Source organism: Mesorhizobium sp. C264A (assembly GCF_040324515.1).
Classification (GTDB): Bacteria; Pseudomonadota; Alphaproteobacteria; order Rhizobiales; family Rhizobiaceae; genus Mesorhizobium.
In genome coordinates this window covers 3,096,234-3,151,794 of sequence record NZ_JAMYVY010000001.1, presented here as the reverse complement: position 1 = coordinate 3,151,794, position 55,561 = coordinate 3,096,234, and the positions used below count along the sequence as shown (strand labels likewise).

Genomic DNA, 55,561 nt, shown 5'->3' with positions numbered 1-55,561 from the left:
ACATTCCCCAATCCAAGTCGCTTCTATGACGAGGCCGGCAAGCGCATCCGCTTTGTCGGCCATGACGGCGTGTTCCAGATTTCCTTCTCTGTCGCAGCCGATGCCCTCTCGAAGGCGCCATCAGGGACGGCGACCGCGGAAGCCACCTATCTGGCGGCTTTCGACACCGCGTCCAGCTCCATCCATGACATTGCCAGCAAGGCCTACGCCCGCACCCGCAAGAGCATATATGTGCTCACAGCCGCGGATTTCGGTTAGCGCGCGTTCGTCTTGCAATCAGAGCGGCTGAGATCAGCGTGCGTCAGGACTTGCGGTCGGCTTTTGCCCGCCGCTTGACGTCCCGGCTGTTCAGGCGGTCGGCCATCACTTCCGCATCGCGCAAATTCATGGCCACCATTACCTGTTGCTTAAGCTCGACAGGCTGGCCGGTGAAGATGTCGAAGATAGTCCAGCTCTCGGGCTCGTCCATGCGCAACGCGTAGCGGTTTGTCATATCGGCATCAGGCCTTTGACATGAAAAATGCCGCCGCCAGGATCAGGATTGTCCAGGCCACCACCGACAGCTTCAAGGCCAGGCCGCCATGCATTGAAAGTATCTCGCGCATGCGCAGGGCCACGGTGCTCTTCGACAGGGCGGGTGCTGCCGCAATCGCGACCGGGGGCTTGACGCCGAGCTTTCCAAAAGCCGGCAGCAGCGGTGGCGTTCGCATGAAATGACCTCGAATTGCCGGAGAAAACAGGGCTCCTCATAACACCCTTCTTGAAACTCCCCGCATGCCAAATAGAACCCGGTCCGTGAAAGGGCCATGCCGCCCGATTCGCCGCCTTCCATCAGGCGGATCGTCATCTGGCGAAATCCGTGCAACGCGGTTAGGTTGCGCGCGAAACTGAGGTTGTTCAAAGCGTGACAGGCGAACGGAGACGACGATGACGGCGCCCGGCGATTTGCTGCAAGCCTTGTTCATGAGATTGAAGAGCGATGCCTCGCTGACGGCGCTGCTCGGCGGCGCCGGGTTGCGCGAGCAGGCGGCCGACAGTGCCGCCTTCCCTTATGTGACCTATGGCAGGACCAGCGCATTCGATCTGGACACCGGCGCCGACAATGATGACGACCAGCTCATCACGCTGCATGTCTGGTCGAAGGCGCAAGGCGAGGCCGAGACGCGTCTGATCATGGACAGCATCCGGGCGCGCCTTGACGGCGCCGCTTTCGCCACCGGCTCGCGCGACCAGACCCGCCTGTCCTTGGAGTTCGCCGAGGCCCGCTACGACGAGGACCTGGCGCTCTACCACGGGGTGCTGCGGATACGCGCCCTCACCGAGCAAAATGATTGAAGCAACCTAGATTTGCGCCTGGATCTCGGCCTTGTCGATGACTGACCACACCTCGCGGATGCGACCCTCTCCGAATTCGTAGAAAACATTCTCAGCGAACGACACGCGCTTGCCGTTCACCGGCAGGCCGAACAGCACGCCCTTGGGATGACAGTCGAAATGCAGGCGCGCCGCCACGCGCGGCGGCTGGCAGACCAGCAGTTCGATGTTGAAGCGGAGGTCGGGAATCGCCTCGAAATCGCCTTCGAGCATACGGCGATAACCCGACAGGCCGAGCATTTCGCCATTGTGCTGCACCTCGTCGCCGACAAAGTCTCCAAGTTTCGCCCAGTCCTGGGCATTCAGGCAAGCGATATAGCCCCGGTAAAGGTCGGCAAGGTCTTTATCCGTCATGGCGCACTCCGATGATTTGGCGTTTCCCGCGCTATTTAGGGCGGCCCTTCAGAATGGTCTCGCCTTGACCTGTTCCCAATCTGGCTGCGAATTGAGAACCTGCGCGCAAACACCATAGCCGCGCAGCCGGTTTTCCGGTTATGAATCCATTGCCCGGTCTGAGGGACTGGGCGGTAGGATCGCATTCATTCGTTGCGCGCGCAGGGGGTATTGCGGGGATGGATTTTCACCCGTTCACCGTTCATTTCACGTTCAGCACAGTTGCGTTACAACGCCGACCATGAAAACGCTTCGCTCTCATGTCAGAACCGCGATACTGGCGCTCACGGCGGCTGGCCTGTTGGCGTCGCAAGCGACGCCGGCAGCCGCGGCGGATTGCTACGCGATCGGCCAGCAGGTTGCCGAGCAGAATGGCGGCACGCTGGCCAAGGCTTCGCAGACGACGCGTGGCGGCCAGGAGGTCTGCGTCATCGTCGTGCTTGTGCCGGGCAAGGACGGCCAGCGTCCGCGCCGCTCCGAGATCGTCGTCCCGGCGAACTGATCCAATCTTCCCCCTTGCAGGGCTCGTTTCCCAGACCACCGGAATCGGCCTATATCTGACACATCAACAGGCCTGACCGATCATGCGCGTACTCGTCCTCGAAGATGACAAGGATCTCAACCGGCAGCTGGCCGACGCGCTGGTCGATGCCGGCTATGTCGTCGACCGCTCCTATGACGGCGAGGAGGGGCATTTCCTCGGCGACACCGAGCCCTACGATGCCGTCGTGCTCGACATAGGCCTGCCGCAGATGGACGGCATCAGCGTCGTCGAGCGCTGGCGCCGCAACGGCCGCAAGATGCCGGTGCTGATCCTGACAGCGCGCGACCGCTGGAGCGACAAGGTGTCGGGCATCGATGCCGGCGCCGACGACTATGTCACCAAGCCGTTCCACATCGAGGAGGTGCTGGCCAGGGTGAGGGCGCTGATCCGCCGCGCCGCCGGCCATGCCTCGTCCGAGCTCACTTGCGGGCCGCTGCGCCTCGACACCAAGGCCTCCAAGGCCGATGTCGCCGGCGTGCCGCTGAAGCTGACCTCGCATGAGTTCCGCCTGCTGGCGTATCTGATGCACCATATGGGCGAGGTGGTGTCGCGCACCGAGCTGGTCGAGCATCTCTACGACCAGGATTTCGACCGCGATTCCAACACCATCGAGGTCTTTGTCGGCCGGCTGCGCAAGAAGATGGGCATCGACATGATCGAAACCGTGCGCGGCATGGGCTATCGCATGCGTGAGCCGGAGGCGTAAGGCGGAACCGCTCCCCATACCAGCAAGGAAGCCTTTTTCGGCGCGGCTCTGGCCGCGCTCGCTGGCCTTCCGCGTCATCGGCTTTTCCACGATCTGGGCGATCCTCACCCTGATCGTCATCTTCACTCTGATCACCACGCTCTACCGCCAGGCCAGCGAGCGCGGCTTCGACAGCCTGCTGTCGGCGCATCTGTTCAATCTGATCGGCTCGGTCGGCGTTTCCGAATCCGGCCAGCTCACCGGTGCTCCCGACCTTGGCGACCTGCGCTTCTCGGAGCCGAATTCGGGCTGGTACTGGTCGGTGGAGCCGGCTTCCGAAGGTGTGCACGGCAACCTTCATTCGTCCTCGATGACCACGACGATCCCGTCGCCGACCGTCGCCGAGGTGCCGTTCAATTCGAGCTTCCAGCGCAGCTACTCCACCGACGGTATCGGCGACGAGCAGCTCGAAGTGTTCGAGAGCGAATTCGTGCTCGACGCCAAGAACCGCGCCGCGCGCTTCCGCGTGATGGGCAACAAGACCGAGCTCGAACAGGAGATCGCCACCTTCCAAGGCCGATTGCTGACCTATCTCAGCCTGTTCGGCGTCGGCATGATCGCCATCAATGCGATCGCTATCCTGCTCGGCCTCCAGCCCTTGCGCCGGGTTCGCAACGCGCTTGCCCAGGTGCGCGAAGGCACGGCGCAGCGGCTCGATGGCCGGTTTCCCGCCGAGATCGAGCCGCTCGCCAACGAAACCAATGCGCTGATCGAAAACAACAAGCGCATCGTCGAGCGCTCGCGTACGCAGGTCGGCAACCTTGCCCATTCGCTGAAGACGCCGCTCGCCGTGCTGATAAATGAGGGCCGGGCTCTCGGCGGCGCCAAGGGCCAGCTCATCGCCGACCAGGCGGCGTCGATGCAGAAACAGGTCGACCACTACCTGCAGCGGGCACGGGTCGCGGCGCAGCGCGACAGCGTCGTCTACCGCACGCCGGTGACGCCGCTGGTGCAGCGCATGGTGCGCGTGCTGCAAAAACTCAAGCCTGATGTCAGCCTGTCGCTTACGCTGCCGGCGGCCGACATCGTCTTTGCTGGCGAGCGCGAGGATTTGGAGGAACTGCTCGGCAACCTTCTCGACAATGCGATGAAATGGGCGAAGAGCACTGTTGCCGTATCCGTCACGCCGGCCGCAGCCGGCCTGTTCGAGCTATCGATCGAGGATGACGGTCCCGGCATCCCCGAGGACAAGGCCCGCGACGTCTTGAAACGCGGCCGGCGCCTCGACGAGACAAAGCCGGGAACCGGGCTCGGACTTGCCATCGTTGCCGACCTCGTCAACGAGTATGGCGGGGCGCTGGCGCTGGAACGCTCCACGATGGGCGGGCTGAAGGCGGTTGTGCGCTTGCGGAGCTTGCAATGATGTACTGCCCAGGGCCAATCGACACGGCCGAATGCCTGTGTTATGGCGGCCCCTCGATTGCGCAAAAGCCGTTAAGAACGGCCAAATTTCCGACAAATATCAATAGTATGAGGTCCTGACGCCCCCCGATGACGCGGCCCCCAGCGCATCCCGTTCAAGAAAACCGGTTGTTGGCATGAAGATTCGCGTTGCGCTCGTTTCCGCACTGCTCGCTCTTTCCGGCTGCGGGACGCTGGGCAAGGGCAGTGGCCCGGATATCTCCATCACCAACCCGCCCGCGTCGCCTCCTTCAGGGGCCAAAGTCGCGACGACGATCATCTCGGCCATGGCCGGCGGGCTCGTCGGCGGATCGATCGGCAGCGGCCTGAACAGCACCGAGAAGCGCAAGGCGCTCGAGGCGGAATACAAGGCGCTCGAATATACGGCGAGCGGCCAGAAGGTGACGTGGAAGAGCGACAGTTCGGCTCATTCCGGCGAAGTCGTCGCGGCCCAGCCCTACCGCGTCGGCTCGCAGGATTGCCGCCAGTACACCCATACGGTGTTTACCGGCACGGCCGGCCAGACCGCGCGGGGCACCGCATGCCGCAACGCCGACGGCAGCTGGACGCCGCTGACCTGAACGTTGGGCCGGGGTCGGAATCCCGTCAAAGCGTCGCAGCACCCTCATGTTGTGAGAGCAGGGCTCTCGCTCTATTGGAAGAACCATGCTGTTCTGGGTCATAGCCGCAATCCTCACGCTAGGCGCAAGCCTGACGGTGCTGCTGCCGCTGACCAGTGGCGGCAAGGACGCTCCGACCAGCAGCGACCACGACCTCGAAGTCTATCGCGACCAACTGGCCGAGCTTGAGCGTGACGCCGCGCGCGGGCTGATCCAGCCGGCGGAAGCCGAGGAGGCGCGCACTGAGATCGCCCGCCGCATCCTTCGCCTGGGAGATGTTGGTCAAGCCAATGTCGGTCAAGCCGATGCGCCTGGCACGCGGCAGCCGTCAAAGGCGGCAAGGCTGGTGGCAACGGCTGCGGTACTGGCGGTCCCTCTGCTCAGCTGGGGCCTTTACAGCCAGCTCGGCTCGCCGGATCTGCCGTCGCAGCCGCTTGCCGAACGGCTGGCCAAGAATCCGGCCGATAGTTCGGTCGACGAGTTGGTGGCGCGCGCCGACGCCCATCTTGCCGCCAACCCTGGCGATGGACGCGGCTGGGACGTGCTCGCCCCGATCTATCTGCGCCTGCAGCGCTTTCCCGATGCCGTGACCGCCTATCGCAATGCCATCCGCCTCGATGGCGACACGGCTGCCCGCGAGGCCGGCCTCGGCGAAGCGATCGCCAATGCGGCCGGCGGCATCGTTTCGGCCGATGCGCAATACGCTTTCGAACAGGCGCTAAAACTCGACCCGGGAAACGCGAAAGCCTCGTTCTATTTGGCGATGGCGCTGGCCCAGGAAGGCCACATACCCGAGGCAACCACGGCTTGGCAGAAAATGCTCGATTCCCTGCCGCAGGATTCGCCATGGCGCGGAGCTGTCCAACAGGCACTGGCCGAGGCCGCCAACCGCAGCGTCGCGTCAGGAGAGCCCGCCAAAGGCCCCGACGCCGCAGCCGTCGATGCCGCCTCGTCGATGGCGCCGCAGGACAGGCAGGCCATGATCGAAACCATGGTCTCCGGCCTCGACGAAAAATTGCGGCAAAATCCGCGCGACACGGAAGGATGGATGCGGCTCATTCGTTCCTATGTTGTGCTGGGCAAGGCCGACCAGGCGCGCGACGCGCTGCATCGCGGTATTGCCGTGTTTGGCGCCGACAGTGAGGAAGCGAAGAAATTCACCGCCTTTGCCGCCTCGCTGGGCCTGACGGCGACGGAGTAGGACATGACGCGCAAGCAGAAGCGATTGTCGGTGATTGTCGGAGGTCTTGCCTTCCTCGGCGCCGCCACCGGGCTGACCTTCTATGCGTTGGGCCAGAAGGCCTCCTATTTCTATATGCCCGCCGATCTGACCACCGCCAGCTTGCAGCCGGGACAGCGCATCAGGCTCGGCGGCCTCGTCGAAAAGGGCACGGTCGTGCGCGGGCAGGGCGCGACGGTTGCGTTCTCGGTCACCGACACGCACAAATCGGTCAAGGTCAGCTATACCGGCATCCTGCCCGATCTGTTCCGCGAGGAGCAGGGCGTCATCACCGAAGGCAGCTTTGGCGCCGACGGCGTTTTCGTCGCCGACAGCGTGCTGGCCAAGCATGACGAGCGCTACATGCCCAAGGAAGTCGCTGACGGGCTGAAGGCCAAGGGCGTGTGGCAAGAGAGCAAGAGCCAGTAATGGTTGAGACCGGACACTTCGCGCTCGTCCTCGCCTTTGTGCTGTCGCTGGTGCAGACGCTGGTGCCGCTGATCGGCGCCCGTACCGGCAACCAGAGGCTGATGGCTGTCGGCGGTCCCGTCACGGTCACAGGCTTCGCGCTCACGGCGCTATCGTTCGCAGCACTCGCCGGCGCCTATGCAAGTTCCGATTTCTCGGTGGCGAGCGTGTGGGAAAACTCGCATTCGCTGCAGCCACTAATATACAAGATCACCGGAACCTGGGGCAATCACGAAGGCTCGATGCTGCTCTGGGTACTGATCCTGACCTTCTTCGGTGCGCTGGTAGCCGTCTTCGGTTCCAATTTGCCGGCGACGCTGCGCGCCAATGTGCTGGCCGTGCAAGGGGCGATCGGCGCCACCTTCTTCTTGTTCATCCTGGCGACATCGAATCCGTTCACCCGGCTCAATCCGGCGCCGATCGAGGGCCGCGATCTCAACCCGGTCCTGCAGGATCTTGGCCTCGCCATCCATCCGCCGCTGCTCTATCTCGGCTATGTCGGCTTCTCCATCTGCTTTTCCTTCTCGGTCGCCGCCCTCATCGAAGGCCGCATCGATGCCTCCTGGGCGCGCTGGGTGCGGCCGTGGACGCTGGTCGCCTGGATGTTCCTCACCGGCGGCATCGCGATGGGCTCCTACTGGGCCTACTACGAGCTCGGCTGGGGCGGCTTCTGGTTCTGGGATCCGGTCGAAAACGCCTCCTTTATGCCGTGGCTGGCCGGCACGGCTCTTCTGCATTCGGCGATCGTCATGGAGAAGCGTTCGGCGCTCAAGATCTGGACGCTGCTGCTTGCCATCCTCACCTTCTCGCTGTCGCTGCTCGGCACCTTCCTGGTGCGCTCCGGCGTGCTGACCTCGGTGCATGCTTTCGCCACCGATCCGACCCGCGGCATCTTCATCCTGTGCATTTTGACGCTGTTCATCGGCGGCTCGCTGGCCCTGTTTGCGCTGCGCGCCTCGCGGCTGACGGCCGGCGGCCTGTTCCACCCGATCTCGCGCGAAGGCGCACTCGTCCTCAACAATCTGTTCCTGACCACGGCCACGGCCACCGTGCTGGTCGGCACGCTCTATCCGCTGGCGGTCGAAGCGCTTTCGGCCGGCAAGATCTCAGTCGGCGCCCCTTCTTCAACCTGACATTCGGCCCGCTGATGGTGCCGCTGCTGGTCGTGGTTCCTTTCGGACCATTGCTCGCCTGGAAGCGCGGCGACCTCTATGCCGTCGCCCAGCGCCTGATGGCGGCTTTCGGCGCCGCTCTCCTGGCGATGCTGGTCACCGGGCTGTTCATCGACGGCGCGTCGGTGTTCGCCGCCCTTGGTGTCGGCCTCGCCTGCTGGCTGGTCTGCGGCGCGCTTACCGACCTCGCCGTCAAGTCCGGCTTTGGCAATGTGTCGCCCGCCATCATGCTGCGCCGTTTCGCCGGCCTGCCGCGTTCGGTGTTCGGCACTGCACTTGCCCATCTCGGCCTCGGGCTGACGACGCTCGGCATTGTCGGCACGCTGTGCTTCGGCACCGAAAGGATACTGTCGATGCATGCCGGCGAGAGCGTCGAACTCTCCGGCCACACGCTGCGTTTCGACGGCCTCTTCCCGGCGCAGGGTCCGAACTACAGCGAGCAGCGCGGCCGCTTTTCCCTGATCGGCGCCGATGGCGGCGTTTCAGCCGAAATCACCTCGGCCAAGCGCTTCTTTCCGGTGCGGCAGACGACGACGACCGAATCCGGCATCGAGACGATCGGCTTCAGCCAGCTCTATCTGTCGCTGGGCGATGAAGGCACCGATGGATCCGTCGTGGTGCGCCTGTGGTGGAAGCCGCTGGTGACGCTGATCTGGGGCGGAGCTCTGGTGATGATGGCGGGAGCCGCAATGTCGCTGCTCGACCGTCGCCTGCGGGTTGGCGCACCCTCGCGCCGCCGCAAGCAGGCAGCCTCCATGCCGTCGGCAGGCGCGCCGTGAGCACCAGGTCTCTGGCCTCGCTCGTGCTTTTGCTGGCGCTGCTGTTTGCCGGCGCGGCGCAAGCGGTGAAACCGGACGAGGTTCTCGCCGATGCGGCGCTCGAGGCGAGGGCGCGGCTGCTGTCGGAAGGCCTGCGCTGCATGGTCTGCCAGAACCAGTCCATCGACGAATCCGATGCTGACCTCGCCCGCGACCTGCGCATCCTGGTGCGCCAGCGTCTGGTTGCCGGCGATACCGACCAGCAGGTGATGGACTATATCGTGTCGCGCTACGGCGAGTTCGTGCTGTTGAAGCCGCGCTTCAGCCCGCGCAACGCCTTGCTTTGGGGCACGCCGGTGCTTCTGCTTCTGGTCGGCGGCATTTTCATTGTGCTGACCACACGCTCCCGCCGCTCGTTGGCAACCAAGGCGCTGAGCGCCGAGGAACAGGCGGCGCTGGACAAGGTGCTGAGCGACTAGCTCGGCCATTCCTCCAAAGGCCAGTCCCGCGACGTGTGGATGGCGCGCAGGATAACAATGCTCTGACGGCCGGCGATCAGGCGCAATTCATAGGCAATGATGTAGGGCAGGCGGCCGATGGGCTTCTCATAAGTGCCTGTTACCCGGCCAGGTCGGCCCGTCGCCATATCACCAAGGCCCCGGCCCATTTCACGGATACGGTCCGCGAGGCGTCGGGCGGCGGCAGGATTGTCCTGAGCGATAAAGGCAACTTGCTGCGTGAGATCGTCCAGCGCTTCTCGCGACCAGGTGGCGAACCGCTTCACGCCTTGCCTGCGCGCCTGGCTTTCGCTGCTTCGATCACCGCGTCGACCTCCGCCATGGCGTCGTCGTGGGGCACGACGCGGCCAGCCTCTGCGTCGGCCATGCCACGTTTTATGCCTTCGATGATATCCAACTCGCGATCGACATAGGCTGAGACCGCCTCGGCGGCGAGGAACGATTTACTACGCCTGGTATCGGTAGCGATCTGCTCCAGCTTCAGCTTGGTCTCGGACGAGACTCGAATGGTCATGGTGGTGCTTGCTGTCATTGTGAAAGCCTTGTGCTGAGTTGTGTACACCACAGGGCAGCAGGCGAGCGCAACCAAGCGATTTGTGCGACCGCCCAACATTACAAAACTTTCATGCACCGGAAATGGCGCCGTAATGTGCGCCTCTCTATTTCTCTTGTCCGAGGATGCTCTGCCTGAGCCGCATCCAGTGAAAAGAGGATACGAGACCCATGACTATCGCCCCCAACCCATATTCCCGCACCCGCAAACGCCTGTTGGCCGCCGCCGCTTCGCTGGCCATTGCCGGCGGCATCGGTTTCGGCGCCGTTGCCACTGGTACAGCTCCCGTTCTGGCCGACGCCGTGCGGGTCGAAGCGCCCCAGGTGCCGGGCTTTGCCGATGTCGTCGAGCGCGTTTCGCCGGCCGTGGTCAGCGTCAAGGTCAAGGCCAAGATCGAGCCTGCCGCCGATGACGGCTCCGACCAGTCCGACGATCCGGACGGCATGAACAACCTGCCCGACAATCCGCAGCTGCGCCAGTTCTTCAAGCAATTCCGCGGCTTTGGTGATCAGAACGGCCATGACGGCGGCAATCGTCGCTTCAGCCACCGCGACCATAACAACGACCAGCCGCGTCCGGTGGCGCAGGGTTCTGGCTTCTTCATCTCCGATGACGGCTATCTCGTCACCAACAACCATGTCGTCGAGGAAGGCTCCGCCTTCACAGTGGTGATGAATGACGGCAAGGAGCTTGACGCCAAGCTGATCGGCACCGATCCGCGCACCGATCTGGCGGTGCTCAAGGTCGATGGCGTCGGCAAGTTCACCTATGTCGATTTCGCCGACGATTCCAAGGTTCGCGTCGGCGACTGGGTGGTGGCCGTCGGCAATCCGTTCGGCCTCGGCGGCACCGTCACCGCCGGCATCGTCTCGGCCCGTGGCCGTGATATCGGCGCCGGTCCCTATGATGACTTCATCCAGATAGACGCTTCGGTCAACCGCGGCAATTCGGGCGGCCCGACCTTCAACCTTAACGGCCAGGTCGTCGGCATCAACACCGCGATCTTCTCGCCGTCGGGCGGAAGCGTCGGCATCGCCTTCGACATTCCGGCCTCGACCGCCAAGCAGGTGGTGCAGGATCTGATGAAGAGCGGCTCGGTGCAGCGTGGCTGGCTCGGCGTCGAAATCCAGCCGGTTACATCGGACATCGCCGAATCGCTGGGCCTGAAGTCGCAGAACGGGGCTCTGGTTTCGGGCGCCCAGGACGGTGGCCCCGGCAAGAAGGCCGGCATCACCGCCGGTGACGTGATCACCCAGGTCGAAGGCAAGGACGTCGCATCGCCGAAGGAACTGGCTCGTCTGATCGGCGCCTACCCACCCGGCAAGTCGGTCGACGTCACGGTGTGGCGCGACGGCAAGAGCCAGACCATCAAGGTCGATCTCGGCACGTTGCCATCCACTGACAAGCAGGCCTCGGCCGACCCGCAGCAGCCCGCGGCACCGGCAAAGCCCGCCGCGCTGGCCGATCTCGGCCTCACCGTCACCAAGTCGGAAAACGGCAAGGGCCTGGTGGTGACCGATGTCGATCCCGACAGCGATGCCGCCGACCGCGGCATCCAGCCCGGCGATGTCATCACCTCGGTCAACTCGACGGAGGTGAACGGCACCGACGACGTCGCCAAGGCGATGGCCGATGCGGTCAAGTCCGGCCGCAAGGCGGTGCTGATGCAGATCACCCGCGACGATTCAAACCGCTTCGTCGCGCTGCCAGTCGCCAAAGGCTGACATCACACAGTTTCCAGTGCGGCGGTTTCAACACCCCCGAGCCGCCGCACGGGAAGCAAGGGGCCGATCGCGTTAGTCAGTCATCGTGTTCTGCCCCCGGCGGCAGCGGGCCCCCATCGCCCGCTGCCGCTCTAACAGCGAAGCATGTCGCCCAAAAGTGCACTGCGGTTTTGGCAAAACGACATGCTTGAACGAAAGCTTTTGCGCTCATGGCGGCCCCTCAATCTTCCGGCGAAATCGCGTATAACGGCTCTATGAAGATTCTCGTCATAGAAGACGATCGCGAGGCGGCCGACTATATGCAGAAGGCCTTTGCCGAGGCTGGGCACACCGCCCATGTCGCCGGCGACGGCGAAACCGGCTTTGCGCTGGCCGATGCCGGCGACTATGACGTGATGGTCGTCGATCGCATGATGCCACGCCGCGACGGGCTCTCCGTCATTGCCGGCCTGCGCTCGCGCGGCAACACCACGCCGGTGCTGATCCTGTCGGCGCTGGGCGAAGTCGATGACCGCGTCACCGGTCTGCGCGCCGGCGGGGACGACTATCTGACCAAGCCCTATGCCTTTTCCGAATTGCTCGCCCGCGTCGAGGTGCTGAACCGCCGCGCCAGCGCCAGGGAGGCCGAAACCGTCTACCGGGTCGGCGATCTCGAGCTTGACCGGCTGTCCCATTCGGTCAAGCGCGCGGCGCGCGAGATCACGCTGCAGCCGCGCGAATTCCGCCTGCTCGAATATCTGATGCGCCATGCCGGCCAGGTGGTGACGCGCACCATGCTGCTCGAAAATGTCTGGGACTATCATTTCGATCCGCAGACCAACGTCATCGACGTTCACGTCTCGCGCCTGCGTGGCAAGATCGAGAAGGGTTTCGACAAGCCGATCCTGCATACGGTTCGCGGCGCCGGCTATATGCTGAAGAGCGGCTAGAGCATGATCCCAAAAAGTAGGTACCGGTTTTTGGAGAAGATCATGCTCCAACAAAGGGGTAGGTCATGATGAGATTTCAGCCAAATCTCATCATGAGCTAGAACTCGATGGTCCTTTCCCTGCCGGCCATCATGAGGACGACGGCGGCGCGGCTTTCAGCGCTTTATTTCCTGCTTTTCGCGCTATGTGCCGTGTTGCTGGTCTTCTACATGACGTCGTTGTCGGCCCGCATGCTGACCGGCCAGACCCAGCAGACCATCAATGACGAGGTGCTCGGCCTCGCCCGTGCCTATCAGAGCGGCGGCCTGCCGCGGCTGGTGCGCGTCGTCGAGCAGCGCTCGCGCCAGCCCGGCGCCAACCTCTATCTCATTGCCGACGTCAACGGCCAGATCCTCACCGGAAACGTGCAGAGCCTGGCGCCGGGGGTGCTCGAGACCGATGGCTGGACGACCGAACCCTTCTCCTATCGCCGTTTCGGCGAAGGTGAGCTCGAACGGCAGCGCAACCAGGCTTCTGACCCGAACGGCGCGCAGCCCGGCGAGACCGAAATTCAGTCCGAGGGCGAGAAGGGCCACAACGCCATCGCGCTGGTGCTGCGGCTGCCCAACCAGATGATCATGCTGGTCGGCCGCGATCTCGGCGAGCCCGAGCGCTTCCGCGCCGTCGTCCGCCGCGCCCTGATGCTGGCGCTGGGCATGATGGGCCTGGGCGGGCTGCTGATCTGGTTCCTTGTCGGCCGCGCCGCGCTGAAGCGCATCGACAGCGTCTCGGAGGCAAGCCGCCGCATCATGGGCGGCGATCTCACGGGACGGCTGCCGGTGACCGGCGCTGGCGATGAGTTCGACCGCCTGTCGGAAAACCTCAACACCATGCTGGCCAGGATAGCGACGCTCAACGAAGGGCTGAAGCAGGTCTCCGACAACATCGCCCATGATTTGAAGACGCCGCTGACCAGACTGCGCAACCGCGCTGAGGCGACACTTTCGGGCAAGCACAAGACCACCGACTACCGGCAGGCGCTGGAAGGCACCATGGCCGAATCCGACCAGCTGATAAAAACCTTCAACGCCATCCTGATGATCTCCAGGCTGGAGGCCGGCTATTCCTCGGAGAGCACCAGCAAGGTCGATCTCGCCGCCGCGGTGCATGACGTTGTCGAGCTTTATGAGCCGGTGGCGGAGGAGGCTGGCGTGGTGCTCGAAACTGCCGCGGACGGGAATTTTTCCGTCAATGGCAACCGCGAGCTGATCGGCCAGGCGCTGTCGAACATCGTCGACAACGCCATCAAATACTCGACCGATGCGACGGAAAAGCCTGCTGTGCGCGTAGCCCTGCAGCGCGTCGGTCACGAAATCCGCCTTTCTGTTGCCGACAACGGCCATGGCATCCCTGATGACGCCGACCGCGCCAGGGCGACCGAGCGCTTCGTGCGGCTGGAAAAGAGCCGCTCGCAGCCGGGATCCGGTCTTGGCCTCAGCCTCGCCAAGGCGATCATGACTTTTCACAATGGCCGGCTTGAACTTCTGCCTGCCAATCCCGGATTGTCCGTTATCATGAGCTTCCCGGCGCGGGAGGACCATTGATGGCGGTGAGGATGGCTGCGAAACGGATCGAGACCGAATGGCGCCTGCAACTGGCGGCGCAGCTCGCGCCGCTGGATGAGACCCGCGCCCGGCGTGAACTGTCGGAGATCGCTGGCGATGCCAAGGACGAGAACCTGCCGCGGCTGGCGAAATTCCTAGGGGGCAAGGGCGCGGCCCAGGAGTTTCTCGCTGCCGTCTTCGATCTCTCGCCTTTCCTCCGCGATGTCGCGCGCCGCCGGCCGCAAATCCTCGACGCGCTGTTCGATGGCAGTGTCGAGGCTCGGCTGCTCACCATCGCCGAAGCGATCGGCAAGGCCGCCTTTTCCGAGACCGTTTCCGAATCCAGCCTGATGATGGAACTCAGGCAGTGGAAGGGTGAAGCTCACTTTCTGATCGCACTTGCAGACCTCTCCGGCGAGGCCGATGCCGCGCTGACGGTAAGGCGCCTCAGCAATCTCGCCGATGCCTGCACCTGTGCGGCGGTCGACTTCCTGCTGCGCGAGGCGCACAGCCAAGGCAAGCTCAAATTGCCCGATCCCGAAAATCCGTCACGGCAATCCGGCTGGATCGTGCTCGGCATGGGCAAGCTTGGCGCGCATGAACTGAATTTCTCCTCCGACATCGACCTCGTCGTCTTCTTCGATCCGGATGCGCCGGCAATCGTCGATCCGCTCGACGCCACAGAGCTGTTTGCGCGCCTGACCCGCAGGCTGGTCCGCATCCTGCAGGACCGCACCGGGCACGGCTATGTCTTCCGCACCGATTTGAGGCTTCGTCCCGATCCAGGCTCGACGCCGCTGGCGATCCCGGTCGAGGCAGCACTTCGCTACTATGAGGCGCGCGGCCAGAACTGGGAGCGCGCCGCCATGATCAAGGCGCGTCCCGTGGCCGGCGATCTCGATGCCGGGGATGCGTTCCTGCGGGAATTGCAGCCCTATGTCTGGCGCAAATACATGGACTATGCGGCGATCGCCGACGTTCATTCGATCAAGCGCCAGATCCATGCCCACAAGGGTCATGGCGAGATCGCGGTCAAAGGACACAACGTCAAGCTCGGCCGCGGCGGCATTCGCGAAATCGAGTTCTTCGTCCAGACCCAGCAACTGATCGCCGGCGGCCGTTTTCCGGAGCTGCGCGGCCGCGAGACGGTGCCGATGCTGGGTGCGCTGGCGGCGCGCAACTGGATCACCGCCGATGCACGCGACGCGCTCACGCAGCAATATTGGTTTCTGCGCGGCGTGGAACACGCCATCCAGATGGTCGCCGACGAGCAGACGCATATTCTGCCCGACGATGATGAAGGGCTGGAACGCATCGCCCATATGCTGGGCTTTGCCGATGCCGCCAGATTTGCCGAAACCTTTCGCGCGGCTTTGCATGAGGTCGAGCGCCATTACGCCGCGCTGTTCGAGACTGCGCCTGAATTGTCGGCCGGCGTCGGCAATCTGGTCTTCACCGGCGATGTCGACGATCCCGACACGCTGCAGACCTTGCATGGCCTTGGCTTCCAGCGGCCAAGCGACATCTGCCGCGTCATTCGGGGCTGGCATTTCGGCCGCTATCGCGCCACCCAGTCGGCGGAAGCGCGCGAGCGGCTGACCGAACTGACGCCGGCGCTGCTCAAAGCCTTCGGCCAGACGCGCCGGGCCGACGAGGCGCTGGTTCGCTTCGATGAACTCCTCGCCGGCCTGCCCGCCGGCATCCAGCTGTTTTCGCTGCTGCAGTCGAATCCCGCTCTGCTGAAGCTTATGGCGACGATCATGGGCGCCGCGCCTCGGCTGGCGGCAATCATCACAAGGCGCCCGCATGTCTTCGACGGTCTGCTCGACCCGGCGCTGCTCACCGAACTGCCCAACCGCGCCTATCTCTCAGCGCGGTTGGCCGCTTTCATCGATGGCGACAGGCCCTACGAGGATGTGCTTGACCGGCTGCGCATCTTTGCCTCCGAGCAGAAATTCCTGATCGGTGTCAGGCTGCTCGCCGGCTCGATCGACCCGGCGCGCGCCGGCCGCGCCTTTTCCGATCTCGCCGACCTCACCATCGACGCCGCATTGCAGGCGGTGACCACCGAATTCGCGCTGCGCCACGGCGGTATCGCCGGCGGCACGGTTTCGCTGCTCGGCATGGGTAAGCTCGGCAGCCGCGAATTGACGGCGGGTTCGGACGTCGACCTTATCCTGCTTTACGATCACGACCCGGATGCCGACGAGTCCGACGGCGACAAGCCGCTCGCACCGTCGCACTACTACACCAGGATGACGCAGCGGCTGATCGCGGCTGTCTCGGCGCCGACCGCCGAGGGCGTTCTCTACGAACTCGACCTGCGCTTGCGGCCATCCGGCAACAAGGGGCCGGTGGCGACCCATATCGACGCCTTCAAGAAATACCAGCGCCAGGAGGCCTGGACCTGGGAGCACATGGCTTTGGCAAGGGCTCGCGCCATCGGCGGTGACGCTGCCCTTTGCGCCGAGGTCGAGGCCGAGGTGGCGGCACTTCTGGCCTTGCCGCGCGACGCCGCCAAGGTGAGGGCGGAGGCATCCGAGATGCGCGCGCTGATCGAGAAGGAAAAATCGCCGCGCGATCTCTGGGACATCAAGCTCATCTCCGGCGGCCTCATCGACCTCGAATTCATCGCGCAGGTGGCGGTTATAACCGGGCAGGTCGAAGCCGGCCGCAGGGTGACCGCGACCGGCGAAATCCTGGCGCATCTGTCGCCGGATTTCGCCGAGGCTGACGTCAGGCAGCAGCTTTGCGAAGCCTACCAACTCTATCTGGCGCTGACCCAGATGACGCGGCTTTGCCTCACCGGTGCATTCGAACGCGATGACGTTCCGCCGGGATTGTCGGATCTGCTTCTGGCGGTGACTGACCTGCCGGATTTCGGTGTGCTGGAAGCACATCTCAAGGAAACGTCGCAAAAGGTCAGAAAGGATTTCAACCTTTTGCTTCGTACGAAACGGTCGTGAGGGCGTGAAGCGTTGGCGGCTGTTTCGGATCGCATCGGGGGTGACGATGCAACAGGAGATACCCATGAGAAAGACAACCGGACTTGCCCTTGCCTTTGTCGCGCTTGCCGGCGCCGTTGGCACCACCGCCTATGCCGAGAACAATGCCAGCGCCAGAATGCGCGAGGGCGCGATGATGCGCCTCGACAAGGCGATGAAGGATTCCAACGGCACCATCAGCTTCGACCAGTTTTCCGACGCCATGAACGCGCGGCTGAAGAAGCTGGTCGCCGATAATGGCGGCAAGCTGACAGTCGCCCAGCTCGCTGACGCGCTGGAGAAGGCGCGGTTCGAGGAAATGGCCAAGCGCATAGTTGCCCGCTACGACAGCAAGGGCGACGGCACGCTGACCACGGACGACATCACCGGGCGCGAGAAGAAGGTGTTCGCCATGCTCGACCGCAACAATGACGGCAAGATCGAGCGCAACGAACTGCCAAAGAAAGGCCGCATGGGCCGCCACCACCAATGGGACGGCGGCGACGACAGCATGGAGTGAAATGGCGATATGTCTCCGGCGGCGAAAGCCGCCGGAGCCCTTACATGACCGGGGCTACTCAGTCCTTGAACGCGGCGGAGAGCACCGCTCGCATTGGCGGGCCGTCAGGCCGCCGCCTTCACCGCCAGCGCCGGCTTCTTCACCGGAATGCGCACCGACACGATCGTGCCGACGCCTTCGGTCGAGCGGATTTTCAGCGCGCCGCCCTGCAGCTCGGCCAGCGAGCGCGAGATGGCAAGGCCGAGGCCGGAGCCGGCGTGGTTCTTCGAAAACTGGTTCTGCACCTGTTCGAAGGGGCGGCCAAGCTTGCTCAGTGCCTCCTTCGGAATGCCGCAGCCATTGTCCTCGATGGTCAGCACCAGCGCGCCTGACGTGTTGCGGGCGCGCACCGAGATATGGCCGCCCTGACCGGTGAACTTCACCGCATTCGACAGCAGATTGATGGCGATCTGCTTGATCGCCCGGCGGTCGGCGAACAGCGTCATCGTATCGGCGATGCGGGTTTCGACCGTGATCGATTTCTCCGCCGCCTGCAGCGAGATCACCCGCACCGTCTCGCGGATCAGCGGGCAGAGATCGATTTCCTCGCGGTCCACCGAGAATTGGCCGGCTTCGATCTTCGACATATCGAGTATGTCGTTGATGACGCCGAGCAGATATTTGCCGCTGCCGTTGATGTCGTTGGCATATTCCTCGTAGCGCGGCGAACCGAGCGGCCCGAACAGGCCTTGTTCCATCAGTTCGGAGAACCCGATGATGGCGTTGAGCGGCGTGCGCAGCTCGTGCGACATGTTGGCTAGGAATTCGGATTTGGCCCGATTGGCGGCCTCGGCGCGCTCGGTTTCCTTCATATATTCGCGGTTGAGCTCGACCAGTTCCTTGGCGCGCTCTTCCTCGGCCCGGCGGGCGAGGCTGAGGTCGTGGATGGTCGCCATCAGCCGGCGCTCGCTGTCGACCAGCTTTTCCTGGTGCAGCTTGATCTGGGTGATGTCGGAGCCGACGGAGACCGTGCCGCCGTCCCGGGTCCTCAGTTCGTTGACCTGCAGCCAGCGGCCGTCGGAGAGCTGCCGCTCGAAGGTTGCGCCCCCTTGCGGCCCGTTGGTGTTGGCCAGCCGCCGTTCAGAGGCGAAGGCCAGCATGCGCTCTTCAAGCACGGCGCGCGCAGCGCCCGGCATGACGTCGCGGTCCGACAGGCCGTTGTCCTTCTGGTATTTGGAATTGCACATGATCAGGCGCTGGGCGGCATCCCACAGCACGAAGGATTCGTTGATGTTTTCGATCGCGGTCCGCAGGCGCAGGTCGGCCGCCTCCGAGCGCAGCGCCAGATGCCGCTGCTCGGTGACGTCGACGGCAATGCCGATCAGCTGGATCTCAGGCGCTTCCGGGTCGATCACCTGGGCCCTGGCGCGCATCCACACCCACTGGCCGTCGGCGTGACGCATCCGGAACACCTGGTCGATATGGTCGATCTCGCGCTCGACGATTTTGTTGGCCAGCTCGAACAGGTCGCCGTCCTCGGGGTGGATGATGTCGTCGACCTCGCCGAACGACAGCATCGAGTTGCAGGGCTCGTAGCCCAGCATGTCGTACATCGAGCGCGACCAGTACATCTTGCCGCGCACCATGTCCCAGTCCCACAGGCCGCAGCGACCGCGAACCAGCGCCATGTCGATGCGCTGATGGGCTTCGAGATAGATGCGGTCGGCTGTCTGGGCGCGCGATGCCTGGCCGAAATAGGCGTAGAGGATGATGATCAGCACGCCGGCTGTCAGCACAAACAGCGTGACGTTGAGCGAGACGGTCTTGCGCCAGTTGTCGAACGCCGCTTCCTGCGGCACCAGCACGGCGGCGGCGTACTTGCGGTCCCGGGTCAGGCTCACCGCCGCGTACCAGTCCTGGCCGCCGATGCTGACATCCATGACCCCGGCGCGGTCGCCGAACATGAACAGCGGCTGGCCGTCCAGCACCAGGCTGTCCAGCGATCGCCCTTGCCAGCCGGTCGACAGCGGCGACACGGCAATGATCTTGAAGGCGCTGTCGGTGATCACAAGCACATGGCTTCTGCCCATGGCGCCCTGGCGGCTCGTGCTTTCCAGAAGATCAATTGCACCGCTGGATGCCGCGGTCGGGTCGGCCGAGATTGCGTTCGCCATCTGGCCGGCGGCGAGACCTAGCACCGCCTTGCCGTCGCGCTCGGCCTCGTCGCGCTCGTTCATCAGCGACAGCACGCGCAGTGCGGCGATGACGATCAGGAAGATGATGATGAGAGCCGGTATGGAACGGCGCAGAAGGGGTTCGGCAGCCAGGAGCCGCCGGTAGGCTGGTTCAGCGATGAGCCGCGTATTGCCGGCGAGGCCGTCGCCTCGCGCCTTGCGCCGCTCAAAAGCCGTCCCTTCGGGCGCGCCCCACGCGTCCGCCTTGGCCATAAATGGCACTCCCCGAATTTCCGTACGCTTGACGATTCGGCAACACCGCACATCCGAATCGTCTGTAAAGAATCAAAGGTGATTCGCCTTGTCCAGAGGCGCGGCCGAAAAACATTAAAAATTCATTGAAATAACGCTGAAATCCCTCCCCTTGAGGGGAGGGTGGCCCGAAGGGCCGGGTGGGGTCCTCGGCGAAGCGCTCGACTCTCTCAATCACGGTCGAAGTTGGTCGAGGTCGCGCACTGCCGCAACGACCCCACCCGTCCATCCGCCTTCGGCGGCTGTCCACCGTCCCCTCAAGGGGGAGGGATCAGGCCAGCGTTCGCTCCACAATGTCCCGCAAATCCGCCGACAGGTTCTCGGCACCGGCGATGGCCAGCAGCGCTTCCCTGGCCTTGGCTTGCCTGCCCGGCTCCAGCGAGCGCCACGAGCGCAGCGCTGTCGCCAGCCTGGCCGCCACTTGCGGATTGCGTTTTTCAACCTCGAGTACGGTCTGGGTAAAAAACCGGTAGCCTTCGCCATCGGCGCGGTGGAAGCCGGTCTGGTTGGCGCTGGCGAATGTGCCGACCAGCGAGCGCACCCGGTTCGGATTGGCCATCGAGAAAGCTGCGTGACCAGTCAGCTCGCGTACCGTGTCGACTGTCCGGGGTCCCGGCACGCTGGCCTGGATCTGGAACCATTTGTCCATGACCAGCGGATCGGCGCCATAACGGGCCTCGAAATCGGCCAGCGCCTTGATCGCCTCCGGCGAACCGTCATGGCGGTGCGCAAGGACGGTCAGCGCTGCGGCGCGGTCGGTCATGTTCGTCGCGACCTCGAAATGCCGGGCGGCGAGCGCAGCCCCTTTCGGCAGCAGCGAGAGGTAGTCGAGCAGGATGTTGCGCAGCGCGCGGCGTCCCGCACTTGCCGCGTCGGGGCTGAACGGCCCGTCGTCGGCGAGGCGGCCGTATAGGTCGGTGAACGTTTGCTGATTGGCGCGCGCGATTGCCAGCGCCAGCGCCTCGCGGGCGGCGAAGATGGCGTCGGGGTCGATATTCCTGCCGATGTCGCGAGCAATGTCGGCCTCGCCCGGAAGCGAAAGCGCCAGTGCCCGGTAAGCGGGTTCCAGCGTCTCGTCGCCGGCGATCTTGCCGGCAAGTCCGGTCAGCCTGGCGGTGAAGGCCGGCTTTGCGCCGCCGAGGATCTGGCGGAAGGCCGCTATCAGCGCATCGGTCAAAAGCGTGTTGAACGCCTGCCAGCGCGCAAAGGCATCGCTGTCATGGCCGGCGAGGAAGAACTGGTCGTCGGCCTTCTGCTCGACCGAAAGCGTGATCGGCGCCGAAAAGCCGCGATTGAGCGACACCGCCGGCCGCTCGGCAACGCCTGAGAAGCGCACCATGTGACGGCGCTTGCGAATATGGATGACACCGTCCTCGACGGCGGCGCCCTCGACGCCGCCATAGGCAACCGGTTCGCCGCCGGCGCCGACCAGCCCGAAGGCGAGCGGGATGTGCATCAGCCGCTTGCGGCTTTCCGACGGCGTCGGCGGCACCGACTGCTCGATCTCGAGCGTGAACTCGCGCGTGGCCGGATTGTGCGTCGAACTGACGGTCAGGTTCGGCGTGCCCGCCTGGTGGTACCAGAGCGCGAATTGCGACAGATCGCGCCCGGAGGCGTCCTCGAACACTTTGAGGAAATCCTCGATCGTCGCTGCTTCGCCGTCATGGCGCTCGAAATAGAGATCCATTCCGGCGCGGAACGTGTCAGGTCCGAGAATGGTGCGGATCATGCGCACGACTTCCGAGCCTTTTTCGTAGACGGTCGCCGTGTAGAAATTGTTGATCTCGCGGTAGCGGCGCGGCCGCACCGGATGCGCCAGCGGTCCCTGGTCCTCGGGGAACTGGTGTGCCCTGAGCGTGCGCACTTCGGCGATGCGCTTGACCGCGCGCGAGCGCTGGTCGGCGGAGAATTCGTGGTCGCGAAAAACCGTCAGCCCTTCTTTCAGGCAGAGCTGGAACCAATCGCGGCAGGTGATCCTGTTGCCGGTCCAGTTGTGGAAATACTCATGCGCGATGATCGCCTCGATATTGGCGAAATCGGCATCGGTGGCGGTTTCCCGGTCGGCCAGCACATATTTGTCGTTGAAGATATTGAGGCCCTTGTTCTCCATGGCCCCCATGTTGAAGTCGGAAACGGCGACGATGTTGAAGACGTCGAGGTCGTATTCGCGGCCGAAGGCCTGCTCGTCCCATTGCATCGAGCGCTTCAGCGCATCCATGGCGTAGCCGGCAAGCCCCTCCTTGCCTGGCTCGACATAGATGCCGAGTTCGACCTCGCGCCCGGACATGGTGACGAAACTGTCCGCAACCTTGCCGAGATTGCCGGCCACGAGCGCAAACAGATAGGACGGCTTGGGGAAGGGGTCGTCCCAGACTGCAAAGTGCCAGCCGTCGGCAAGCGCGCCGCTTTCGACCGGATTGCCGTTGGAAAGCAACAGCGGCGCTTCGTCCAGCCTCGCCTCGATACGCACGGTATAGACCGACAGGATGTCGGGGCGGTCGAGGAAATAGCTGATGCGGCGAAAGCCCTCGGCCTCGCATTGCGTGCAATAGACATTGCTGGAGCGGTAGAGGCCCATCAGCGCCTCATTGCTGGCCGGCGCGATCTCGGTCTCGAGCAGCAGCTGGAAACGGGGCGGCGGCCTCAAAATGGTCAGCTGGTCCGGCGTGGCGAGATACTCGGCCGGGGCAAGCTCGCGACCGTCGATGGCAATGCGCTTGAGCACCAGGCCGTCGCCGTCCAGCACCAGCGACGTCCAGGCGGCGGCGCCATCGCGGCGTTCGATCGTCAGCACTGCGGTGACACGCGTTGCGTCTGGCGAAAGGCGGAAGGTGAGGCCGGTTTGCGGGATGGAAAAGTCGTTGGGGCGGTAGTCTTCGAGCTTGAAGACCTGGCCGGTATCGGTTCGCATTCCCTTGGGTTTCCCTGTCGCTATCGGAGCCGCTGACGTGTCATGGCCCATTAAATCTAAAGTTGCGCGCTCTTTACACGAAACGGTCACTCGACAAAACTGCGCCAATGCCTATTCGGGGCGTTCCCCTTCCGCCATTATCGTGAGGCCTTGATGACCGTCGTCACATCGAAGTTCGGAATGGGCGCCTGTGTACCGCGTCGTTCGACGCGCATCTCAGCGGAGATCCGGGAAGCAACAAAACAGTGAAAGCCGGGCCTGGAGACGAAGCGGGCGGGAAACTGTCCGATCATCCCGGCGCGCATCGGCCCAATAATCGATGTCGATTTTTGGAAAGCACGATGCGCAGATTTAAAGTGTCAGAGCGTCCTTTGCGCGTCGAAGACGACGCGCGGCGCTCTAATGTTCTCACCGGGATCATGCTCAAGGTCATGTCGGTGGCGGTCTTTGTCGGCATGCAAACCTGCATCAAGGCCGCCGGCACTTTGCCGGCCGGCCAGATCGTCTTCTTCCGCTCCTTCTTCGCCATCTTCCCGATCATCGCCTTCCTGGCCTTCAAGAGAAAACTCGGTACGGCGTTCGCCACCAAACGCCCGCTGAACCACATTGCGCGCGGTGTCGTCGGCGTTTGCGCCATGGGGCTCGGCTTCTTTGCGCTGACCCGGCTGCCGCTGCCTGAGGCGATCACGCTGAACTATGCCCAGCCTTTGCTGGTGGTGGTGTTCTCCTCGCTATTCCTCGGCGAAGCCATTCGCGTCTATCGCTGGAGCGCGGTTGCGGTCGGTCTGGTCGGCGTGCTGATCATCTCCTGGCCGGAGCTGACGCTGCTCACGTCGGGCGTCGCGCTCGGCGACCAGGAGGTGCTGGGCGTCATCGCTGCTCTTGTTTCTGCAGCAATCTCCGCCAATGCCATCCTGCTCGTGCGCAATCTTGTCCAGACTGAACGAACAGCGACCATCGTGTTGTGGTTCTCGGCGACGGCGAGTGTCATGGCGCTGCTTACGCTGCCCTTCGGCTGGCAGGCGCTGACGCCGCTGCAGGCCGGTCTGCTGGTCGCAGCAGGGTTCTGTGGCGGGCTGGCGCAGATTTTGATGACGGCGGCGTACCGCCATGCCGAAGCTTCGGTGGTGGCGCCGTTCGAATACACCTCGATGATCCTCGGCGTCGTCGTCGGCTATTTCGCCTTTGGCGATATTGCCACCATCAACACGCTCGTCGGCGGTGTGATCGTCGTTGCCGCCGGCATCTTCATCATCTGGCGCGAGCGCCAACTCGGCCTGGAACGCACCCGAACGCGCAAGGCAGCGCCACCACAGGGGTGAGGAGGTCCGCGGGGTTGCTCAGCTAGCTTCCGCACGTTCCTTCGCCAGCCGCACCAGCACCGCTCGCGTCTGCTCGTCGGCCGGGAAGAAAGACTCGATCGCCAGTTCCGACAGCGTCACGTCAAGCGGCGTGCCGAAGACGGTGATGGTGCTGATGAAGGACAGCACCTGGTCGCCATGCGCCAGCCGCAGCGGATGGACGATGCCGTTGGGCTCGACCGGCACCGGCCGCGCACCCTTGAGCCCGGACGGATAGGTTCGCAATTCGCGCTCCAGCTCGACCAGGACGGGATCGCCGGCGGCATCGTTCTGGTGTTTCAGCCGCTCCAGCAGATGCGCCCGCCATTCCGCGAGATTGACGATGCGCGGTGCGATGCCGTTCGGGTGCAGGCTGAGGCGCAGCACATTGACCGGCGGCTGGAGCAGCGACGGCTCGGCAACATCGGCCAGAAACGGGCCGATGGCGGCATTGGCGGATATCAGGTTCCAGTGCCGGTCGACGGCGAGGGCGGGGAACGGCTCATGCCCTTTGAGCACGCTCTCGACCGCGGCAAGCGCCGGCGCCAGAGTCGTATCTGTGAGTGGCCGCTCGCTGAAGCTCGGGGCAAAGCCGGCAGCCAGCAACAGCTGATTACGCTGCCGCAGCGGAATCTCAAGCTGCTCGGCCAGATGCAGCACCATCTCGCGCGAGGGCGCGGCGCGGCCGCTTTCGACGAAGGAGAGATGACGCTGGGAAATCTCAGCCTCCATTGCGAGATCAAGCTGGCTCATGCGCCGGCGCGTGCGCCATTCGCGGATCAGGCTGCCGGCGGAGGTTTGGGCTGTTGTCATCGGGCGGGATTAAGGCGGCGGGAGAGGGATTTCAATTACGTCGGAGGTTATAGCGGAGGCCGAGGCGAAATCTTCTCCCCCTCTGAGGGGGAGATGGCCGGCAGGCCAGAAGGGGTTCGACGGGATGCGACCTTCTTACGGAAATGGACGTTGGCGCTCCACGCGCAACGACCCCACAGTCGCCTTCGGCGACATCTCCCCCTCCAAGGGCCCTCAAGGGGGAGATCAGCTAGCTAGCCCACCTCTCGCAACTTCGCTTTCACCTCGAGAAAATCTCGCCACGCCAGTTTCTTGTGCGCAGGGGTTCGCAAGAGATAGGCCGGGTGCAGCGTCGGCATGGCCGGAATGGCAATGCCGGAAGCCGTGGTGTGGACGCGCCAGTTGCCGCGCAGGCGCAAGATGCCTTCGCTCGTGTTGAGCAAGGTCTTGGCCGAAGGGCCACCGAGATTGACCAGCACCTTGGGATTGACCAGCTCTATGTGCCGCTCGATGAAGGGACGGCAGATTTCGGTCTCGTGCGGCGTCGGCGTGCGGTTGCCGGGTGGCCGCCAGGGAATGACGTTGGCGATATAGACCGAAGTCCGGTCAAGCCCGATCGCCGCCAGCATGCGGTCGAGCAGCCGGCCCGAGCGGCCGACGAAGGGCAGGCCCTCAATATCCTCGTCGCGGCCGGGCGCCTCGCCGACCAACATCACCGAACCTTCCGGATTGCCGTCGGCAAAGACCAGGTTCTTGGCGGTGAATTTGAGGTTGCAGCCATCGAACGACGCCATGTGCTGGCGCAGTTCGTCGAGCGTCGAGGCACTTGCCGCCATTTGCCGGGCCAGGGCCGCCTGTGCCTCGTCGGGCACCGTCGCCATGGCCGGAACGGAACGCGCCGGCGCGTCCGGCACCCGGCTTGCGTCCAGCCCGGGGCTGGCGGCGGCTTGTTCCGGAAACTTGTTTTCGCGAGGCGGCGCGGCAGGCGCCGTTGTGCGCTCGGGGCGCTTCGGTGCTGCCCCGGCAAACCGGTTCACCGGCGCGTCCTCCAACGCTTCGTCGACGCTGGCAGAGGCGTAGAAGGCGAGCAACTCGGCCAGGTCGGATCGGTTGTTGGGGGAGGCGGCAGTCATGCCGGGCACATTCGTCCGCCGAGAGACGATTTGCAAGGTTGGGCGGTTAGTAATCTCCCCCCTCGAGGAGGGAGATTACGCGCTCGTCGGCTTTCGCCAATCACGAAGGGCATTTCGTGGCGATTTTCACGGCGTCTGCCGCTTACCCCGTCGGTATCCGCGGATCCTGCACCAGATAGAACGTCCAGCGCGGCGTGTAGTCGGTGATCAGAAACTCGAAGCGTCCCCTCTTCAGCGGGTCGATCTGTCCACTCTTGAACAAGAGCCGGTCATAGGGTTCGAAATCGCGGTCGAAATCGGCGTACGCGCTCGACAGGATGTTGTCGGGCGTCTTGTTGCGCTGGTCGAAGGACAGGCCGTCGCCGAACACGCTCGGCTGGTTGAGTATCTCCTGCAGCTCGAACTGGAATTCGACCCAGGCCTGGCCGCTGTTGTTGAGAACCTCGATACGCATGTACAGGATGCCGTTGGCGAATTCGCCGTTGGTGCTGAACGGCTGGATCGGTTTGGTGGTGCGGATGGTGAGCGTCACCGGCGTCGACGAATTCAGCTCCTCGGAGATGACCAACGGATCTTCCTTGGTGCCGGTGCCCGAGGCGCCGGTGATGTGGAAACCGCCAAGCTCGTCGGAAAAGGAATAGGCGCCGGTCGCCCACACCTTCACCGGCTCGGCCTGAGCGCGAACCGGCGTAAGCATTGAAAGGGCGAGAAGGATCGCTCGGCAGGTCCGGCCGGGCGGAAGGGGGAAGCGCGTCAATGAATAGCCGGACGGCGTGCGCATGGAAATAAGTATGGCCGATAAGAGAGCCGTCGAACAATTAAAATATGGGACGCTGAGCGCGGCCGCGCGCAAACGCTTGCGGCAGAGTTGTCATCCGCGACTTTTTGTCGAAATCGGCATTGTCACGTCAGCGCCGGTTTCCTGTCGCGGATTGATGCGCTATGCAGCGCAGGAGCCAGCAAAATGCCGGAAACGGTTGGCCAGAGCGGAGGGGTTGATGAGCGAGATCGAACGCGAGAGCATGGAATTCGACGTGGTCATCGTCGGGGCCGGCCCGGCGGGCCTTGCCGCAGCGATCCGTCTCAAGCAGGTCAATCCCGAGCTTTCCGTCGTGGTGTTGGAAAAGGGCGGCGAGGTTGGTGCCCACATTCTGTCAGGCGCCGTCGTCGATCCCATAGGCATCGACCGCCTGTTGCCGGGCTGGCGCGAGGAAGATGGCCACCCCTTCAAGACGCCGGTTACGGCCGACGATTTCCTGGTGCTCGGCCCCGCCGGCTCGTTCCGTCTGCCCAATATCCTGATGCCGCCGCTGATGAACAATCACGGCAACTACATCGTCTCGCTCGGCAATGTCTGCCGCTGGCTGGCAACCAAGGCTGAAGCGCTAGGCGTCGAAATCTATCCGGGCTTTGCTGCCGCCAGCCTCGTCTACAACGATGCCGGCGCGGTCACGGGCGTCGTCACCGGCGACATGGGCGTCGAAAAAGACGGCACACATGGCCCGGGCTTTGCGCCGGGCATGGCGCTGATGGGCAAATACGTGCTGATCGGCGAGGGCGCGCGCGGTTCGCTGTCCAAGCAGCTGATCGCAAAATACAAACTGTCCGACGGCCGTGAGCCCGGCAAGTACGGCATCGGCCTCAAGGAGCTGTGGCAGGTCAAGCCCGAGAACCACCGGCCGGGCCTGGTGCAGCACTCCTTCGGCTGGCCGCTCGACCTGAAGACAGGCGGCGGCTCCTTCCTCTACCACCTCGAGGATAACCAGGTCGCGGTCGGCTTCGTCCTGCATCTCAACTACAAGAACCCCTGGCTGTCGCCCTTCGAGGAATTCCAGCGCTTCAAGACGCATCCGGCGATATCGCGCACCTTCGAGGGCGCCAAGCGCATCGGCTACGGCGCGCGCGCCATTACCGAAGGCGGCTGGCAGTCGGTGCCGAAACTCTCCTTCCCCGGCGGCGTGCTGATGGGGTGTGCGGCGGGCTTCGTCAACGTGCCGCGCATCAAGGGTTCGCACAATGCGGTGCTGTCCGGCATGCTGGCGGCCGAGCATGTCGCGCAAGCGATCGGCGCCGGCCGCGCCAATGACGAGCTGTCTTCTTATGAGGACGCCTGGCGCGCGACCGATATCGGCAAGGATTTGAAGAAGGTCCGCAACGTCAAGCCGCTCTGGTCGCGCTTCGGCACCATTATCGGCGTCGGCCTCGGTGGTCTCGACATGTGGCTGAACACGCTGTTCGGCTTCTCGCCCTTCGGCACGCTGAAACATGGCAAGGCCGATTATGCCACGCTTGAGCCCGCGGCCAAGCACAAGAAGATCGCCTATCCCAAAGCGGACGGCGTGCTGACCTTCGACCGCCTGTCCTCGGTGTTCCTGTCCAACACCAATCACGAGGAAAACGAGCCGGTGCATCTCATCGTCGGCGACATGGAGTTGCAGAAGCGTTCCGAGCATGATGTCTTTGCCGGGCCTTCGACCCGCTATTGCCCGGCCGGTGTTTACGAATGGGTCGACAAGGACGGCAACGCCGCCGCCGATCCGTCTGCCAAGGATGTGCGCTTCGTCATCAACGCGCAGAACTGCGTGCACTGCAAGACCTGCGACATCAAGGATCCCAACCAGAACATCAACTGGATGCCGCCACAAGGCGGCGAAGGCCCGGTCTATCAGAGCATGTGAGCCTCACCGACCGGGGCCGTCTCAACCAGCAAAAATGGCGGCGATGGCCGGGTTTACCAATGCATGTAAGGCGCTCGGCGCCAAAGATTGTTGAAACCGTCGTCTGCTTGTGGTCTCATTGCCGCGTCCATGGGGAAAATGGCATGCGCGTGTTGGTCTTGTTTTGCGTCGCCGTCATAAGCGCGGCCTGCGGCGTCGTCGGGACGGCGTCGGCGGGGGTGAAAACCGTCGTCAAGACGCGAACCTATGACATCACCGGCATGACAGGTGCCGGTCTGGTTATCGCCATGAACCGCAGGGGCCCCAAGCACGGTTTCATGACCCACGCCATCGCGCAGACAAGCTACACCGCCGACTGGAGCCTGGACGTGGGTCAGGTCAACGGCGTCTGCCGCCTGCGCCAGGCCAATGGAACGCTCAACATCGCCTACACCTACCCGCGCGTCGCCTCGGCCGTCACGCCGGCGCTGCGCAAACGCTGGAACCGGTTTTTCACAGGCGTTCTCGCTCATGAAGGAACCCATGGCCGTATCGCCGGGCAGATGATGCAGGCTGCCGAGCGGTCGGTTCGCGGCCTGAAATTTGCCAACGATCCGCAATGCAACAAAACGCGCGTCGAAGCCACGCGGCGCTTGCAAGCCACTTCCAAGCTCTATGAGGCAAAACAGATCGCGTTCGACGCGCGCGAGCACAGTGAAGGCGGCCATGTCGAGCGCATCATCGAGGCCTTGGTAGGCTTGTGAAACCGTAAGCCCCGTGGCGTACGATCTAGCCGCCCATGCTGGGCTGGGTCAGCGACACAGTCGCGGTAGAATCCTCGTCGACCGGCTTGGTCTCGTCGCGCATCAATGAAAATTCCACCATCACCGGCAGATGGTCGGAGCCGGTCTCTTCCATCTGCGTCGACGACAGGATGGTCACCCCGCCCTTCGAAAACACCTGGTCGATCGGCAGGCCCACATAGCGCCGCAGGAAATCGGGCAGGGTCCGGTGGATCCAGGTCGGTCCGGCCGACGGCATCACGGTCAGTCCGCCGAGCGAGGCAACGCGCCGTACCGCGGCGCTCCACGGCACGGCATTGCAGTCGCCGGCCATGATCGCCGTCTCGCCGAGCGAGGTGAGCGTCTCGGTCAACTCGCCGATCTGCCAGTATTGTTCCTTCGGCCACGGCCAGCTCAAATGGATCGCCGCGACATCGACCGGAGTGCCGCCGAAATCGACGGTGGCGGCCGCCATCGCGCCGCGCGGTTCGCAATGCGGCTCGGTGCCGGCCGCAAAGGGTCGCCGGGACAAAAGCGCCACGCCCCACACGCCGTCGGGATGGGCGCACAGGATGCGATAGGGATAGGCGTTCTCGATATAGCCGAGTTCGGTCGCCCACATGGCCGATACTTCGTCGAGCGTGATCACGTCCGGGTTGGTCCTGGCGATCAGCGAAAGAACCTTCTTGGGTGTCGGATTGTTGAAACGCAGGTTCATCTGCAGCAGCCGGTAGACCGGTTCGTTGCCGGGCGCGGCGTCATTGGCGGCCTGCACCGGCCACAGGCGCGGCAAGGTGCTCAACGTGCTGGCGAAGGCGGCCACGGCCAGCAGCAGGCCCACGCCCGCCTGCAGGCGAAACGAGGTGGCGAGCAGCGGCAGCGCAATCAGCCCCATCAGCACGGCAAAATGGATGCGGAAATGGGCGAAGGAATCGAAGGCCGGATGCAGTGCGCCAAAGAACCCGGCTACAAGCGCGGCCGAGAGGCCGAGCATTGCCAGGAACGCCATTGAAGCCATCATCTTTCGCACGCGTGCCATCAGACCGGGTTTTGCCCATAGACCGGGTAATACATTGCCGAGGTATCAGGCCTTTATCGGCTGAAATGCGGCCCAATCAAGATGACGAAACGCCTCGCGGCAAACATTTACGGCAAGCCGGTCTACTGAAAGGCCGTCTCCGAAAAGCTTCTCAGCTTGCGCGAATGCAACCGTTCCATCGGCATTTCCGCCAGCTTCTCCATCGCCTTGATGCCGATGGTCAGATGCTGCGCCACTTGCCGCTTGTAGAATTCGGTCGCCATGCCGGGCAGCTTCAACTCGCCATGCAGCGGCTTGTCGGAGACGCAAAGCAGCGTGCCGTAGGGCACGCGGAAGCGGAAGCCATTGGCGGCGATCGTGGCCGATTCCATATCGAGCGCGATGGCGCGCGACTGCGACAGCCGCTGCACCGGTCCGCGCTGGTCGCGCAGTTCCCAGTTGCGGTTGTCGATGGTGGCGACGGTGCCGGTGCGCATGATGCGCTTGAGATCGTAGCCGGAAAGTCCGGTGACTTCGGCGACCGCCTCCTGCAGCGCCACTTGGATCTCGGCCAGCGGCGGTATCGGCACCCACACCGGCAGGTCATCGTCCAGCACATGGTCTTCCCGGACATAGGCATGCGCCAGCACATAGTCGCCCAGCGCCTGAGTGTTGCGCAGGCCGGCGCAATGGCCGAGCATCAGCCATGCATGTGGCCGCAGCACCGCGACATGGTCGGTGATCGTCTTGGCGTTGGACGGGCCGACGCCGATGTTGACCATGGTGATGCCGCCATGGTTCGGCTTCTTCAGATGATAGGCTGGCATCTGAGGCAGGCGCGGCGCCGCCACGCCTTCGCTGGGTGCGTTTTGCCCTGCCTTGGTGATGACATTGCCCGGTTCGACGAATTCGGTATAGCCGTGGCCGCCTTCAGCCATCTGAGCCCGCGCGCGGGCGACGAACTCGTCGATGTAGAACTGGTAGTTGGTGAACAGCACGAAGTTCTGGAAATGCTGCGGGCTGGTCGCCGTGTAGTGCGTCATGCGGTGCAGCGAATAGTCGATGCGCTGCGCCGTGAACGGCGCCAGCGGCCTTGGTTCGCCGAACGCGACCTCGAAGGTGCCGTTGGCGATCTGGTCGTCGGTGCCGTCGAGATCCGGCACGTCGAACAGGTCGCGGATCGGCCGTTTGATGCGGTCGGCGGCGGCGCCATCGACATGGGTTCCTTCAAGGAACGCGAAATGCAGCGGGATCGGCGTGGTCGATTCCGAAACCGTTACCGGCACGCCGTGATTGCGCATGATCAGGCGAAGCTGCTCTACGAGATAGCGTTCGAACAGCACCGGCTGGGTGATGGTGGTCGAGAAATGCCCGGGGGTCGGCATGTGGCCGTAGGCCTGGCGCGAGTCGATCTGGGTGAACGAATTGGTGGTGACGCCGATCTCCGGGTAGAAGGCGCGGTAGCGCTTGCTTTCGTCGCCGCCGGCGGCAAGCGTGGCAAAGGAGTCGCGCAGAAACTTGGTGTTGCGGTCGTAGAGCACCTGCAAGGCGGCCACGGCCTTTTTGGCGTCGTCAAAGCTCTGCTTGCCGAAAGGCTCCGGCATGACGACCGATTCGATAGCTTGTGGGTAGATTCGCTTTTCCATGGCTCAATATAGAGACTTGAGGCCGCACTTGGGAGGGGAGGATGGCCGCCAAGTGGTCGATTTATTCGTCCACGCCCAAGGTGTGCTGAGATTCAGGTAAGGCTGAGCCGGAGTCGAAGACGGGCGCGAAGCGACCAAACTGGTTGGCTTCGAGAACCGGAGTGGAGCGTACTCGAAGTATGTGAGCACCAAAGGCCGCCACTTGCAGGCCGGCATCACCTTAATACCGGCACACCTTACCCGCGCTGCAGACTGACCAGCAAGACAAAGCCGACGCCATGCTTCTTCGTCGCCGGCGCGTCGATCGTCGTGTCGGCATTGGCCCGCATCATCGGCATGACCAGGACCGGCGCCGACAGCACGACCAGGACGAGCGCCGCCCGCGGCAGGAGCCGAAGGGTCTGGAGGGCGTTGATGGCGATGCGGTTCATGGCTTTTGCTTTTCTGTTTGGATCTATGTCTTTGTCGTCTCAGGGGCGAAAATGGTTCATGCAATCGAATTGGCAGGAACTGGCTGCATCCCAGGAACGGGCCGGGCGGCCGGCTTCGGCCACGAGGATGGCGAAGAGCATCCCGAACAGGCTCATCAACAGGCAGACGATGGTGAAGCGGCGAGCGAGCATTTGCGTAGTGTCTCCTTGAACACGCCATCAAAATGCCCTGATGCGACTGAACCGGCGCTGATGCCGACGTTCATCTGCGGTTCAAAGTGATTGACGAGGTCTTAGAGAGAGCGTCGGTTCGGGTTTGCGCCGCCGCAAACGGCACGGTCGTCGCTATGGCGCGGACCGTCCTGCAAAAGAAAACGGGGCCTGTGAAGGCCCCGTTGGTCAACTCAAAGCAGCAAGATCAGAGCTTGTGCCAGGTCTGGCTCTTGCAGATCAGCCCGCCGAGCACGCAGCCGCTCATTTTGAGCGAGGTGCCCGACAGTGTTGCCTTGCCCGAATAGGTCTTGTCGTTTGCCGGATCGGTGATGTTGCCGGCATATTTGTTGGCCCCGGCCGCCTTGAGCGAACCGATGGTCTTCCCGGCATATTTGCCGGTCTTCAGGGTGATGGAGAATGAACCGCTGCCGCCGATAACTGCTGTGTCGCCGGCTTGTGTCTTCCAATTGCCTTCGATCGGATCGGCCCAAGCCGCACCAGCCATCATCACGGCGGCCGCCAGGGCCAAGCTCACTTTGCGAAACATATCTGTCCTCCCTGGTTTAGATGGGGCAGCCGCCTCTCTGCCCCTTACGCAAACGTAAGCTAATCCAGCTCCTGGCAAAACAAAAGCGTACCGCGACGGAAGGTTTCGCAATTTTCATGCAGGGTCGGGAGAGTGCAGCCCGTGGAAATGAAACGATCGAGGCGTTGGCTTTGGTTCGCGTGGTTAGCAGAGTGTTGATCGGCGCCTTGCAAATTTTCGTCAAATCGGTCGAGAAACGGCGGGATTGCTGACTTTGTATCCTTAACGAATTTCCGCGTTTACCTCTTGTTTTAGCTTTGTTTTCTCCAAATTAAGCACGCCATTTAACGACGGATTCAAGGCTCGGCCTCATTCTCGGAAGCATCGAAAGAGCGGCTCCCCAGGGAACACCGGGGGACAGAACAGGCCCGCTCTCGGGAGCCAGACAGGGGACTAAAATGGCACGTTTTGAAATGCTTGAAGCCGGCTTCGGCGCCATGGGGGCAACTGCCCAGGCCGACATTCTTTTCGAACTGGGCATGATGTATGCGACCGGCCGCGATTGCGAGACCGATGTCGTTGCCGCCCACAAATGGTTCAACATCGCCGCCATCAAGGGCTCGGTCCGCGCCGCGGAACTGCGCTCGGAACTGTCGGCCGCAATGTCCAAGGTCGAGATCGCCAAGGCGCTGCGCGAAGCCCGCGAATGGATGACGATGCACTGAGATCGCGAGCAGATTATCGCAGGCAGATTATCGAAAACAGGGAAGCCCCGGGATCAAGACCGCAAAGACGGTCGGAACCGGTGAAACGACAAGGCCGCGACAAGACGGCCGACCATGAAAGAACAAGAACGCGGCAGGCCGGCACGGTCCAGTCGTGCACAATGGGGACGGCGGGCAGGTTTTCGTGGCGCGGGGGCGCATGGGGACTGCTACGAGCAAAAAGCCACGACCGGCCGGAACAGGCTGGCGTGGCTTTTTGCGTTGATGAGGCCCAATCGAGCGGCGCCGATGCGCCTAGACAGGCCCAATGAAGGATGAAATTGTCCCGCCTTCGGAAAGAAGCGCGGCCAGAGCGGCTGCGCGAGTGTGGGAGGAGTTCTATCACCATGAAAAAAATGGGTATTTTGAGCGCGGCCGTATTTGGCCTGATGATGAGCGCGCCGGTTGCCTTTGCCGATGACATCACCATTTCGGTGGTCGGCCCGATGACCGGACAGCTCGCCACGATCGGCGACCAGTTCAAGCAGGGCGCAACGGCAGCCGCCGACGCGATCAACGCCGCCGGCGGTGTCAACGGCTCGATGATCAAGCTCGACATCGAGGACGACCAGTGCGATCCCAAGCAGGCGGTTTCGGTGGCCAACCGGATCGTTGCCAACAGCGTCAAGTTTATTGACGGCCATGCCTGTTCAGGTTCGAGCATCCCGGCTTCCGCCGTCTACGCCGAGGCCGGCGCGCTGATGATGAGCCCGGCCTCTTCAAATCCCGAGCTGACCGATGCCGCCGCCAAGGCCGGCTGGCCGACGATCATGCGTCTCTATACGCGTGACGATGCGCAGGGCGCCTTCATTGGCCCGTGGATCGCCAAGAAATATGCCGGCAAGAATGTCGTTATCCTGCATGACAAGAGCGCCTACGGTCAGGGCGTTGCCGATGCCGTGAAGGCGACGATGAATGCCGGTGGCCTCAAGGAGATCGACTATGAAGGCATCAATGCCGGCGAGAAGGATTATTCGGCTCTCGTCACCAAGCTGAAGGACCTCAAGGCCGACGTTGTCTATTTCGGCGGCTATCACCCGGAAGCCGGGCTTATCCTGCGTCAGTCGGCCGAGCAGAGCGTCAAGTTCCAGCTGATCATGCCGGACTCGATCGCCTCGCCGGAATTCTGGCAGGTCGCCGGCCCCGCCGGTGAAGGCACCCTGTTCGTCTTCCCGTCGGACCCGCAGGCCAAGCCGGAAGCCAAGGAGGCCATCGCCAAGATCAAGGCGGGCGGCTTCGTGCCGGAAGGCTTTACGCTGTTCTCCTACGCCGTCGTTCAGGCGTTTGCAGAGGGCGTCAAGCGCGCCGGAACGGACGATCCGGTCAAGGTAGCCGAAGCGCTGAAGAACGGCACGCCGTTCAGCACCGTGGTCGGCGACGTGACCTTCGACGAGAAGGGCGATCTGAAGAACGCCAGCTACGACATCAACCAGTGGCACGACGGCAAATACGCACCGATCGCGCAGTAAGCGGCCGCGTACTCATGGAAATGGCCGGGCTTGTCCCGGCCATTTTTGTTCAAGCCTCCAGCCGGCTTGCAGCCTCTTCAACGAAGCGCACCAGCACCGTTCCGTCGGTGACCTGCGCGCCCTCTGTGGCGATTTCCGCGATCACGCCGTCATGGCTGGCCGCGATCGTGTGCTCCATCTTCATCGCTTCCAGGATCAACAGCGGCTGGCCCTTGATCACCCTTTCGCCCTTTGCCGCGCGCACCAGCTTGACCACGCCTGGCATCGGCGCGCGCAGGCTGCCGGAAGCGGCGGCCGCCTCGTCGGTGCGCGCCAGCGGATCCGGGACGAAGAAACTGTAGCCGACCGCGCCTTCGAAGACGGTGACGTGGCCTGGCCAGCGGGCAAGGCGAGGGGCGGCGCGAAGATCATGCGAATTGACGCTGTCATAGGGCGCGTCCAGCGCCACCTCGAAGCGCCCGTCCGGCCGCACTGAAACACGCGCCAGTATATCGTCCTCGCCATGGCGCAGGCGCGTGCGGCGCGCAACGCTGTGGAAATGCGCATAGCCGGCAAGCGACGACCACGGATCGTTCGACGGCGGCAAGGCACCGGCGCCCGCCGCGGCAAGGGCCGCCGCGGCAACGATCTCGCTGCTCGGCAGGGCGACGGCGGTCAGCGCTTCCTGATGCCTGCCGATCAGGCCGGTATCGACATCACCGGCCGAAAAATCGGCGTCCGCGGCAAGTGCCGCGAGAAACGCGGTGTTGACGGTCGAGCCGGCAATCTCGGTCTGCGACAACGCAGTCCCGAGCGCATCGAGTGCCGCCTGCCTGTCCTTGGCGTGGACGACCAGCTTGGCGATCATCGGATCGTAGAAGGGCGAGATCGCATCGCCGGCCCGCACGCCGGTCTCGATGCGCATGCTGGCGCCTTCGGGCGCGTTGTCGGGAAACGCCAGGTGATGCAGCGTGCCGGTCGCCGGCAGAAACCCTTTCGCCGCGTCCTCGGCATAGATGCGCGCCTCGAAGGCGTGGCCGGAAAGCGTGATTTCGCTCTGCGTCTTCGGCAGCTTTTCGCCGGCGGCTACCCGCAACTGCCACTCGACCAGGTCGGTGCCGGTGACCATTTCGGTGACGGGATGCTCGACCTGCAGGCGGGTGTTCATTTCCATGAACCAGAAGCGGTCGGCCTTCAGCCCTTGCGAGGCATCGACGATGAATTCGATGGTGCCGGCGCCGGAATAGCTGATCGCCTTGGCGGCCTTGACCGCCGCTTCCGTCATCGCCTCGCGCAGCGCCAGCGTCATGCCGGGCGCCGGCGCTTCCTCGATCACCTTTTGGTGGCGGCGCTGCGCCGAGCAGTCGCGCTCGTAGAGATGCACGGCATTGCCAAAATTGTCGCCGAACACCTGGACCTCGATGTGGCGCGGCTTGTCGACGTATTTTTCGACCAGCACGCGATCGTCGCCGAACGCGGCCTTGGCCTCGCGCCGTGCGCCTGACAGCGCTTCCGAAAAATCTTCGGGATGTTCGACGCAGCGCATGCCCTTGCCGCCGCCGCCGGCGCGCGCCTTGATCAGCACGGGATAGCCGATCTCACGCGCCTTGGACGCCAGCAGCACGATCTCCTGCGCCTCGCCATGATAGCCCGGCACCACCGGCACGCCGGCCTTTTCCATCAGCCGCTTGGCCGCATCCTTCAGCCCCATGGCGCGGATCGAGGCGGCCGACGGGCCGATGAATGTGAGCCCCGCCGCCACCACCAGGTCGACGAAATCGGGGTTTTCCGAGAGGAAGCCGTACCCGGGGTGAATTGCTTCGGCGCCGGTCGCCAGCGCCGCCGCAACAATCTTGTCGCCGCGCAGATAGCTTTCGCCGACCGGCGAGGCACCGATACTCACTGCCTCGTCGGCCATTTTGACATGCAGGGCCTTGGCGTCCGCGTCGGAATAGACGGCAACGGTGCGCACTCCCATCTTCCTGGCCGTGCGTATCACCCGGCAGGCGATCTCGCCGCGATTGGCGATCAGGATCTTGGCGAACATGGAGCCTCCAGAGTTTGTCTCGGGCGGCGCCGGTCTGGCAGGAATGAGCCTATTTCGAAGCCGCGATTTTGCAGCCGCCGCTCGCGGTCTGAACCTTCCACTTTTTCAGGCCAACCTGACAGCTTCGCAACGCCAACTCTTCCGCGGCCTTCTGAGATGGCGCGTTCAGCCGCGCACCGCAGATGATGTAAAGATCGTCGACGCGCGAGTAGAATGTGGTCGCGTAGGCCGAGTGGCCACTCGCCGCGACATAGGCGTTGTACGACTTCGTGCAGGGCTCCTTTGGATTCAGTGACAACGGAGGCCAAAATCGGGTGTCTCCCTTGCTGCCCGCCAGCGATCCAGCCGCCCCGATACCGGGTGCCGTAAATACGAGCAGGCCGGCAAGCATCGATACAGTAATTCGTTTGATGCGTGCCGATTTCATCTTGCGCCGCCCATTTGAAAAATGCCCAAGCCGATGCTTGTCGGCCTACTTCGATGCCGCAACTTCGCAGCCAGCCCCTGTAATGACCTTGTAATGGCTGCGGGCAGACTCGCAGGATTTCATCGCCCGTTCTTCGGCAGCCTTCTGTGACGGTGCATTCAAGCCCGAGCCGCAGATGATGTACAACGAACGGATCCGGGCATAGGGCGTGGTCGCATAGGCCGAATGGCCGCCGGCGGCCACATAGGCGTTGTAAGCCATGGTGCACTGGTCTTTCGGGCTTTTCGGCAAATACGGATAGAAATGGATGTCGCCTTTGCTTCCCGCCAGCGATGCCGCGGCGCCAACTCCGGGTACCGCAAATATAAGCAAGACTGCAAGTACCGACGCAGTCGTTTTTCCCGAATATTTCGGCCTCATCTTTACCCCATCCCCGTTGCCCAATGCGGGATGAACAATAGCGTCTATTCTCCAGTACCGCCAGCCTGCTCACCGAAAATTGCTTTTGCGTAGGTGGATGAACCATCTTATCCATGCAGACTAGCATCCTCCAATGGCAGCAACGGCTTGTCGGTATAGTTGAGCTGTTGGCTCGTCGAAGCAGCAGAAAATAACTGTTTCGGGCGTTGAGTTCTGTCCGACGAAGGTACCTGCGATGCCAACGGCAATCTGCGTCGCCTCATTTTTCGGATAACGGTAGATGCCGGTGGAGATCGCCGGAAATGCCACAGTCCGGCAATCCCTGGCGGCGGCGATTTCGAGCGACCTGATATAGCAGGAGGCGAGCAGCCCGGCTTCGCCTTTGCCGCCGCCTTGCCAGACAGGTCCGACCGTGTGGATGATGTAACGTGCCGGCAGGTGATAGCCCTTGGTAAGCTTTGCTTCGCCGACATTGCAGCCGTTCAGCATCCGGCATTCTAATTCGAGCTCCGGGCCGGCGGCGCGGTGAATGGCGCCGTCGACGCCGCCGCCGCCCAGCAGCGAGGAATTGGCGGCGTTGACGATGGCATCGACCGCAAGCCTGGTGATGTCGCCGGTGTGGACATGTATCCGTTCGCCGAACTTGCTCATCCTACATCCTGAACACGCCGAACTTCGTTTCCTCGATTCCGGCGTTGAGCGCGGCCGACAGGCTGAGCGCCAGCACCTCGCGCGTTTTCGCCGGGTCGATGATGCCGTCGTCCCATAGCCGCGCCGAGGAGTAGAGCGGGTGGCCCTCATGCTCGTATTTCATCAGGATCGGCTTCTTGAATTTCGCTTCCTCGTCCGCGCTCCACTCACCGCCCTTGCGCTCGATGCCCTCGCGCTTGACCACCGCCAGCACGGTCGCCGCCTGTTCGCCGCCCATCACCGAAATGCGCGCGTTCGGCCACATCCACAGGAAGCGCGGCGAGTAGGCGCGGCCGCACATGCCGTAATTGCCGGCGCCGAACGACCCGCCGATGATCATCGTCACCTTCGGCACCTTGGCGGTGGCAACCGCCATCACCAGCTTGGCGCCGTCCTTGGCGATGCCGCCGGCCTCGTACTTTCGCCCGACCATGAAGCCGGTGATGTTCTGCAGGAAGATCAGCGGGATCTTGCGCTGGCAGCACAGTTCGATGAAATGCGCGCCCTTCACAGCACTTTCGGAAAACAGCACGCCATTGTTGGCGATGATGCCGACCGGCATGCCCTGAAGATGGGCAAAGCCGGTGACCAGCGTGGTGCCGTAATTCTGCTTGAACTCGTCGAAATCGGAGCCGTCGACGACGCGCGCGATCACCTCGCGCACATCATAGGGCTGGCGCAGATCCGTCGGCACGATGCCGTAGAGTTCCTGCGCGTCATGAAGCGGCGGCATGGGTTTCTGTAAGGTCAAGCTTACAGTCTTGCGCCGGTTGAGGTTTTTGACGATGCGCCGGCAGATGGCCAGCGCATGTTCGTCGTCCAGCGCATAGTGGTCGGCGACACCGGACAGCCTGGTGTGCACGTCGGCGCCGCCAAGCTCCTCGGCGCTGACATCTTCGCCCGTAGCCGCCTTCACCAGAGGCGGGCCGCCGAGAAAAATGGTCGCCTGGTTGCGCACCATGATCGTCTCGTCCGACATTGCCGGCACATAGGCGCCGCCCGCAGTACATGAGCCCATGACGCAGGCGATCTGCGGAATGCCGGCCGCCGACATGTTGGCCTGGTTGTAGAAGATGCGGCCGAAATGCTCGCGGTCGGGAAACACCTCGTCCTGGTTGGGCAGGTTGGCGCCGCCGCTGTCGACCAGATAGACGCAAGGCAGATTGTTTTGCAGCGCGATCTCCTGCGCGCGCAAATGCTTCTTCACCGTGAGCGGATAATAGGTGCCGCCCTTCACCGTGGCGTCGTTGACCACGACCATCACCTCGGTGCCTTCGACACGGCCGACGCCGGCGATGAGGCCGGCCGAGGAAATCTCCTCGCCATACATGGACCATGCCGCGAACTGGCCGATCTCGAGGAAAGGCGAGCCGGTGTCGAGCAACTGCGCCAGCCGCTCGCGCGGCAACAGCTTGCCGCGCGAAACATGACGCTCGCGCGCCTCCTCCGAGCCACCGCGCTCGACGGTTGCCGCCTTGTCCGCAATGTCGGCAACCAGCGCCCGCATGCGCTCGGCATTGGCGAGGTAGGTTTCGGAGGAGGGCGAGATCTGGGTCTGGAGTACGGCCATGCTAAACCCCCTCCGCCATGATCTCGCGTCCGATCAGCCAGCGGCGAATCTCACTGGTGCCGGCGCCGATCTCGTAGAGCTTGGCGTCGCGCAACAGCCGGCCGGTCGGATACTCGTTGGTATAGCCGTTGCCGCCAAGCAGCTGGATGGCGTCGAGCGCCATCAGCGTCGCTTTTTCGGCGGCAAACAGCACGCACCCAGCGGCATCCTTGCGTGTCGTCTGGCCGCGATCGCAGGCAGCCGCGACAGCATAAACGTAAGCGCGCGCGGCGTTCATCGTCGAATACATGTCGGCAAGTTTGCCCTGCACGAGCTGGAACTCGCCGATCGGCTGGCCGAACTGCTTGCGCTCATGCACATAGGGGATCGCCACGTCGAGACAGGCCGCCATGAGCCCGAGCGGGCCGCCGGCGAGCACGGTGCGCTCGTAGTCGAGGCCCGACATCAGGACCTCGACGCCGCGGCCCTCCTCATGCAGCACATTGTCATAGGGCACCTCGACATTGTCGAACACCAGTTCGCCGGTGTTGGAGCCGCGCATGCCGAGCTTGTCGAGCTTTGGCGATGCCGAGAAGCCGGCCATGGTCTTTTCGACGATGAAGGCGGTGATGCCGCGCGATTTCCGCTCCGGATCGGTCTTGGCGTAGACCACCAGCGTTTCGGCGTCGGGGCCGTTGGTGATCCACATTTTCGAGCCGTTGAGCACATAGCGGTCGTTGCGCTTTTCGGCGCGCAGCTTGAGCGAGACGACGTCGGAGCCGGCGCCCGATTCCGACATGGCCAGCGCACCTGCCCTTTCGCCCGAGCACAATGTTGGCAGGAATTTCTCCTTCTGCGCCGGCGTCGCCCAGCGGTTGATTTGGTTGACGCAGAGGTTCGAATGGGCGCCGTAGGAGAGACCAACCGAGCCCGAGGCGCGCGAAATCTCTTCCACCGCAATGACGTGGGCAAGATAGCCCATGCCGCTGCCGCCGAAATCGGGATCGGCGGTGATGCCGAGAAGGCCGAGCGCGCCGAGCTCTTTCCACAGATGCGTGGGGAATTGATTGCTGCGGTCGATCTCGGCGGCGATCGGCGCTATTTTCTCCTGGGCAAAGCGGCGCACCAGATCGCGTAGCGCCTCGATGTCCTCGTCATGCCCGAAGCTGAGTGTGTTCGTGTACATGCCGTTCCTCCCCGATTTCGATCTTCGCGCCAACCAGGCGCATTGTCATTGAAAGATATGTCGCCGTGACTTCAGCCATCGACAGCCGCTCGCCCGGCCGGAACCAGACGATGACGCCGGTCATCATCTGGATCAGGGCCATGGCAGTGAGCCCGGTGTCATCGACACTGAAGGCGCCGGCCTCCGCGCCGTCGCGCAGGATGGCGCGCAACTCCTTCTCATAGGCGGTGCGCATGCGCAGGATCTGCGTCAGCCGGTCATGCGACAGGCTGCGCAATTCCATATTCGAGACATGGGTGGAGTGGCGGCGCTCGATGTGGAAAGCGATGTGGTTTTCGACATAGGCGGCAAGCCGCATTGCCGGATCGGCAGCGTCGGGGCGTGCGGCGTCCCACGCTTCGATCAGCCCTTCCATATGTTCGCGCATCAGCGTGAACAGCAGGTCTTCCTTGGTCGGAAAATAGCGGTAGAGAGCGGCGGCCTGGACGCCGACCTCGGCGGCAAGCTGCCGCATCGACATTGCCTCGTAGCCGAAGCGGGCGATCAGGCTGACCGCTGCCTCGCGGACGGCCGCTTCAGTCTTTTCGCCGTCGGATCCCGTGGTGCGCGCCATGATCGCCTCCCTGAATGAAGCAAGAATAAAACGAACGTTCAATTAATTCAAGTGGGCAACAAAAATCGTGCCGTCTATGCGATGATCCGAAAGTCGACGGGCGCGTCGAGGACTTCGAATTCCTCGGTCTCGACCTTCGAAACCGAGGATCCCGTTGGTCCTTGCCGCAGCCGTTCGATCATTGTCGAAACCGCAGCATCGGCCCCGGCAATCGAGGTCGTCACCGTGCCATCTCGTTCATTGCGCACCCAGCCTACGAGGCCAAGCCCTATCGCTTCGCGCCGGGCCCACAGCCGGTAGCCGACGCCTTGCACCTTGCCATGCACACGCGCCTGCACTGCCCTTTGCCGGTCATCCATCGTTGCCTCCCATGCACAGAAACTGGCGCGGAATCGGACGAAAGCAACAGCCTTGAACGGTTGGATTGTTGTTGCATCGACGGAAGCCGGGGACCCGGCTGATTCTGTCTTGGCCTTTGGCGGCGTCGGGAGGCCGTGTCGCGACGGCAATCGGCCGGGCTAGTTTCCCCGCGCCGCGGCGAGTGCGCCGGGCAGTTCCTCGGCAAAGATGTCGAGTTCATGATCGAGGCCGACGCCGACCCGGATGCAACGTTCGAGCCTTGGCGCCATCGGCTTGCGGATGAAAACGTCGCGCGACAAAAGGTTTTGCAGCACTTTCAGCGCGAAGGCGCCGTCCTGGCCGCAGTGGATGGTGACGAAATTGGTCGCCGATGGCAGCGGCTTCAGCCCGTTCGTCTCCGCAATCCCGGCTATACGTGTGCGGCCGGCAGCGACTCGCGCCACCACGCTGTGCAGCCAGTCCTGGTCGGCCAGCGCCTCGACGCCGGCGATCTGCGCCATGCGGCTGACGCCGTAATGGTTGCGGATCTTCTCGAAGTCACGGATCACCTCGGCTTCCGCCACCGCATAGCCGCAGCGTATGCCGGCCAGCCCGTATGCCTTGGAGAAGGTGCGCATGCGGATGACATTGGGTCGCGCGACATCGATCGGCGGCAGCGCCGAGGCCGGCCCCAATTCGCCATAGGCCTCGTCGAGCACCAGCATGGTGGTTTCCGGCAACGCTTCGACGAAGCGGGTGATATCTCCTGCTTCCCACCAGCTGCCCATCGGATTGTCCGGATTGGAGAGATAGACCAGCGACGCCTTCTCCTTGATGACTGCCTTGAGCAGGCCGTCCAGGCTTTCCTTGTCGTTCTCGTAAGGCACCGTGACCAGCCGGCCGCCGACGCCGGCAATGTGGAAGTTGAAGGTCGGATAGGCGCCGAGCGAGGTGACCACTGCGTCGCCGGGCGCGACATACATGCGCGCCACCAGGCTGAGCAGCCCGTCTATGCCTTCGCCGACCACGACGTTTTCGGCGCCGACGCCGAGATGGCGGGCCGCAGCCTGCTTCAGATCGTAATTGTCGGGATCGCAATACATCCACTGGTCACGCGCGACGCGCTCCATACGGGCGATAACGCGCGGCGAAGGCCCGAAGCTGCTTTCATTGGCGCCGATGCGGGCGCGAAAAGCACGTCCGCGCTCGCGCTCCTGCGCTTCCGGTCCGACAAACGGCACCGTCGAGGGAAGTGCACCGACAAGCGGCGTGAGGGCAGGGCGCTGGCGCATGGCAAAGGCTCACGAGAAGATGGGCCTTCTTGCTAGCGTGCCCAATAGGACGGCGCAAGTTCTGGCGCGGCTGGAAATAGTGGCCATCACGCCCGTGATGAAATCGGCGCGGGTGGCCACGCTCTACGACCTGACCGCCGGTAGGCGGCAACCCTTTTGAAGGCCAGCACTGCAGCCAATGGCGACGGGCGCTTCAAAAAGAAAACCCGGCGGTTGCCCGCCGGGTTCGATTTTCAGCCAGGCTGAGCGTCTTAGAACGAGCGCTGGAAGCGGAGGAGACCGCCGATGCTGCTCTTCTTGTCGGCGTTGGTGAAGTTGGAGAAATTGGCGTCGTCGAACTTGCCTGCGTTGAGGTAGTCGACTTCGGCCGTGACCGTGAAGCCGGGAACAACGTCGTAGGCGATGTTCGCGGCGACGCCGAGGTTCTTCCACTCGTCATACGAGACCTGGGCATTAAACGAGGTCTTCTCGTTTATGGTGTAGGTGCCGCCACCCCAGAATGCCCAGTTGCCGCCCCACTGCTTGTAGAAACCGCGGCCACCGGCGTTGATCGCGTTGCCGTTGTGAATCAAGGTCGTGTCGTCATTCAGGTTGTCGTCGGTGCCGTAGCCGCCCATGATGAACAGCGACAGGTTCTGCATCGGGGTGATGTCCAGGCGAACCTTGCCGGCGACTTCTTCATAGTTGCTGTCATAAGCGACGACGCCGGTGATGGCGCCCCAGCCCTGCGTGTACTTCACGCCGCCGACGACATGCGGAACGTAGCTGTCGATCGTGCCGACGACGCCCGAGCCTTCTTCAAGAGAGACGACGGCCGAGAAGCCGTTGCCCGCATCGAAGTAGTACTGGACCACGTTGGTGTCGAAATCGCCGTAGGGAACGAGCGTATCCTGGAGGACGTTGCCGGCGTAGCCGATGAACGTGTCGAAGGCCGATTCGTCCTTACCGACGCGCAGGCCACCGAGCTGGATCCAGGCGAAGTTCAGCGAAACGTTCTTGTTGCCGGCAGGGTTGGAGTTGAACTCGTCTGCTTCCGTGGTCGGATCGTCTGCCGACGGGTAGCCGTTACGATTGCCGAAGTTGAAGCGGGTCTCGGTGTAGGTCTTCAAGGTGCCGAGTTCGGTTTCCTGGCCGGTCCAGGTCTTCAGCGTGAAACGGGCATTCTTGTAGAAGGTGTCCTGCTCGTCGCCATCCTTATGGTCGAAGGACCTCGCACCGTCGAACGAGCCGACGTCGCCGGCGCCGATGTCGTAGCGGACATAGCCGCCGATGCGCAGGCAGGTTTCGGTGCCGGGGATGTAGAAGTAGCCGGCGCCGTAGACGTCGCAGATCTTGACGTATTCAGCCGGTTCCGGCTCGGCGACGACGACGGCGTCGGCGGCGCGCGCACCGGAAACTGCGATCAAGGCCGCAGCGGAGCCGAGGAGAAGGCTCTTAATGTTCATTTTCTGACCTCCAGTCAGAATCGAACAAGATAGTGAAGCCGGCGACAAGCGTTTTCGCTGTAACCAATTGTTATTGTTGAAGTTTATTGAAAAGATGGACCTTTGCGGCAGGTGATGCGGCCATCACCACAGGCGCTTGTTGGCGAAAGCATGCCCTGAACCGGATTTGAGATAGCGCTCGAATGAAGCTGCCTTGGCCTGGTTCGAAAAGGCCATATAGCTGACGATCCGCCACGGCAGAAACTTGGATGTATGGCTGGATTTCCCCGCATTGTGCTCGACAAGCCGCCGTTTCAGGTCCGTCGTTATGCCGATATAGCGTTCGCCTTCAGCAGCCGTACTCTCCAGAAGATACACATACCACGTGAGCTGCTCTCCTACGCCAAGGCTTCGGAGGGCATCCTCTCCGCCATCCTGCTTGGCGCTGAGGTGGGCTTGTCCTGCGAAGCTCGAAGAGCGAAGCAGGACCAATCGAATTCTGCAAGGGATTCTCTGGGCTTACGCTGTGCGGCACGTAGCACACCACGCGGTCCGGCCCTCCTACGCCAAGGCTTCGGAGGGCATTCTCTCCGCCATCCTGCTTCGCGCTGAGGGTTGGGCTTGTCCTGCGAAGCTCGAAGAGCGAAGCAGGATGGCGGAGAGGATGGGATTCGAACCCACGAGAAGCTTTTGACCTCTACTCCCTTAGCAGGGGAGCGCCTTCGACCACTCGGCCACCTCTCCGTTGCGCCGCTGGATAAAGAAAAGCGCGGGCACAATCAACAAGCCGGCGCCATTATCTCTGAAAATTCCGGATTTGGCCGCAGCGCCGCCTTTTGCATGCGGCGAATCTGCGGCGGTTCCCTGGCTGGCGAGTCGGCGACATGGCCGCAATCTCGGCCGGTCGTCGCCGGATTCGGCCGCATTCGGGCGCTGCGGCAAAGGCTTCCGGGCCCTTCGATAGTTAATGAGAGCTTTCTGACTGAGGCCAAATCGTGTCATTTGTGCAACAACGCATGGGGATAGCGCCCGCATAGCCCTTTCGCCGGTACGATCGTGGTTGAACGACGCCGCCTCATGGGTAATGTCGATTTCGAAGGAGCGGCGCGGTGCGCATCTTTTTCGGTAGTGGGGATGGGGCAGGGAACGCTGTCCTTCAGCAAAGAATACCCAGACCCGTTTTTTAACTTTTGACTGGAGGTCAGAAAATGAACATTAAGAGCCTTCTTCTCGGCTCCGCTGCGGCCCTGATCGCAGTTTCCGGTGCGCGCGCCGCCGACGCCGTCGTCGTCGCCGAGCCGGAACCGGCTGAATACGTCAAGATTTGCGACGTTTACGGCTCGGGCTACTTCTATATCCCCGGCACCGAAACCTGCCTGCGCATCGGCGGCTATGTCCGTTACGACATCAGCGGTGGCGATGTCGGTTCGTTCGATGGTGCAAAGACCTTCGACGCGAAGGATGGCGACGAGAACGACACTTGGCGCAAGAAGGCCCGCTTCGCACTGAAGACCTGGACCGGCCAGGAAACCGAGCTCGGCACCTTGAAGACCTACACCGAGACCCGCTGGAATTTCGGCAACCGCAACGACTATGCCGCCAATGACACCGACGATGACAATTTTGCTGGCAACTCGGGCGTTTCGCTGAATTTCGCCTGGATCCAGCTCGGCGGTCTGCGCGTCGGTAAGGACGAATCGGCGTTCAACACGTTCATTGGCTACGCCGGCAACGTCATCCAGGATACGCTGGTTCCCTACGGCGATTTCGACACCAACGTCATCCAGTACTACTTCGACGCTGGCAACGGCTTCTCCGCCGTTCTCTCGCTTGAGGAAGGCTCGGGCGACGGCTCGTACGGTTCCTACGGCAAGGGTACGATCGACAGCTACGTTCCGCATGTCGTCGGCGGCGTGAAGTACACGCAGGGCTGGGGCTCCATCACCGGCGTGCTCGCTTATGACAGCAACTATGAAGAAGTCGCCGGCAAGGTCCGTTTGGACATCACCCCGATGCAGAACCTGTCGCTGTTCATCATGGGCGGCTACGGCACCGACGACAACTACACGGATCCGAGCTACGCGTTCGCAGCTGGCGGCCGCGGCTTCTACAAGCAGTGGGATGGCAACTGGGCAGTCTGGGGTGGTGGCACTTACACCATCAACGAGAAGACCTCGTTCAACGTCCAGGTCTCGTATGACGAAGGTGAGAACCTCGGTGTCGCAGCCAACATCGCTTACGATGTTGTCCCAGGCTTTACGGTCACGGCCGAAGTCGACTACCTCAATGCAGGCAGCATCGACGAGGTCAATACCCTTGGCAACAACCACAACTGGACCAATGCCGATAAGAAGAGCAACGTCGGCGGCATGCTTCGCTTCCAGCGCTCGTTCTAAGGGCTGGCTTTAGATAAGTGAATACCAGCCCGGGCGCTTCAACGCCCGGGCTGTTCTGTTCGCGACTGGGTCAAGACAAGCAGAAGGAACAGGGGGAATCGGCAGCTGAACAGTCCGTAGGGTGAGTTCGTGGGATCCGCTGATGGGCGGATGAATTCACAACTGCGTGATTAAATCTCTTGAAAGGACGCTTCCAAGCGGGTAGGTCTGACTCTATCCACTCGGGGTGTGGCAATTTATGACCATCGACGCGATACAAGAGGGCGACCCCTCCGAACATTTCTCAATGTTCTCTTCTCAAAATGCGAAGATAAAATACAGCTACAACAAGATCAGAGAAGTAAAGTCGCACCGGGTCGGAGAGCTTTTTTCAGCATGCCGAGACATACTCTGGGATGATGGGCGGCATAAATACAATGTCAGCTCCTTCATCGGCGAAATAGACGAGATTCTCCTCGGAGAACGGTTCAGCGCCTTTGACCAGAGCACCCTGGACAATCTTATCGGCACCTTGCGCCAGCGCGGCAACAGCAACGCAACCATCAATCGAAAGATGGCTGCCCTCAGCAAACTGCTGCGCAAGGCTTACAAGATGGGGGATATTCACAGCCTGCCCGAGTTCCGCCGCCAGAAGGAGCGGGCGGGACGGATTCGTTTCCTCGAAAGGGACGAAGAAGCAAGGCTGTTCGCCGCCATCAGGACCCGCAGCGAGGATGCCTACCGTCTCTCGGTCTTTCTCGTCGACAGCGGTTGCCGCCTTGGCGAAGCGCTCGGACTGATCTGGAACGACATCCAGGAACATCGCGTCTCGTTCTGGATCACCAAATCCGGCCGCAGCCGCACCATCCCGATGACCGAGCGGGTCAAGGAGGTGATCAAACTGCCCCCGTCAGAGGGCCGCCGGCCCAAGGGTCCGTTCACCAAACTCAGCCAGGCACAGTTTCGCGCCATCTGGAACGATGCCAAGGCCGAAGTCGGTCTCGGCGCCGACGACCAGGTGGTGCCGCACATCTTGCGCCACACCTGCGCGTCGCGTCTGGTCCAGGGCGGCATCGATATCCGGCGCGTACAGATGTGGCTCGGCCACCAGACGCTTTCGATGACCATGCGCTATGCGCATCTGGCCACCAACGATCTCGACGGCTGCGTCGTCGTGCTGGAAACGCCCCGCGGCGAAGGGCTGTCCGGCGATGGAAAAAACTCCGCCTTCGCATCGCCGCTGACCACGGCCTCAGTGCCAGCGCCTGCCCAAAAGGGCAAAGCGGCAGCGGCGAAGGCACCCAAGACGCCCCGGAAAAGCTCGAAAGCCAAATAGTTACCCAAGGCTTTCATATACTGCCAAGGCAACCCCAGGATCATATTTGATCTTGGGGTTACTTTTTTCTGGGCCGTATTTGATGCTCCATCCACGAAGGCCGCGATAGCGCCCGGCAGGTTGCCTGTCTCCAGGAAGGGGGCATGGCCCTGGCCCTCGACGGTGATCGCTTCCATGCCGGGATGACGCTTTTGCATCTCGTCGAGTGTGTCGGCCGACAAGAGTTTCGAGTTGGCGCCGCGAATGGCAAGCAAAGGTATCGCCGCCAGCGCCTCGAACTGCGGCCACAGATCCGGCAACGGCTTGCTGAGGTCGAGGCCCGCCACCGTCTCGACCAGTTGGGGGTCGAAATCCGGCAGCAGGAGGCCTTCGTCCGTCTCGCGGTAGAGCGCCGACACCATCCGCTCCCAATCCGCCTCGGTCAGAGCGGGAAAATCCGCCCCGTGCGCGACGCGTTGCGCATCGATCGCCTCAGCGCGGCTCTTCGGTTTCGGTGCCGGGTCGAGATAGGTTTGGATATGGGCCAACCCCGCTGCCTCGATCACCGGTCCGATGTCGTTCAGCACTATGGCTTTCAGTATGGCTGGCCGCAGCGCGCCGAGCACGTGGATGATCAGTCCGCCACGCGATGTGCCGATGAAGGCCGCTTCCTCGATGTCCAGGGCAGCCAGCCCGGCGAGGACATCGCCGGCCTCGATGCCGATAGTGTAATGGCCGATATCAGGGTCGTAAGCGGACTGGCCGCGCCCGCGATAGTCGAAGGCGATGACCTTGCGCGGATTGTCGGTCCGCGACAGATAAAGCGCCAGCTCATGGAAATCGCGCGCGTTGCGGGTCAGGCCGGGCAGGCAGACCACCGGCGAGGTTCCCGAGTTTGTCTCACCGTAGATGCGAGCGTGAAGTCTGAGGCCGTCCGGCGCTGTGTAGAAGAAATCGGAAAAGCCGTCGGTGCTCGACATATTGAAAGGACTCCCTGGCCGGATTGTCTCCGTCTGCTACAGGCGAGGGTGGGAGCGGTCAAATCGAGGGTTGTCGGCAAGCTGACACTCTTGGAAATGTCGGAGGGACAGCGCCCCCCTCTGTCCTGCCAGACATCTCCCCCACGAGGGGGAGATTGGCGGTTCCGGCGCTACGCCCTTCCTTCGACGTTGGAGCGAAATCGGCAACGAAGCTGATCTCCCCACTCGTGGGGGAGATGGCCGGCAGGCCAGAGGGGGGCGCGAAGGATCGCCAACGTCTGCCCGTGGCGACAGCTCTGCGGCCTCAGCCTCTTCCGTTCACCAAATCCCCAACGATATCGTACTTCCCCGAAATGCGCATCTTGTAGACCTCGTAATTCTCCATCACGCGCTGCACGTAACTTCTTGTTTCGGTGTAGGGAATTCGCTCGATCCAGTCGACGACGGCGTCGATGCCCTTGCCGCGCGGGTCGCCGTACTTGGCTACCCATTGGCTGGCGCGGTTAGGGCCGGCATTGTAGCCGGCGAAGGTCAGCACATAGGAGCCGCCGAAGCGGTCGAGCTGCTCGCCAAGGAAGGCAGCCCCCAGCGTCGCATTGTAACCGGCATCGCTGGTCAGCCGATCCTGGGAAAAGCTCAGTCCTGCCTTCTTCGCCAACTGCTTGGCGGTGCCCGGCATCAGCTGCAGCAGGCCGCGCGCGCCGGCGCTGGAGACGGCGCCGACATTGAATTCGCTTTCCTGGCGGGCGATCGCATAGGCCAGCGCCTTGCCCGAGCCGGATATGTCGGCGGTGTCGGGAATGACGCCCAGCGGATGCGACAGCGCGCCGACATCGATGCCGCGCGCGCCGGCGATCTTGCCGATCTTCAGCGCCATGAAATGATTGCCCTGCTTTTCCGTCAGCACCGCAAGCAGCGCCAGCTCGCCGGGGCTGGTCAACTGCCCGGTGAGGTCGCGGTAAAGCGTCTCGGCATAGCGGTCGTAGCCCGCCTCCTGCAGCCGCTTGATGGCGCTGACGGCTTCGCGGCCGTCAAAGCTTTGGCGGTCGGCAGTGCTTGGCTCGGATAGACGATGTTCAGCGTGCGCAAGCCAACCCGTTCCGCCGCCAACTGCCCGTAGAAAGTGGTGCCATAGGCTGCCGCCTTGGTGAAATAATCCTTCGCATTGCCGGGACCGCCGACTTCCGCCGCGCGGCCAAGCCAGTAATAGGCGCGTGACAGCGACATCGGTCCCTGCGCGAGATCGGCGATGCGGGCAAAATGGGTCGAGGCCGTCGCAGGATCGTTGAGGCCGCGCAACGCATACCAGCCGGCGTGGAATTCGGCCTCGGCGGCGCTGGCGGGGCTTTCGGCGGCATGCGCGGCAACGATCTTGTAGGCGGTCTTCCAGTCGCCCTGGTCGACCAGTGCGCGCGACAGCACGCGGCGCTCGACCCACCAGGCATCGGGATCGACCAGCGCGTCGCGGCTCGTTGGCGCTTTCATCATCACCGCGGCGGCGTCCGCAAACTTCCGCTGCTTGCGCAGATATTCGGCTTGCGCGAAGAAATAGCCGGCCGATTGCTGCGCGGCAGGCACCGCTTTCAACAGCTTGGCCGCGTTCTTGTCGCCACGCGAGGCGGCGGCCCAGGCATCGGCCAGCGATTGCGCGCCGGCAAGTGCTGCGACCCGCAGTGCCGAATTCTCCCGGTCGGCATAAAACATCCGTTCCATGCGGAAACGATGGTCGGCAGCCGGAATGATGGCGCCAAACTCCTTGCTGACGGCCGCCTCGTCCCTGGCTTCCAGCTTCTCGGTGCGCCAGAATGGCGACAGCACGGAAAGCGCAGCCTTGGTGTTGCCAAGAGCTACATAAGAACGGGCAAGGATGACCACGCCTTGAAAGGTCAGCGGCTGGCTGCCGTCAAAGGCTTTCACCACGGTCTGCGGCGAGGGGTTTTCGCGATAAAGCGCGCGCTCGCTGTTCTTGCGCAGAGCGATGGTGCCCGGCCAATTCGGCAACATCTTTGCGGTATCGGCAATCTCGCTGCTCGGCACACGGCCGCCGCCATAGAGCGCGATCGCCCAGGCCAGGATATGGCGGTCCAGCGAATTGGCCGGCAATGTTTCGCGCACCGCTCGTGCCGCGGCGATATCGCCGGTGGCCAATGCGTCGAGACCGCTTTTCAGCACGACGATACTGGCGGAGGGCGCATCGGTCTGCGCTCTGTCTTGCATGTCAGGCATCGGGATCGATGAGGTCGTCTGCTCGTCGACGCTCTCGTTTGCCGCCGTCCCCACTATCAGCAGGGCAACGGCGCCAAGCAATTTGAAGCGGAGTGGCCGACCGGCCGGCATGATCCTGATCTTTCCCTGTTGCGGCACTTTAGATGGCAAGCCCAGGTGCCCGAGAGCCTAGACTTAGGTCGTGAAGAGCCCGTAAACAAAGGGTTATCGAGGCCGTTCGAATTGCGCTTGCTGGCACCATCGGCATGCTTGCCGCGCAACAGTGTCGAGACTATGGTGCGCGGCTTCGCTTTCGGCTAGAAGGCGCCCGATGCAGTCGCCCAAAAGTGGGAACCGGTTTTGGGACGACGACATGCATAAACAAACAAGTTCCAAGGAGTTGGACGACATGCTGAGAGGCTCGCTTACTGCGCTCGTGACACCGTTCGAAAAGAGCGGGCGTTTCGACGAGAAAGCCTTTCGCGCCTTCGTCGAATGGCAACTTGGCGAGGGCACGACGGGCCTCGTCCCGGTCGGCACCACCGGCGAGTCGCCGACGCTGTCCCATGACGAGCATCGCCATGTCGTCAAGGTCTGCATCGAGGTGGCCAAGGGCCGCGCTCCGGTCGTCGCCGGCGCCGGCTCCAACAACACCGCGGAAGCGGTCGGTCTGGTGCAATATGCCGAGCAGGCGGGCGCCGACGCCGCTCTGGTCGTGACACCGTATTACAACAGGCCGACGCAGCGCGGCCTGTACGAGCATTTCGCCGCCGTCGCCAGGGCGACCAAGCTGCCGATCATCATCTACAACATCCCGCCGCGCTCGGTGATCGACATGATGCCGGAGACGATGGGCAGGCTGGCGCACGACTTCCAGAACATCGTCGGCGTCAAGGATGCCACCGGCAAGGTCGAGCGCGTGTCCGAACAGCGCGCCACCTGCGGCAAGGATTTCATCCAGCTTTCAGGGGAGGATGCCTCGGCGCTCGGCTTCAACGCCCATGGCGGCGTCGGCTGCATCTCGGTGACGTCGAATGTCGCGCCGCGGCTGTGCGCTGAATTCCAGGAAGCCACACTGTCCGGTGACAGCGCCAAGGCGCTGGAATTGCAGGACCGTCTGCTGCCGCTGCACAAGGCGATCTTCCTTGAGCCCGGCCTGTGCGGCGTCAAATACGCGCTGTCGAAGATTGGCAAGGTCGAGAACGTGGTGCGCTCGCCGCTGGTGACCATCGAGGCGTCGACCGCCGAGAAGATCGATGCGGCGATGAAACACGCCGGCTTGATAAATTAAGGATGAGGCGCCACCTCTCCGCATCATGAACCAGGTCAGAAAAGCCGATCCAAACAACAAAACCGTTGCGGAAAACCGCAAGGCGCGGTTTTCCTATGAGGTGCTCGACACCGTCGAGGCCGGCCTGGTGCTGACCGGCACCGAGGTCAAGTCGCTGCGCCAGGGCCAGGCCAACATCCAGGACAGCTACGCCTCGGTCGAGGGTGGCGAGATCTGGCTGATCAATTCCTATCTGCCGGAATACCTGCAGGCCAACCGCTTCAACCACGAGCCCAGGCGGCGTCGCAAGCTGCTGCTCAACAAGCGCGAGATGGCAAAACTGGCGCAGAGCATCGACCGCGAAGGCATGACGCTGGTGCCGCTGAAAATCTACTTCAACGACCAGGGCCGTGCCAAGCTGCTGCTCGCCGTCGGCCGCGGCAAGAAACTGCACGACAAGCGCGAGAGCGAAAAGCAGCGCGACTGGTCGCGCGAAAAGGGCCGGCTCATGAAGGAACGGGGCTAAGAACCTCGAGCCACAGCCCCAGAAAAGCCACATCGGCTTTCAAGTTTCCAGCGACATACGATGGGGAAAGGCTTGAAGAACCGGATCATTCTCTGGGGTGCGGCCAGTCTGGTCTTCGCCGGCATCGTCGCCGCAGGTGGCATCTTCTATTTCCGGACGTTCTCGCCGGATCGTGACAGCTATCCGGTCAGGGGTATCGACGTTTCCCATCATCAGGGTGAGATCGACTGGCGGCGCGTTGCCGCCGACGATGTCGCCTTCGCGGTCATCAAGGCGACCGAGGGCGGCGACCATGTCGACGATGCCTTCGCCAAAAACCTGCGCGAGGCGCGCGCGGCCGGGCTTGCGGTCGGCGCCTATCACTTCTTCACCTTCTGCCGGCCGGGCGCCGACCAGGCGAAAAATTTCATCGCGGTGGTGCCGCACGACCAGCCGCTGCTGCCACCGGTCGTCGACATCGAATTCGGCGGCAACTGCCCGCAACGCCCGTCGCCGGAGCAGCTGAGCGCGGAACTCCAGGCCTTCCTCGGACCGGTTGAAGCTGCGTTCGGCAAGCCGGCGATCATCTACCTGACCGACGAGGCCGAGGACGCCTATGCCGGGAAAATCGACGTTCGCCCGCTCTGGCGTCGCTCGTTGCTCCTGGAGCCAGGTCGCAACGACTGGATCTACTGGCAGTACCACAATATGGGCCGCGTCGACGGGATCGAGGGCGATGTCGATCTCAACGTCCTGCAGGGTGGGCAGCAAACGCTGGCCGAGCTATTTGCTGCACCCGCATCGCTCTCTTCGCAAAAGCCTCCATCGCCTTGAACGAATCAGCTGGCCTTGAGTTTGGCATCCGCAGTCTTACGCAGGCTTGGGAACAGGCCTGGAAAGAGCCGAAAAAGCCATCCCCGCGGCCATGATCAGTACGGCGGCGAACTGGGCGCCGGTCGGCGTCTCGCCGAGCACCGTCATCGCGATCAGCACGGTTGCGATCGGCACGCATGGCATGAACAGCGATGCCGCCTGCGACCCCAGCTGCCGGACGATATAGGTGTACAGGAACATGGCGGCCGCACCCGCCAAAAACCCTTGAATGACGATCTGGCTGGCAATCTCGGCCACTGATGCCGCGCGGAGGCCGCTTGGGGCAAAGAAATAGAGCAACGGCAGCGGCACGCATGACAGCAGCACCACGGTTACGGTCGCCGCAATCGGATCGACGCGCCAGCGCCGCACAAGAACGGCATAAGCGGCAAACATCGCGCCCGATGCGATGAACAGCAG

52 protein-coding genes, 1 tRNA gene and 3 pseudogenes (2 of these 56 only partly in view) are annotated in these 55,561 nt (G+C 63.0%); 26 read left to right on the top strand and 30 right to left on the bottom strand.

Annotation, left to right across the window (positions count from 1 at the left end; translation table 11 throughout):
* Positions 1-258: the 3' portion of a DUF1488 family protein gene (locus tag NKL04_RS15620; RefSeq protein ID WP_023702194.1), read on the top strand. It extends 9 nt beyond the left edge of the window; only the last 258 of its 267 coding nucleotides appear in the window; its start codon lies off the left edge, out of view; it ends in the stop codon at positions 256-258.
* A gap of 43 nt (positions 259-301) precedes the next feature.
* On the opposite strand, the gene NKL04_RS15615 is transcribed toward NKL04_RS15620, so the two are convergent.
* Together NKL04_RS15615 and NKL04_RS15610 are read right to left on the bottom strand one after the other, a co-directional pair.
* Positions 302-469 carry a hypothetical protein gene (locus NKL04_RS15615; RefSeq protein WP_348529208.1) on the bottom strand — a complete coding sequence of 56 codons (168 nt, stop codon included), beginning with the start codon at positions 467-469 and terminating at the stop codon, positions 302-304.
* 31 nt (positions 470-500) lie between these two features.
* Entirely contained in the window at positions 501-710 is a 210-nt protein-coding gene (locus NKL04_RS15610) for a hypothetical protein (protein ID WP_023702192.1), read from the bottom strand.
* Positions 711-927: 217 nt separating this feature from the next.
* Here NKL04_RS15610 and NKL04_RS15605 point away from each other — a divergent pair, with 217 nt between their 5' ends.
* The gene (locus tag NKL04_RS15605; RefSeq protein WP_023702191.1) at positions 928-1,335 is read left to right on the top strand and encodes a DUF3168 domain-containing protein; all 408 of its coding nucleotides are present in this window, start codon (positions 928-930) and stop codon (positions 1,333-1,335) included.
* A 6-nt stretch (positions 1,336-1,341) separates the two neighbouring features.
* Here the strand turns inward: NKL04_RS15605 and NKL04_RS15600 are convergent, their stop codons facing one another.
* Positions 1,342-1,728, bottom strand: coding sequence for an ester cyclase (locus NKL04_RS15600; RefSeq protein WP_023684533.1), 387 nt, complete (start codon positions 1,726-1,728; stop codon positions 1,342-1,344).
* Between the two features lie 280 nt (positions 1,729-2,008).
* Here NKL04_RS15600 and NKL04_RS15595 point away from each other — a divergent pair, with 280 nt between their 5' ends.
* The 8 genes and pseudogenes from NKL04_RS15595 (at position 2,009) to NKL04_RS15560 (ending at position 9,173) form a co-directional block, all read left to right on the top strand.
* On the top strand, positions 2,009-2,269 hold the full coding sequence (locus NKL04_RS15595) for a hypothetical protein (protein ID WP_023670174.1): 261 nt from the start codon (positions 2,009-2,011) through the stop codon (positions 2,267-2,269).
* 82 nt (positions 2,270-2,351) lie between these two features.
* A complete protein-coding gene (locus NKL04_RS15590; RefSeq protein ID WP_023702190.1) occupies positions 2,352-3,017 on the top strand; it encodes a response regulator transcription factor in 666 nt (221 codons plus the stop codon).
* Positions 3,001-4,419, top strand: coding sequence for an ATP-binding protein (locus NKL04_RS15585; RefSeq protein ID WP_023702189.1), 1,419 nt, complete (start codon positions 3,001-3,003; stop codon positions 4,417-4,419). Before NKL04_RS15590 ends, NKL04_RS15585 begins: the two co-directional genes overlap by 17 nt.
* Positions 4,420-4,594: 175 nt before the next feature.
* Positions 4,595-5,038 carry an RT0821/Lpp0805 family surface protein gene (locus NKL04_RS15580; RefSeq protein WP_023687241.1) on the top strand — a complete coding sequence of 148 codons (444 nt, stop codon included), beginning with the start codon at positions 4,595-4,597 and terminating at the stop codon, positions 5,036-5,038.
* An 85-nt stretch (positions 5,039-5,123) separates the two neighbouring features.
* Positions 5,124-6,278 (top strand): c-type cytochrome biogenesis protein CcmI, encoded by a 1,155-nt coding sequence (gene ccmI / locus NKL04_RS15575; protein ID WP_023702188.1) that lies wholly within the window; start codon positions 5,124-5,126, stop codon positions 6,276-6,278.
* Between the two features lie 3 nt (positions 6,279-6,281).
* Complete coding sequence (ccmE, locus tag NKL04_RS15570) at positions 6,282-6,725, top strand: cytochrome c maturation protein CcmE (protein WP_023670179.1); 444 nt, start codon at positions 6,282-6,284, stop codon at positions 6,723-6,725.
* A pseudogene (locus NKL04_RS15565) lies at positions 6,725-8,715 on the top strand (heme lyase CcmF/NrfE family subunit). The gene ccmE and the pseudogene NKL04_RS15565 overlap by 1 nt, the downstream one beginning before the upstream one ends.
* A complete protein-coding gene (locus NKL04_RS15560; protein WP_023702186.1) occupies positions 8,712-9,173 on the top strand; it encodes a cytochrome c-type biogenesis protein in 462 nt (153 codons plus the stop codon). The pseudogene NKL04_RS15565 and the gene NKL04_RS15560 overlap by 4 nt, the downstream one beginning before the upstream one ends.
* Here NKL04_RS15560 and NKL04_RS15555 read toward each other — a convergent pair.
* Both NKL04_RS15555 and NKL04_RS15550 read right to left on the bottom strand, forming a co-directional pair.
* Entirely contained in the window at positions 9,170-9,478 is a 309-nt protein-coding gene (locus tag NKL04_RS15555) for a type II toxin-antitoxin system RelE/ParE family toxin (protein ID WP_023702185.1), read from the bottom strand. The two genes, NKL04_RS15560 and NKL04_RS15555, sit on opposite strands and share 4 nt — an antisense overlap.
* Positions 9,475-9,744 carry a CopG family ribbon-helix-helix protein gene (locus NKL04_RS15550; RefSeq protein WP_023670183.1) on the bottom strand — a complete coding sequence of 90 codons (270 nt, stop codon included), beginning with the start codon at positions 9,742-9,744 and terminating at the stop codon, positions 9,475-9,477. Before NKL04_RS15550 ends, NKL04_RS15555 begins: the two co-directional genes overlap by 4 nt.
* A 191-nt stretch (positions 9,745-9,935) precedes the next feature.
* Between NKL04_RS15550 and NKL04_RS15545 the strand changes: the two genes are divergently transcribed.
* The 5 genes from NKL04_RS15545 (at position 9,936) to NKL04_RS15525 (ending at position 17,505) form a co-directional block, all read left to right on the top strand.
* Positions 9,936-11,489, top strand: coding sequence for a Do family serine endopeptidase (locus NKL04_RS15545; RefSeq protein ID WP_023702184.1), 1,554 nt, complete (start codon positions 9,936-9,938; stop codon positions 11,487-11,489).
* A gap of 254 nt (positions 11,490-11,743) precedes the next feature.
* Positions 11,744-12,418 carry a response regulator transcription factor gene (locus NKL04_RS15540; RefSeq protein ID WP_023670185.1) on the top strand — a complete coding sequence of 225 codons (675 nt, stop codon included), beginning with the start codon at positions 11,744-11,746 and terminating at the stop codon, positions 12,416-12,418.
* A 107-nt stretch (positions 12,419-12,525) separates the two neighbouring features.
* Complete coding sequence (locus NKL04_RS15535) at positions 12,526-14,001, top strand: sensor histidine kinase (RefSeq protein ID WP_023702183.1); 1,476 nt, start codon at positions 12,526-12,528, stop codon at positions 13,999-14,001.
* Positions 14,001-16,967 (top strand): bifunctional [glutamine synthetase] adenylyltransferase/[glutamine synthetase]-adenylyl-L-tyrosine phosphorylase, encoded by a 2,967-nt coding sequence (locus NKL04_RS15530; protein ID WP_027050017.1) that lies wholly within the window; start codon positions 14,001-14,003, stop codon positions 16,965-16,967. The genes NKL04_RS15535 and NKL04_RS15530 overlap by 1 nt, the downstream gene beginning before the upstream one ends.
* Positions 16,968-17,031: 64 nt before the next feature.
* Positions 17,032-17,505 carry an EF-hand domain-containing protein gene (locus tag NKL04_RS15525; RefSeq protein ID WP_023702181.1) on the top strand — a complete coding sequence of 158 codons (474 nt, stop codon included), beginning with the start codon at positions 17,032-17,034 and terminating at the stop codon, positions 17,503-17,505.
* A gap of 104 nt (positions 17,506-17,609) precedes the next feature.
* Here the strand turns inward: NKL04_RS15525 and NKL04_RS15520 are convergent, their stop codons facing one another.
* Together NKL04_RS15520 and pepN are read right to left on the bottom strand one after the other, a co-directional pair.
* Positions 17,610-19,931, bottom strand: coding sequence for a PAS domain-containing sensor histidine kinase (locus NKL04_RS15520; protein WP_023702180.1), 2,322 nt, complete (start codon positions 19,929-19,931; stop codon positions 17,610-17,612).
* Between the two features lie 310 nt (positions 19,932-20,241).
* Positions 20,242-22,881, bottom strand: coding sequence for an aminopeptidase N (pepN, locus tag NKL04_RS15515; RefSeq protein ID WP_023709805.1), 2,640 nt, complete (start codon positions 22,879-22,881; stop codon positions 20,242-20,244).
* A 419-nt stretch (positions 22,882-23,300) separates the two neighbouring features.
* Between pepN and NKL04_RS15510 the strand changes: the two genes are divergently transcribed.
* Positions 23,301-24,203 (top strand): DMT family transporter, encoded by a 903-nt coding sequence (locus NKL04_RS15510; protein WP_245263951.1) that lies wholly within the window; start codon positions 23,301-23,303, stop codon positions 24,201-24,203.
* 18 nt (positions 24,204-24,221) lie between these two features.
* On the opposite strand, the gene NKL04_RS15505 is transcribed toward NKL04_RS15510, so the two are convergent.
* The 3 genes from NKL04_RS15505 to NKL04_RS15495 form a co-directional block, all read right to left on the bottom strand.
* Positions 24,222-25,034: a helix-turn-helix domain-containing protein gene (locus NKL04_RS15505; RefSeq protein ID WP_023702177.1), complete on the bottom strand. Its 813-nt coding sequence runs from the start codon at positions 25,032-25,034 to the stop codon at positions 24,222-24,224.
* A 233-nt stretch (positions 25,035-25,267) separates the two neighbouring features.
* Positions 25,268-26,146 carry a uracil-DNA glycosylase gene (locus tag NKL04_RS15500; protein WP_023702176.1) on the bottom strand — a complete coding sequence of 293 codons (879 nt, stop codon included), beginning with the start codon at positions 26,144-26,146 and terminating at the stop codon, positions 25,268-25,270.
* Between the two features lie 142 nt (positions 26,147-26,288).
* Entirely contained in the window at positions 26,289-26,843 is a 555-nt protein-coding gene (locus NKL04_RS15495; protein ID WP_023698594.1) for a hypothetical protein, read from the bottom strand.
* Positions 26,844-27,144: 301 nt separating this feature from the next.
* Here NKL04_RS15495 and NKL04_RS15490 point away from each other — a divergent pair, with 301 nt between their 5' ends.
* Complete coding sequence (locus NKL04_RS15490; protein ID WP_023687254.1) at positions 27,145-28,824, top strand: electron transfer flavoprotein-ubiquinone oxidoreductase; 1,680 nt, start codon at positions 27,145-27,147, stop codon at positions 28,822-28,824.
* Entirely contained in the window at positions 28,821-29,567 is a 747-nt protein-coding gene (locus NKL04_RS15485; RefSeq protein WP_348524273.1) for a DUF922 domain-containing protein, read from the top strand. Before NKL04_RS15490 ends, NKL04_RS15485 begins: the two co-directional genes overlap by 4 nt.
* 25 nt (positions 29,568-29,592) lie before the next feature.
* On the opposite strand, the gene NKL04_RS15480 is transcribed toward NKL04_RS15485, so the two are convergent.
* The 5 genes from NKL04_RS15480 to NKL04_RS15460 all read right to left on the bottom strand — a co-directional run bounded on the left by NKL04_RS15480 (position 29,593) and on the right by NKL04_RS15460 (position 33,440).
* Entirely contained in the window at positions 29,593-30,594 is a 1,002-nt protein-coding gene (locus NKL04_RS15480; protein WP_245262529.1) for an endonuclease/exonuclease/phosphatase family protein, read from the bottom strand.
* 152 nt (positions 30,595-30,746) lie between these two features.
* Positions 30,747-32,207, bottom strand: a complete 1,461-nt coding sequence (locus NKL04_RS15475; RefSeq protein ID WP_023731828.1) for an AMP nucleosidase — start codon at positions 32,205-32,207, stop codon at positions 30,747-30,749.
* Between the two features lie 278 nt (positions 32,208-32,485).
* The gene (locus tag NKL04_RS15470) at positions 32,486-32,680 is read right to left on the bottom strand and encodes a hypothetical protein (RefSeq protein WP_023702175.1); all 195 of its coding nucleotides are present in this window, start codon (positions 32,678-32,680) and stop codon (positions 32,486-32,488) included.
* A 39-nt stretch (positions 32,681-32,719) separates the two neighbouring features.
* Entirely contained in the window at positions 32,720-32,872 is a 153-nt protein-coding gene (locus tag NKL04_RS15465) for a hypothetical protein (protein WP_023692826.1), read from the bottom strand.
* 226 nt (positions 32,873-33,098) lie between these two features.
* Positions 33,099-33,440, bottom strand: coding sequence for a DUF2147 domain-containing protein (locus NKL04_RS15460; protein ID WP_023687258.1), 342 nt, complete (start codon positions 33,438-33,440; stop codon positions 33,099-33,101).
* A gap of 437 nt (positions 33,441-33,877) precedes the next feature.
* Here NKL04_RS15460 and NKL04_RS15455 point away from each other — a divergent pair, with 437 nt between their 5' ends.
* Together NKL04_RS15455 and NKL04_RS15450 are read left to right on the top strand one after the other, a co-directional pair.
* Entirely contained in the window at positions 33,878-34,144 is a 267-nt protein-coding gene (locus tag NKL04_RS15455; RefSeq protein WP_006199745.1) for an SEL1-like repeat protein, read from the top strand.
* Between the two features lie 386 nt (positions 34,145-34,530).
* Positions 34,531-35,652 carry an ABC transporter substrate-binding protein gene (locus NKL04_RS15450; RefSeq protein ID WP_023670204.1) on the top strand — a complete coding sequence of 374 codons (1,122 nt, stop codon included), beginning with the start codon at positions 34,531-34,533 and terminating at the stop codon, positions 35,650-35,652.
* 49 nt (positions 35,653-35,701) lie between these two features.
* Here the strand turns inward: NKL04_RS15450 and NKL04_RS15445 are convergent, their stop codons facing one another.
* From NKL04_RS15445 to NKL04_RS15405, 9 genes are all read right to left on the bottom strand, one after another.
* A complete protein-coding gene (locus NKL04_RS15445) occupies positions 35,702-37,678 on the bottom strand; it encodes an acetyl/propionyl/methylcrotonyl-CoA carboxylase subunit alpha (protein ID WP_023702173.1) in 1,977 nt (658 codons plus the stop codon).
* A 49-nt stretch (positions 37,679-37,727) separates the two neighbouring features.
* Positions 37,728-38,105, bottom strand: a complete 378-nt coding sequence (locus tag NKL04_RS15440) for a hypothetical protein (RefSeq protein WP_023702172.1) — start codon at positions 38,103-38,105, stop codon at positions 37,728-37,730.
* Between the two features lie 45 nt (positions 38,106-38,150).
* Complete coding sequence (locus NKL04_RS15435; protein WP_023670207.1) at positions 38,151-38,525, bottom strand: hypothetical protein; 375 nt, start codon at positions 38,523-38,525, stop codon at positions 38,151-38,153.
* A 120-nt stretch (positions 38,526-38,645) separates the two neighbouring features.
* Positions 38,646-39,176, bottom strand: coding sequence for an O-acetyl-ADP-ribose deacetylase (locus NKL04_RS15430; protein ID WP_023702171.1), 531 nt, complete (start codon positions 39,174-39,176; stop codon positions 38,646-38,648).
* Between the two features lies 1 nt (position 39,177).
* A complete protein-coding gene (locus tag NKL04_RS15425; RefSeq protein WP_023702170.1) occupies positions 39,178-40,785 on the bottom strand; it encodes a carboxyl transferase domain-containing protein in 1,608 nt (535 codons plus the stop codon).
* A 1-nt stretch (position 40,786) separates the two neighbouring features.
* Positions 40,787-41,950: an isovaleryl-CoA dehydrogenase gene (locus tag NKL04_RS15420; RefSeq protein ID WP_023702169.1), complete on the bottom strand. Its 1,164-nt coding sequence runs from the start codon at positions 41,948-41,950 to the stop codon at positions 40,787-40,789.
* Complete coding sequence (locus tag NKL04_RS15415; RefSeq protein ID WP_023702168.1) at positions 41,919-42,563, bottom strand: TetR/AcrR family transcriptional regulator; 645 nt, start codon at positions 42,561-42,563, stop codon at positions 41,919-41,921. Before NKL04_RS15415 ends, NKL04_RS15420 begins: the two co-directional genes overlap by 32 nt.
* Before the next feature lie 74 nt (positions 42,564-42,637).
* Positions 42,638-42,922, bottom strand: coding sequence for an acylphosphatase (locus NKL04_RS15410; RefSeq protein ID WP_023702167.1), 285 nt, complete (start codon positions 42,920-42,922; stop codon positions 42,638-42,640).
* Positions 42,923-43,081: 159 nt separating this feature from the next.
* Positions 43,082-44,194 (bottom strand): pyridoxal phosphate-dependent aminotransferase, encoded by a 1,113-nt coding sequence (locus NKL04_RS15405; protein WP_023702166.1) that lies wholly within the window; start codon positions 44,192-44,194, stop codon positions 43,082-43,084.
* Between NKL04_RS15405 and NKL04_RS15400 the strand changes: the two genes are divergently transcribed.
* On the top strand, positions 44,193-44,354 hold the full coding sequence (locus tag NKL04_RS15400) for a hypothetical protein (RefSeq protein WP_023687272.1): 162 nt from the start codon (positions 44,193-44,195) through the stop codon (positions 44,352-44,354). The genes NKL04_RS15405 and NKL04_RS15400 overlap by 2 nt on opposite strands.
* Positions 44,355-44,445: 91 nt before the next feature.
* On the opposite strand, the gene NKL04_RS15395 is transcribed toward NKL04_RS15400, so the two are convergent.
* The 3 genes from NKL04_RS15395 to NKL04_RS15385 all read right to left on the bottom strand — a co-directional run bounded on the left by NKL04_RS15395 (position 44,446) and on the right by NKL04_RS15385 (position 46,362).
* Positions 44,446-45,639: a porin gene (locus NKL04_RS15395; RefSeq protein ID WP_023702165.1), complete on the bottom strand. Its 1,194-nt coding sequence runs from the start codon at positions 45,637-45,639 to the stop codon at positions 44,446-44,448.
* Between the two features lie 123 nt (positions 45,640-45,762).
* On the bottom strand, positions 45,763-45,996 hold the full coding sequence (locus NKL04_RS15390) for a GIY-YIG nuclease family protein (RefSeq protein WP_023702163.1): 234 nt from the start codon (positions 45,994-45,996) through the stop codon (positions 45,763-45,765).
* A gap of 275 nt (positions 45,997-46,271) precedes the next feature.
* Positions 46,272-46,362 (bottom strand) — tRNA-Ser (locus NKL04_RS15385).
* A gap of 464 nt (positions 46,363-46,826) precedes the next feature.
* Here NKL04_RS15385 and NKL04_RS15380 point away from each other — a divergent pair.
* Both NKL04_RS15380 and NKL04_RS15375 read left to right on the top strand, forming a co-directional pair.
* Positions 46,827-48,014: a porin gene (locus NKL04_RS15380; RefSeq protein WP_352443844.1), complete on the top strand. Its 1,188-nt coding sequence runs from the start codon at positions 46,827-46,829 to the stop codon at positions 48,012-48,014.
* Between the two features lie 238 nt (positions 48,015-48,252).
* Complete coding sequence (locus NKL04_RS15375) at positions 48,253-49,329, top strand: site-specific integrase (RefSeq protein WP_031209798.1); 1,077 nt, start codon at positions 48,253-48,255, stop codon at positions 49,327-49,329.
* Between the two features lie 62 nt (positions 49,330-49,391).
* Here the strand turns inward: NKL04_RS15375 and NKL04_RS15370 are convergent.
* Positions 49,392-50,288: pseudogene (locus NKL04_RS15370) on the bottom strand (alpha/beta fold hydrolase); the annotation flags it as partial.
* 304 nt (positions 50,289-50,592) lie between these two features.
* Positions 50,593-52,625 (bottom strand): annotated as a pseudogene (locus NKL04_RS15365) (lytic transglycosylase domain-containing protein).
* Between the two features lie 277 nt (positions 52,626-52,902).
* On the opposite strand from NKL04_RS15365, the gene dapA reads away from it, so the two are divergent.
* The 3 genes from dapA (at position 52,903) to NKL04_RS15350 (ending at position 55,102) form a co-directional block, all read left to right on the top strand.
* Entirely contained in the window at positions 52,903-53,784 is an 882-nt protein-coding gene (dapA, locus tag NKL04_RS15360; protein ID WP_023747466.1) for a 4-hydroxy-tetrahydrodipicolinate synthase, read from the top strand.
* 25 nt (positions 53,785-53,809) lie between these two features.
* Positions 53,810-54,289, top strand: a complete 480-nt coding sequence (smpB, locus tag NKL04_RS15355; RefSeq protein ID WP_023687280.1) for an SsrA-binding protein SmpB — start codon at positions 53,810-53,812, stop codon at positions 54,287-54,289.
* Positions 54,290-54,361: 72 nt separating this feature from the next.
* Complete coding sequence (locus NKL04_RS15350) at positions 54,362-55,102, top strand: glycoside hydrolase family 25 protein (RefSeq protein ID WP_023716220.1); 741 nt, start codon at positions 54,362-54,364, stop codon at positions 55,100-55,102.
* A gap of 36 nt (positions 55,103-55,138) precedes the next feature.
* Here the strand turns inward: NKL04_RS15350 and NKL04_RS15345 are convergent, their stop codons facing one another.
* Positions 55,139-55,561, bottom strand: partial view of a DMT family transporter gene (locus NKL04_RS15345; RefSeq protein ID WP_245271472.1) — the 3' portion only. The gene runs 477 nt beyond the window's last position; 423 of the gene's 900 nt are visible here — the last part of the coding sequence; the start codon falls outside the window, past its right edge; its stop codon occupies positions 55,139-55,141.

Bases quoted from the DNA above. Each gene is read 5' to 3' on its own strand.
- NKL04_RS15505 (WP_023702177.1), bottom strand. From the start codon at position 25,034: ATGACAACAGCCCAAACCTCCGCCGGCAGCCTGATCCGCGAATGGCGC.
- NKL04_RS15520 (WP_023702180.1), bottom strand. From the start codon at position 19,931: ATGGCCAAGGCGGACGCGTGGGGCGCGCCCGAAGGGACGGCTTTTGAG.
- NKL04_RS15590 (WP_023702190.1), top strand. From the start codon at position 2,352: ATGCGCGTACTCGTCCTCGAAGATGACAAGGATCTCAACCGGCAGCTG.
- NKL04_RS15545 (WP_023702184.1), top strand. From the start codon at position 9,936: ATGACTATCGCCCCCAACCCATATTCCCGCACCCGCAAACGCCTGTTG.
- NKL04_RS15510 (WP_245263951.1), top strand. From the start codon at position 23,301: ATGCTCAAGGTCATGTCGGTGGCGGTCTTTGTCGGCATGCAAACCTGC.
- NKL04_RS15525 (WP_023702181.1), top strand. From the start codon at position 17,032: ATGAGAAAGACAACCGGACTTGCCCTTGCCTTTGTCGCGCTTGCCGGC.
- NKL04_RS15450 (WP_023670204.1), top strand. From the start codon at position 34,531: ATGAAAAAAATGGGTATTTTGAGCGCGGCCGTATTTGGCCTGATGATG.
- NKL04_RS15605 (WP_023702191.1), top strand. From the start codon at position 928: ATGACGGCGCCCGGCGATTTGCTGCAAGCCTTGTTCATGAGATTGAAG.
- NKL04_RS15455 (WP_006199745.1), top strand. From the start codon at position 33,878: ATGGCACGTTTTGAAATGCTTGAAGCCGGCTTCGGCGCCATGGGGGCA.
- NKL04_RS15530 (WP_027050017.1), top strand. From the start codon at position 14,001: ATGGCGGTGAGGATGGCTGCGAAACGGATCGAGACCGAATGGCGCCTG.
- NKL04_RS15615 (WP_348529208.1), bottom strand. From the start codon at position 469: ATGGACGAGCCCGAGAGCTGGACTATCTTCGACATCTTCACCGGCCAG.
- NKL04_RS15395 (WP_023702165.1), bottom strand. From the start codon at position 45,639: ATGAACATTAAGAGCCTTCTCCTCGGCTCCGCTGCGGCCTTGATCGCA.
- NKL04_RS15540 (WP_023670185.1), top strand. From the start codon at position 11,744: ATGAAGATTCTCGTCATAGAAGACGATCGCGAGGCGGCCGACTATATG.
- NKL04_RS15375 (WP_031209798.1), top strand. From the start codon at position 48,253: ATGACCATCGACGCGATACAAGAGGGCGACCCCTCCGAACATTTCTCA.
- NKL04_RS15475 (WP_023731828.1), bottom strand. From the start codon at position 32,207: ATGCCGGAGCCTTTCGGCAAGCAGAGCTTTGACGACGCCAAAAAGGCC.
- NKL04_RS15580 (WP_023687241.1), top strand. From the start codon at position 4,595: ATGAAGATTCGCGTTGCGCTCGTTTCCGCACTGCTCGCTCTTTCCGGC.
- NKL04_RS15415 (WP_023702168.1), bottom strand. From the start codon at position 42,563: ATGGCGCGCACCACGGGATCCGACGGCGAAAAGACTGAAGCGGCCGTC.
- NKL04_RS15600 (WP_023684533.1), bottom strand. From the start codon at position 1,728: ATGACGGATAAAGACCTTGCCGACCTTTACCGGGGCTATATCGCTTGC.
- NKL04_RS15420 (WP_023702169.1), bottom strand. From the start codon at position 41,950: ATGTACACGAACACACTCAGCTTCGGGCATGACGAGGACATCGAGGCG.
- NKL04_RS15490 (WP_023687254.1), top strand. From the start codon at position 27,145: ATGAGCGAGATCGAACGCGAGAGCATGGAATTCGACGTGGTCATCGTC.
- ccmE (WP_023670179.1), top strand. From the start codon at position 6,282: ATGACGCGCAAGCAGAAGCGATTGTCGGTGATTGTCGGAGGTCTTGCC.
- pepN (WP_023709805.1), bottom strand. From the start codon at position 22,881: ATGCGAACCGATACCGGCCAGGTCTTCAAGCTCGAAGACTACCGCCCC.
- NKL04_RS15405 (WP_023702166.1), bottom strand. From the start codon at position 44,194: ATGCGCCAGCGCCCTGCCCTCACGCCGCTTGTCGGTGCACTTCCCTCG.
- NKL04_RS15480 (WP_245262529.1), bottom strand. From the start codon at position 30,594: ATGGCGTTCCTGGCAATGCTCGGCCTCTCGGCCGCGCTTGTAGCCGGG.
- ccmI (WP_023702188.1), top strand. From the start codon at position 5,124: ATGCTGTTCTGGGTCATAGCCGCAATCCTCACGCTAGGCGCAAGCCTG.
- NKL04_RS15460 (WP_023687258.1), bottom strand. From the start codon at position 33,440: ATGTTTCGCAAAGTGAGCTTGGCCCTGGCGGCCGCCGTGATGATGGCT.
- NKL04_RS15380 (WP_352443844.1), top strand. From the start codon at position 46,827: ATGAACATTAAGAGCCTTCTTCTCGGCTCCGCTGCGGCCCTGATCGCA.
- NKL04_RS15535 (WP_023702183.1), top strand. From the start codon at position 12,526: ATGGTCCTTTCCCTGCCGGCCATCATGAGGACGACGGCGGCGCGGCTT.
- NKL04_RS15465 (WP_023692826.1), bottom strand. From the start codon at position 32,872: ATGCTCGCTCGCCGCTTCACCATCGTCTGCCTGTTGATGAGCCTGTTC.
- NKL04_RS15500 (WP_023702176.1), bottom strand. From the start codon at position 26,146: ATGACTGCCGCCTCCCCCAACAACCGATCCGACCTGGCCGAGTTGCTC.
- NKL04_RS15400 (WP_023687272.1), top strand. From the start codon at position 44,193: ATGGCAAAGGCTCACGAGAAGATGGGCCTTCTTGCTAGCGTGCCCAAT.
- dapA (WP_023747466.1), top strand. From the start codon at position 52,903: ATGCTGAGAGGCTCGCTTACTGCGCTCGTGACACCGTTCGAAAAGAGC.
- NKL04_RS15430 (WP_023702171.1), bottom strand. From the start codon at position 39,176: ATGAGCAAGTTCGGCGAACGGATACATGTCCACACCGGCGACATCACC.
- NKL04_RS15425 (WP_023702170.1), bottom strand. From the start codon at position 40,785: ATGGCCGTACTCCAGACCCAGATCTCGCCCTCCTCCGAAACCTACCTC.
- NKL04_RS15440 (WP_023702172.1), bottom strand. From the start codon at position 38,105: ATGAAATCGGCACGCATCAAACGAATTACTGTATCGATGCTTGCCGGC.
- NKL04_RS15550 (WP_023670183.1), bottom strand. From the start codon at position 9,744: ATGACAGCAAGCACCACCATGACCATTCGAGTCTCGTCCGAGACCAAG.
- NKL04_RS15595 (WP_023670174.1), top strand. From the start codon at position 2,009: ATGAAAACGCTTCGCTCTCATGTCAGAACCGCGATACTGGCGCTCACG.
- NKL04_RS15445 (WP_023702173.1), bottom strand. From the start codon at position 37,678: ATGTTCGCCAAGATCCTGATCGCCAATCGCGGCGAGATCGCCTGCCGG.
- smpB (WP_023687280.1), top strand. From the start codon at position 53,810: ATGAACCAGGTCAGAAAAGCCGATCCAAACAACAAAACCGTTGCGGAA.
- NKL04_RS15495 (WP_023698594.1), bottom strand. From the start codon at position 26,843: ATGCTTACGCCGGTTCGCGCTCAGGCCGAGCCGGTGAAGGTGTGGGCG.
- NKL04_RS15610 (WP_023702192.1), bottom strand. From the start codon at position 710: ATGCGAACGCCACCGCTGCTGCCGGCTTTTGGAAAGCTCGGCGTCAAG.
- NKL04_RS15470 (WP_023702175.1), bottom strand. From the start codon at position 32,680: ATGAACCGCATCGCCATCAACGCCCTCCAGACCCTTCGGCTCCTGCCG.
- NKL04_RS15435 (WP_023670207.1), bottom strand. From the start codon at position 38,525: ATGAGGCCGAAATATTCGGGAAAAACGACTGCGTCGGTACTTGCAGTC.
- NKL04_RS15410 (WP_023702167.1), bottom strand. From the start codon at position 42,922: ATGGATGACCGGCAAAGGGCAGTGCAGGCGCGTGTGCATGGCAAGGTG.